The organism is Nocardia sp. NPDC004260, from assembly GCF_053603155.1.
Genome location: NZ_JBSGEZ010000035.1, coordinates 1 through 57671 on the forward strand (window position 1 = coordinate 1; position 57671 = coordinate 57671).

The following is a 57671-nucleotide window of genomic DNA, read 5'->3' on the forward strand; positions in this document are numbered from 1 at the left end:
TGTTGACCGCTGGTGTTGACCGGGACTGGTCAGGGACGGTTGAAACCGTCCCTGACCAGGTGTTTCCCTGGCGGAGGATAGGGGATTTGAACCCCTGAGGGCGTTAACCCAACCCGCGTTCCAGGCGAGCGCCATAGGCCACTAGGCGAATCCTCCGTGGAGCAGCATACCGGTAGCCCCCGTCCGGTCGCCAAATAGGTGGGGCGACGTGGGGAAAGTGCCTGGTCGGTCGGGGGTGGTGGACCCGGAAGATGGGTTTGCGGGCCGGAGGCGCTACACTGGCCGACGGATCCCGCGCGGCGCGCATCCTGTGAACCCCCCCAGGGCCGGAAGGCAGCAAGGGTCAACGGGCTCTGCCGGGTGCGCGGGGTCCCCTTTCAAAGGCCCCGCGGGTGCCCGGCCGGTGTGGGCCGCGGATGGACCCGGGCCGGTTTCGCCTCTCGATCCGCCCTCGGATAACGCCTCCAATTCCGAGCACCACACGGGTAACGTGAACATCGTCCGCGGATGCACGTGCGTCTGCGCGGACAACTGTTCGGTCGCCGCCGCATACCGGTCCGACCAAACCACCGTCCCTTCGCTGCTTGAAAGGCTGCCCAGGATGCCCCGGCAAACGCAGATCGGTTTGATGAGCCATGAGGAGCTCGTGCTCGAGCACGACACCCAGACCGCGAACTACGCGACGCTCAAGACCGAGAAGCTCACGCTGGACCTGACCCGGGGAAAACCTTCGCCGGAGCAACTCGACCTTTCCGCCGAACTGCTGCGCCTGCCCGGCGACGGCGATTTCCGTGACGGCACCGGCACCGACTGCCGTAACTACGGTGGCTTGCACGGTCTCCCGGAACTACGCGCCATCTTCGGCGAGCTGCTCGGCATCCCGGTGGACAACCTGCTCGCGGGCAACAACGCCAGTCTCGAGCTGATGCACGACGTGATCACTTACGCGATGCTGTACGGCACGAATGATTCCGAGCGCCGCTGGGCCGCCGAGGACACGCTGAAGTTCCTGTGCCCTGCCCCCGGTTACGACCGGCACTTCGCGATCACCGAGGCGCTCGGCTTCGAGATGATCCCGATCCCGATGCGCCACGACGGCCCGGACACCCACGCCATCGCCGAGCTGCTCGCGAGCGACCCGCAGATCAAGGGTCTGTGGGCGGTGCCGAACTACTCCAACCCGACCGGCGTCGTCTTCTCCGAAGAGGTTGTCCGCGAACTTGTCTCGATGCCCGCCGCAGCGTCCGACTTCCGGTTGTTCTGGGACAACGCGTATGCGGTGCACCCGCTCACCGACACCGCGGCCCCGGTGATCGACGTGCTCGGGCTGGCCGCCGCTGCCGGAAATCCGAACCGCCCGTTGGTGTTCGCTTCCACCTCGAAGATCACCTTCGCGGGCGCGGGCGTGAGCTTCATCGGCGGTTCCACCGCGAACCTGGACTGGTACCTGAGCCACGCCTCGAAGAAGAGCATCGGCCCGGACAAGATCAATCAGCTGCGCCACCTGCGCTTCTTCCGCGATGCCGACGGCGTGCGCGCGCACATGCAGAAGCACCGCGCCATCCTGGAGCCGAAGTTCGCCCTGGTGCTGAAGATCCTCGAGGACCGCCTCGGCGCCTCCAAGGTGGCCTCGTGGACCGAGCCCAAGGGCGGCTACTTCATCAGCCTCGACGTGCTCGAGGGCACCGCGGCGCGGGTGATCGCCCTCGCCAAGGATGCGGGCATCGCGCTCACCGCGGCCGGTTCGGCATTCCCGTACCGGAACGATCCGGAGGACAAGAACATCCGGATCGCGCCGAGCTTCCCGAAGCTGCCCGAGCTGGAGAAGGCGATGGACGGGCTGGCCACGTGCGTGCTGCTGGCGGCCACCGAGAAGCTGCTCGGCAAGTAGGAGCGGCCACGGACTACGCCCGGCACGAATTTCGTGCCGGGCGTTCCCGTCTGCATCGAACGCCGGAGGCGCGGCCGAACGAAGGAGACAGTGTTCCCCGATCGAGGCGGGACGGCTGGCCGCGCTACCGGGGAGTTCGCTTCGAGCCGTGCTGCGACGCGTGCACCTCTGGGCGCCGCACAGTTGGCAGCACTAGCGGAAACCGTGCCGCGAACGGGACCCTGACCGAGGCCCGACGCTTACCCGGTCTCCAGCAGTTCCTTCAGCCGCGCCAAGTCGGCGCGATTCGCCCGCCGGATCGCTGCTTCCAGCACGGGCGCGGTCAGCTTCCGTAGACCCCTCGGCTCGCCCCGGTTGCGCAGCGTCATGCGGGTACCGCCTTCGGGCGTATCGGCCCAGGTGTAGGTGGTCTCCATCGGAAACGGACCTGTCACGGCACGCATCACCAGCCGCAGGCCGGGCGCGTAGTCGGCCACCTCGTAGGTATAGGTGAGCCTGCCGCCGAGAAAGTGGGCGACGAACGTCATCCGCGAGCCCACGCACAGCGGCGGCTCCGTTTCCCACGTGACGCTGTGGATGCGCGAGTACCAGGCCGGTGCGTGCCCCGGATCGGCCGAGTACGCGGCGACCAGCTCGCGCGATCGGTCGATCACGACGTCGGTCAGCACGTCGACGGCCATCGGCCGGGTCAGCGCGGTTTATGCGCGAGGACGGCGAACATGGTCACCGAGAGATGGATGTCGCCGTTGGCGGCGCCCGCATCGAGGTCGGCGAGCAGTTGATCGCGCTCCGCCTCGGTGATCGCGCCGCGCGCGACCGCCATCGCCGAGATCCTGGTGATCAGCGAGCCCGCGCCCACGCTGCGGTCCTGCACCAGTGCCTCCGAGCCGGTGTCGTCGACCACCAGGCCGGCCTTGGTGAGCAGACCGGGCAGGCGACGGCCCGACAGCGGATTGGTGGTCGCCGACACGAGCGTGTCGATCACTTCGCGGACGACCCGCCGGTCACCGGGGTGCACGATCGCCGTGCCCCAATCGCTGTCCACCACGACCACGCGGCCGCCAGGACGCAGCACGCGCGCGATCTCGTTGGCCGCGCGGGCGGGGGCGGTGAGGTGCTGGAAGACGCGCTCGCACAGAACGGCGTCGAAGCAGTCCGCGCCGAACGGCACGCCGTAGGCGTCCCCGGAGTGGAATTTCGCCGTCGAGCCGGCCTCGGCGGCACGGCGCTCGGCGGAGGCGAGCAGCTGCGGGTCCGGCTCGACGCCGACCGCGCTGCCGTTCGGGCCGACCGCCTCGGCGAAGGTGATGACCTCCGATCCCGTGCCGGAGCCGATGTCCACGGCGTGTTCGCCCGGCCGCAGCGCGAGCGCTTCGTGCGCCCAGGTGCGCAAGCGGCGGATACCGGGCAGCGCGGCCTGTAGGTCGCGCACGTCGACGAGCTGGTCATGGCCTGCTCGGTCGAACCGATCGGGGCGCAATGCGTAGGTGTTCATGGGCCCGTGTCCATCCCTGGCCGTTGCCGTCGTCTTGGTCGGTGTCGCCGTCGTCTGAGGCATGGCCTGGAGCCTACGCGGCAGGTCATCTACCCGCGCGTAGGGGATGTGAGGTGGGTCACTATCGCTGACGACTAGTCTGGTACTGCCCAATAGACGGAGAGGCGGGACAGTGACGCGCACGCTGTGCCTGGCGCAGGACGCCGAGGCGGACCAGCTACTGACCGAGGACCATTTCGCCACGCTGCTGGGCATGCTGCTGGACCAGCAGTACCCGATGGAGCACGCCTTCCGCGGCCCGAAGAAGATCGCGGACCGGATGGGCGGGTTCGACATCCAGCGCATCGCCGAGGCCGATCCGCAGGAATTCGAGGACCTCGCCGCTACCCCGCCCGCGATCCACCGCTACGGGCGGTCCATGGCCCGGCGCGCCCAGGAGTTGGCTCGCTACGTCATCGAGCACTACGACGGCAAGGCCGAGAACATCTGGACCGCGGGAGACCCGGACGGCAAGGAGGTGCTGCGCCGCCTGCGGGACCTCCCCGGCTACGGCGAGCAGAAGGCGAAAATCTTCCTGGCCCTCCTGGGCAAGCAACGTGGCGTGCGGCCGGAAGGCTGGCGCGCGGCGGCGGGCGCGTACGGCGACGAGGGCTCGCGCCGTTCGGTTGCCGACGTGACCGACGCCGAATCCCTCGCGCAGGTAAGGGAATTCAAGAAGCAGGCGAAAGCGGCAGCCAAAGCGAAGTAGTCCGGTGACCGTAACTCCCCGGTTGCCTATTTGAAATCGCCCTGCGTTTTTTCCTCGTTATCGCAGAGTCGGTGCCCGATGCTTTTGGCTGGTACGGCTCGACCTGAGATGAGGGATTGCAGGACATGAGGATGAGGAAGCTCGCCGTGGTGGCGGCGCTGGTGACCATTGCGACCGGAGTGGCCGCTGGTACATCCGGTGCCGCCCCGGCAGAAGAAAACGCGGAAAGCGCGATCAATTTCACCGCGCACGCGACCGATACCCAGTCGATCATCGAAATCGACGCGGGCTCGCTGGTGGTCGAGAACGAGGTACTCGAGGTGAAGGCCTCCAACGGTACCGTGCTCGCCGCGCAGCCGCTGCGGTTTCAGCTCGACGACTTCGAATTCCCGATCGCCGCAGCGGTTTCCGGCCGCACCGCGACGCTGACGCCGGTGTTCGACCGGGAACACGCGGTCTACAAGCCGGTCGCTCTGCCGTACGAGGACAAAGCGCCGTGGAAGACCGAGTACGACCGTGAGGTCGCCGCTTGGACCCGTCTGACCAGCACGATCTCCGCCGGTGCGACCATCGGCACGCTCGTCGGCGGCCTGGCGGGCGGCGCCATCGGTTGCGTGCTCGGCGGCATCGCCGGCGCGACCGTCGCCTCCGCCGCGATCGTCGGCCTGTTCGGCGCGTTCATCCCGGCCGCCGCCATCGGCTGCCTCGGCGGCATCATCGCCGTCGGCGCGCTCGGCACGCTCGTGGGTCAGATCCTGATCACCGGTCCGGTGGCGGTCGCTGCCGCGATCCAGTACTTCACGACGATCAATCAGCCGTTCGTCGCACCGAAGTAATCCTTCCGCGTGAAAAGACTCCGCTCTGCCCGGCTTCCGGGCGAGCGGGGTCTTTTTCGCGTGCTCGCGACCTGGGGAAACAATGTGCGTGTGCACACAGCGGCGCGTCGAGGGTTGGTGCGTCGCGCAAATCGGTGTTAATTTTAATGACATGTCTGCCGGCCGATGGAACCTCCTGCGCGTCACTTACGTGACCGCCGCGTTGGGTCTGCGGCTGCCGTTGACACGCGAACTGTGTCGCCTCTCTTGCTGCAGCTGAGCTGTTTTTCCTGCTCGTTTGCTGCCTCGCCGCCCATGTAGGCATGTCCCGTTCGATTACGGGACTTCAGCAAGGATCTGCACAATGTCCCTTCCCACCCTCGAACGATCCGTCTCCAGGGTTGCGGGCAGCCGTGCCCGCGTCCAGCGCCCGGTTGTCGCCCCTGAACTCCGCATCGGCGACAATCCGGCGGCCGCGGTGCTGCGCTCCGCGACCGGCGGTCCCGTCTCCCGCGACAATGCCGCGCGCACAACGGGTTTGAGCATCGCCACGGTCAACCGCCAGGTCTCCGCACTGCTCGCGGCCGGCCTGCTGCGGGAACGTCCCGACCTGACGGCCTCGGGTGCGGTCGGACGCCCCCGCGTCCCCTTCGAAATCGATCACGACGCCTACCTGACCATCGGTATCCACATCGGCGCCGCGGTCACCAAGATCGTCGCCGCCGATCTGCGCGGCCGCATCCTCGGCGGCTTGGCCATCGCCACGCCGCAGACCGGCCAGGAATTCGCCACCACCACCGTCGCCCGCAGCGCCAAGGCGTTCCTGCAGCGCTGGCACCGGCGCAAAGCGCTGTGGGCCGGTGTCGCGATCGGTGGCCGAGTCGACCCGCTGACCGGCGTCGTCGACCACCCGAAGCTGGAATGGCGTGGCGCGCAGGTAGGTTCGGTACTCGGCGAGGTGCTGGAGTTGCCCGTCTCGGTCGCGCCGCACGTCGAGGCGATGGCAGGCTCGGAGCTGTTGCTGCCCACCGGTGAGCCCAAAGATCAGGCCCGCGTCGAGCGGGGCAGCAGCCTGTATTTCTACGTGCGTGAAACCGCCGGTATCGCGGTGACTTTGGACGGTCGCGTGCACACGCCGAGCAACGGTCCAGGATCGATCGCGCACCTGCCCACCGGTTCGGACGTCGAATGCACCTGCGGACGGCGTGGCTGCTTGGAGGTGACCGTCGGTGATCGGTCGCTGCACTCCAGGGCCGTCGGCCGCGGCATCATCCCGGCGCACAACGGAACCGCGGGCTCGACCATCGCGGATCTGTATCGCGCGGCGGAGGCAGGTTCGGAATCCGCGCGCGAGCTGCTCGCCGAGCGGGCCACCATCCTCGGCCACACCGTGGCGATGGTGCGCGACATGCTCAACCCTGATCGGGTGATCCTCGGCGGCCAGGCCTTCACCGGCTATCGCCCGGCGGTAGCGCATGTGGCGCGGGCGTTCAACCAGGGTTCGACGCTGCCGCCCACCGATATCCGCATCAGCGGATTCGGCGGCAAGGTACAGGAATACGCCGCCGTGGTGACCTCGCTGAGCGTCCTCTACGCCGATCCGCTGGCCGCCGTCCGGCGAACCGCGTTGACCGACTGAGCAATACGACCAATGGGCGACCGGACATGCTGTCCGGTCGCCCTTTTCGTGCGTGCGGGACGTTTACCGATGCGGGTCGCCCGCGGTCGCGAACAAGCCTTCCAACGCTGTGATGAAGAAGGGGAAGTGGCTTGCGAAGCGTTGCAAGTTGCGGTCGCGTTCGAAGCCGCCGAACCAGTAGAGGCCGGGTTGCGCGTCGGCCGACGGATCGAGGTCGCGGAAGGCGCGGATCCAATTGTCGACACGCGCACCGATCACCGTGAACGGAAGGGCGCGAGAGAACACGGTCTCCTGGTCGATCGGCGGGATATGTTCGCGCCGGGTGGTCTCCAGGCCGCGCTGGAGCGCGCGGATCTGCCGGGCGAGTTCCAGCCCCCGGGTCGTCCGCACCGGCAGGTACTTCGGGGAGAGCAGGGTCGCGACGCCGCCGAGCGCGATGGCGACACCGACCAAGGCGTGCCCCGAGGTGAGCGCGAGCGCTACGGTCACCGCGATACCCGTGACCACCAGGGCCCCACCGAGCCACACCGCGATGCCGGGACGGCGGCGATCGAGGAAGTTGCCGCGGGCGACGGCGTCGGCGATCAGTGCGGCGCGAACCGGGCCGGAGGTCATTCGCCCCGGCGCGCGCAGCTCACCCAGTGTCACGGCGTCGGCGCCACTGGGCAGCAATGCCTGGTAGACGGCCTTCTCGTAGTCGCGCAGCTGATCGTCGGGCGTATTCACCCGGGTGATCCGCCAGTCGCTGTCGCTGAGCGGCGTGATCCGGATGTACCGGCGCACCGCGAGATCCACCACCGTGGCGGCGATGTCGACCGGATCGACATACCCGTCCAGCAGCAGGCCGGCCTCGCCGGGCAGCGCGCCCTCGGGTGAGGTGAACTGCACTCGATCGCCCTCGCGCAGCAGCGGGTCGATCGTCTCCGTGCCGCCGCCCACCGTCGCGTCCTGGCGGCGGGCGCGCAGCACGAAGGCGGCCAGGATCGCCAGCGCGAGCAGCAGGACGCCGAACGCCACGAGCACCGGGGCGGTGATCGCGAAGGGTCCCGCGTCGCCGCCGCCGCGCACGTCGGCGTTGCTCGGCACGGTGCCGGGCGGCAATTGCAGCGTCAGGTCGATCGCGTCGCCCTTGTGCAGGTCGGTTTGCTCGAGAAAGAGGACGCCGTCGGACTCGATCTTGACGTCGGCGCACGGGCGGGTGTTGCCGGGCGGGCCGAGTTTGCAGTCCACGATGCCCATTTCGAAGCTCGGGCTGATCAGCGAGGCGCTGATGGACGCGATGTCGGCGCCCAGCACGCCGAGCCAATGGAACACCTGGGTGCCCGGCGCGTCACTGACGGTGTTCTGCACGGAGTACTGGAAGGTGGACTTGCCCGGCCGCGCCTCGATGGTGAACTGGTCGTTCGCGACCGTCGCGGTGCCAGGGCCTTCGGTGTTCACATCGGTGACTCGGAAGACGCGCTCGGCGTCGTCGCTCACCTTCAGCCGCAGTGGAAGCGACATCCGGAACGATCCGTCCGTCGGCACCGAGATCTGTTCGACGACTTCGAGGACACCCTCGCGATTCAGTTTCAGATCGGCGGTGATGGTCACGCCGTCGGGTGCGGGCTGGGCTTGAGCGACCGGGGCCGCCGCGAACATTGCCGCGATGGCGAGAAGCAGCGCGCCTAGGGCGGCCCCCCGAAAAGTCAGCATGGCTGCCTACTTTAGACAGCTTGCTATTCTGCGTCAGCGGCTGTCGGCGATCACTGAGACGAGGGGGTACGGGGGCGTGACACAACCACCGTACGGACACGGACCGGTCCCGCACAGGGGGCGTCCGGTTCCTCCGCCGCCCGGCTACGGTGCGCCCTATGGACCACGCGCCGGTTACGGTCCGCCACCTGGATACGGCCCGCCACCCGGCTACGGCCAGCCGCCGGGGTATGCCCAGCCCGGTTACGGACCGCCGCCGGGATACGGCTCTCCGGTCCCTCCGCCGATGCCCTACGGTCCGCCCGGGCGGCCTCCTTACCCGCCGCGGCGCAAACGCGGTGGCGGTGGATGGGTGGTGCTGCTGATCGTCATCGTGTTCCTGGTCGCGGCGGGGCTGGTGCGCAACGCGATCTCGGTGGGACGCGGCGACAACGACGCGTCCGGCCCGCGACCGAGTTTCACGTTCGACGCCCAGCCGGACGGCTCGACCGGACCGTCGGAAACCGGAACCAACCCGTTGCTGACCGATCCGAGCACGACACTCGTTCCGGCGCGATGCGACTACTCGCCGTGGGGCACCCAGGTCGACGCCGCCCGCAAGTTCTTCGAAAGCGCCGCGTCGTGCCTGGAGTCGGCGTGGAAACCCGTGTTGCGCGAGGCGAATCTGCCGTTCCAGCCGCCGTCGCTGAACGTCAGCGCGACCACGTCGGGCATAACCACGCCGTGCACCGGCTCGACCAGCAATTTCGCGGCGTTCTACTGCCCGGCGAACAAGACCATCTACATGCCGATCAGCCAGTTGCAGACGGACTACTTCAAGGACAACTGGGTGGTCTACCTCTCGGTCTTCGCGCACGAGTACGGACACCATGTGCAGGCGATGTCCGGCATCCTGCGCAAGGCCAACAGCGATCGGGCCGACGCCGGGCCGCGCACCGCCAAGGGTTTGGAACTGTCCCGGCGAGTCGAACTGCAGGCCAATTGTTTCGACGGCATGTACCTCTCCTCGTCGTCGAAGGGCGGCTCGCTGACCGATCCGCAGATCACCGTGGCCCGCAAGGACGCCTATGGGCGCGGCGACCAAGCCGGGGACATGCGCGACCACGGGTCCGCCGAGAACGGCGGTCAGTGGTTCGAGACCGGGCTGAACAAGAACCGTGCGGCCCAGTGCAATACGTTCACCGCGTCGGCGGGCTCGGTCAGCTGACGCGCCGAGCGGGCACGGGCCCCGCGGCGGTCATCCGGTCCGGCTCAGGCCGGGCGAAGGGCGGCAGCGCTCTGCGGTGAGATAGTCCGCGATACCGCCCCGAGCCCGGTGCCGATTACGGGGAGCGGTCCCATCGATCAGAGCTTCGGATCGTCGTCGAGCGTGCGATCGGGATGTGGACGTCCGAAATGCCCCTCGCCGAGGCGGCGGGGCGCGTGTCCATGCACCCCTTCCGCGTATGCCGTTTCGGCGTGCAGGGCGAAGTCGATCCCGGCGGTCTCGTCCTCCTTGCTGACGCGGAAGCCGACGAGCCGGTCGATGCCCTTGCCGAGCGCGAAGGAGACGCCGAACGCGTAGGCCGCGACGACCAGCACCGCCACCAGCTGCTTGCCGAGCTGGGCGAGTCCACCGCCGAAGAACAGCCCATCGGCGCCGCCGGTCATCACCGCGGTGGCGAGCAAGCCGATCAGCACGGTGCCGACGACTCCACCGGCGAAGTGCACGCCGACCACGTCGAGCGAATCGTCGTAACCGGCCTTGAACTTCCAGCCCACCGCGAACGAGCACACCACGCCCGCGGCCAGCCCGACCAGCACCGCGCCCAGGGTGTTGACCGACCCGCACGAGGGCGTGATGGCGACCAGGCCCGCCACCACGCCGGAGGCGGCGCCGAAGGTGGTCGGCCTGCCGTCGCGGATCTGCTCGACCGCCAGCCAGCCGAGCATGCCGAGGCAGCCCGCCACCAGCGTGTTCAGGAAGACGGCCGCGGCGAGGCCGTTGGCCGCCAGCGCCGAACCGGCGTTGAAGCCGAACCAGCCGAACCACAGCAGGCCGACGCCGAGCAGCACGAAGGGCAGATTGTGCGGGCGCATCGCGTCGGTCCGGAATCCGATGCGCGGGCCGAGCACCAGCGCGAGGGCCAAGGCCGACGCGCCGGAGGCGATCTCCACCACCAGTCCGCCCGCGTAGTCCAGCGCGCCGAACCGCGCGAGCCAGCCGTCCGGGCCCCACACCCAGTGGGCGATCGGCGCGTACACAGCCAGCGCCCACACCGGCACGAAGATCATCCACGCGGAGAATTTGGCGCGGTCGGCGATGGCGCCGCTGATCAGCGCTGCGGTCAGGACGGCGAAGGCGAGCTGGAACGTGACGAACAACAACTCCGGCACCGAGCCGTGCACCGAACCCGGATCGATGCCCGCCATGCCCAGGTGATCGAGGCCGCCGATCAGGCCGCCGCCCGCGTCCGCGCCGAACGCCAGACTGTAGCCGAAAAGTAGCCAGGCCACGGTCACCAGCGGGATCGCGATGAAGTTCATCATCAGCATGTTGAGCACGCCGGTCGAGCGCACCATCCCGCCGTAGAAAATGGCCAGGCCGGGGGTCATCAGCAAGACCAGGGCCGTGCTGATCAGCAGCCAAGCGGTGGCCGCGGGGTCGATGGTCGGGGACACGGGTTACTCCTTCCGCGCGAACGCGCTGCGAGAAAGTTACCGAATGGTCGCTCGCGGGCCGACAACAGATCGGGAAAGTGCGGCTCCCGAGTCAGGCGGAGGGCTGATCCTTCCGGACACCGCGCAGCCACGCGGCGACCGCGTCCGGCGTGGGCGGGTCCGCGCCGACCAGGTCGAGCACGGTGTAGCCGATGCATGCCGCGCCCATCACGCGCGAGGCGGTCGCTTCCGCGTCACCCCAGGGCAGGAAGGGTTTGGCGAGCAGGAGGGAAGCGATGCCGTGACCCACCGACCACAGCTCCAGCACGATCGGCAGCGGGTCACGCGGCGCGATCGTCCCCTCGTCCATGCACTTGCGCACGGTGGCCGCGAAATGCTGGAAGGCCCCGCTGGTGAGGACCTGATCCACCGCGCCTCCGGTCTCGGTGGGCGCGGTCGCCAGCCGGTACTGCTCGGGATGCTCGAGGGCGAAACGGACGTAGGCCATGCCTTGGTCGTGCAGCTGGGTCAACGGAGAGGTCGCGGGGTCGGTGGCGGCCCGGATCGCGTCGGCGAGGTCTTCGAAGACCTTGGCGACGACCGCCTCGAGGAGCTCGTCCTTGTCGGCGAAGTGCCGATAGATCGACGGCGCGCTCACCCCGACCAGCTTGCTCACCGCCCGGATCGAGACGGCGTCGGCGTGCCCGGTGCTGGTGAGCAGTTCGGCCGTGGCCCGCAGGATCTCATCGCGCAATTGGGCTCCGGAACCGCGCGGCGACCGCGGACGCCTCCCTCCGATCATGCGCGTCCCGCGGTTTCCAGCGGGCGTGCGGCGGTGTCCTCCTCGCCCTCGGTCAGCCCGATCTTGGCGTGCAGGCGGGCCAGGGGTGCGGGCGCCCACCAGTTGGCCGGACCGAGCAGGCGCATGAGCGCGGGCGCGAGCAAGCCGCGGATGAGCGTGGCGTCGGCGAGCACGGTCAGCGTGAGGCCGAGCCCGAGCAACTGCATGAACGACACCTTCGCGGTCACCAGGGCACCGAGCACGATGGCCATCAGCACGGCGGCGGCGGTGAAGATCCGGCCCGTGCGCGCCAGGCCGATCGCGACCGCGCGGGTGTTGTCGTGCGTGGCCAGCCATTCCTCGCGCACCCGCGACAGCAGGAACACCTCGTAATCCATGGACAGGCCGAAGGCCAGGCAGAACATCAGGATCGGCATGGTCGGCACCAAGTATCCGACCGCGGTGAAACCGAGCAGGCCCGACAGGTGGCCTTCCTGGAACACCCACACCATCGCGCCGAACGCGGCCGCCAGCGAGAGGGTGTTCAGCACGAGCGCTTTGATCGGCAGCACGACGCTGCCGGTGAACAGGAACAACACGACGAACGTGGTCAGCGCGATCAGTGCGGCGGCGAGCGGGAGCCGGGCGGCCAATGACTGCAGCGAGTCGGCGTTGGCCGCCGCGGCGCCGCCGTAGAGCGCGTCACCCGGTGCGGGGACCGCCCGGATCGCTTTCAGCTGACGGTCACCGGCGGGCGAGAAGGGGTCGAGTTTGGTCGCGACGCTCAAGTAGGTTCCGGTGTCGTTGATCATTCCGGGCGGCGGCGGCGCGACTCGCGCGCCGGTCACGTAGATGCCCGCGGCCGACAGCACCGCCGGTACGCCGTCCACCTTGGACAGTTGCGCGGCGTATCCGCCGAGCGCCGCGTTGTCGCCGCGATAGCCGTCCAGCACGATCGTGGTGCCGGCGACCGGATCGGCCTGGGGGAATTCGGTGCGCAGGGCGTCGCCGACCTGACGGCTGGCGGCGGAGTCCGGCAGCACCCGGTCGTCGGGATAACCGAACTTGACCGACAGGAACGGCGCGCCGAGGGCGAGCAGCAGCGCGATGATCGCGACCGCGACCGGCGCGGCGTGCCGCATCACCACGCCGGCCAGCCGGTACCAGGCGGTGTCCTCCGGAGCCTGCGGGCCGGGTGCGGGCGCGCCGCGACCGAACAGGCGGCGCAGCGGAGCCCGCAGGTCGAGGGAGTTCACCCGATGGCCGAGCAGCACCAGCGCCGCGGGCAACACCACGATCGACGCGATCGCCGCGGCGGCGACCACCGCGACGCCCGCGTACGCGAAGCTTTTCAGGAAGTACAGGTCGAACACGCTCAGGACGGCCATCGAGAGTGCGACGGTGAGCGCGGAGAACAGCACGGTGCGCCCCGCGGTCTGCACGGACCGGATGGTGGCCGCGGCTGGATCCAAGCCGTTGGCGAGTTCTTCCCGGAAACGGCTGACGATGAAAAGGCTGGAGTCGATGGCCAGCGCCAGCCCCATCGCCGTCGTCATGTTCAGCGCGTAGATGGAGACATCGGTGAACAGCGTGAACATGCGCAGCAGTGCCAGCGTCGCCAGAATGGCGAACACCCCGATGGCCAACGGGAGGGACGCGGCGACGAGGCTGCCGAACACCAGGACCAGCACGATCATCGACAGCGGCACCGCGACGCCCTCGGCCAGCGCGAGGTCGCGGGTGGTCTGCTCGGTGACGTCGTGATAGATCGCGGCGATGCCGCCTTGGCGCACCGTGATGCCGTCGGAGACCCCCGCGAACTGCCGTTCCAGGTCGCTCGCGGTCCGCTGCACCTGGGTCTCGTCGCCTTCGATGTAGGCGACCACCAAGGCGCTCTTGCCGTCGGTGCTGCGTAAGGCGTTCGCGAGCGGCTGCGGCGTGGTCCAGTAGGACTGGACGCCTTGGACATCCGTGCGAGATTTGAGCGAGTCGGCCAGCACTGTGCCCGCCGCCTTGGTGGCCGGATCGTCCGCGCCCCCGCCCGAGCTGACCAGCAGGACGAAATTGGGCGCCGCCCCGGCGAAGTTATCCGCGATCAGCTGGGCGACGCGAGCGGATTCGGCATTGTCGGAGGTGAACCCGCCTGATTTCAAATGCGCGGGCGCGGTGGCGCCGAACACGCCGCACAGCACGGCGACCGCGAGCGCCGCGGCCAGCACGGTACGCGGAGATCGAGTGATGAATCGGGCCATCCGGGTCAGCATCGCGGCTCCGCTCGCTAGGTTAACGGCGTTAGAGTAACGCCGTTAACCTATGCTGTCGAACTCGCACGACGCGCCCGAGGTCAACCGCGGGACTTACGGATGGCCCGCAAGCCCCTTCGGCCGGGCACGGGAAGGTCGTCGCACATTTCCACCCATTCCGCGGTGGTCAGCCACAGTTGCTGTGCACGGGCATCGGCGGTGTTGTGGAAGATCCGGCGGCCCCGGTCGTCGCGCAGTTCTTGCGCGACCACCGACCAGCGCGGCGGGCGGCCGTGCTCTGCCTGGTAGTCCGCCAGATACGTCGCGATCGCGGTGCCGATGGTGTTCACGGGACGCAACGACACCCGGTTGCCGTACTGCGCCGCGTAGAAACGCCGCGCCGCGCACAGGGACCGGGGATTGGCGTTGGAGGCGATCCACCCCGCGCGCTGCGCGCGCTCGATGAGCCAGAGGTGTTTGACCGCCGACGGCGCGATATTGCCGACGCGGGTGCGGATCAGCGTCATGATCTGCTCGGTGCACAGCACGTCGCGGCGGGTGGGGCCGTAGCCGTGCGCGGTCCAGTGCGCGTCTGCGAGTTTGGCGAGCACCCGGCCGAAGTCGTCGATGCTGCGCTGGGCGCGGCGGCCGAGGCGTTCGATGCGCTCGGCCTCGCGGCGCATCTCGTTCTGCGCGGTCAGGGTGCGGATCGCCGCCATGGTGGGCACCTGGCCGCGTTCGAGAAGTTCGAGGATGGCGGCGGCGGTGGCCGGATCGGCGGCCGCGGTCACCGGCAGTGAGTCGCGCTTGATCGCGAACTCCTGGGGACTGATGGCACGGCTCAAGAGGGCGACGGCGGAGCGGTCGCCTGCGAAATCGGTGCTGGAGAGCCAGGCGGCGGCGATGTCGTCACACGACACGTGGACGGTCCTCCGGTGGAAGTGGGGATTGGCGCTGGTCACCCGTTGGCGGAGCTTTGTTGGTTGTGCCCCGGTCGGGATGAGGGACCGGCCGGGGTCACCAACCTGATGAAGGTTTGGCTACCGAAGTTGCCGTCTGCCACGTTAGCCAGACGATTGCATCGATGTCACCCATGGTGACGGTTTCGTTATTTCCAAAAATTGGAGGTAAATCGGGGTGAGAGTCCATCTTTTCCGGCCGCGACGGGATGCCGCGGCGGGTGCGTCCGGTATTCGCACGTGCAGGACAGGAGATAGCTCTAAGGTTGCTGTTGCGCATGTCCCGGTCGCCCATCGAAGAAGGCGACGTGCCTGTTGTGACTTGGATCACATTTCTCGGCGACCGTGTGCCGCTGCTCGGGGCGGTAGGCGGGCATGCGCGTTGTCGGTGGTCGCCGGTAACCTCTGGCCGTGGCTCTGTACCGGAAGTACCGACCGGCAACATTCGCTGAGGTGGTGGGTCAGGAGCACGTCACCGACCCGCTGAGTACCGCGCTCGACACGGGGCGGATCAGCCATGCCTATCTGTTCTCCGGTCCGCGCGGCTGCGGCAAGACGTCTTCCGCGCGCATCCTCGCCCGATCGTTGAACTGTGTGCAAGGGCCCACTTCGACGCCATGCGGCACCTGCCCGTCGTGTGTGGCGCTCGGGCCGGGCGGCCCCGGCAACTTGGATGTCATCGAACTCGACGCCGCAAGCCACGGCGGTGTCGACGACACCAGGGAATTGCGCGACCGCGCCTTCTACGCGCCCGCGGAGTCCAGATACCGCGTGTTCATCGTCGACGAGGCGCACATGGTGACCACCGCCGGGTTCAACGCGCTGCTCAAGATCGTCGAGGAGCCACCGGCGCACCTGATCTTCATCTTCGCGACCACCGAGCCGGACAAGGTGCTGCCGACCATCCGTTCGCGCACGCATCACTATCCGTTCCGGCTGCTGCCGCCCGCCACCATGCGCGGACTGCTCGGGCGGATCTGCGAGCAGGAGCACGTGCCGGTCGAAGAAGCCGTGTACCCCTTGGTGATTCGCGCGGGTGGCGGTTCACCGCGCGACAGCCTGAGCGTGCTGGACCAGCTGCTGGCCGGCGCAGGCCCCGAGGGCGTCACGTATGCCCGCGCGGTCTCGCTGCTCGGTGTCACCGACGTGGCGCTGATCGATGACGCGGTCGAAGCGCTGGCCGCCGACGACGGCGCGACCTTGTTCGGCACCGTGGACCGGGTGATGGAGGCGGGCCACGATCCACGCCGTTTCGCCGTCGACCTGCTCGATCGCTTCCGCGACTTGATCCTCCTGCGGGCGGTGCCCGACGCCACCGAACGCGGCCTGGTCACCGGCCCCGGCGACGTGCTCGACCGGATGCGCGATCAGGCCGAGCGATTGGGTTCGGCCACCTTGACCCGTTACGCCGAGCTGCTGCACGAAGGTCTCGGGGAGATGCGCGGCGCCACAGCGCCGCGACTACTGCTCGAAGTCGTCTGCGCGCGCATGTTGCTGCCCTCGGTGTCCGACGCGGAATCCGCCACCCTGCAACGGTTGGAACGGCTCGAGCGCGGTCTGGCCGGTGGTTCCATCGCCCCGGCGCCCGCCGCGTCGTCGGCGCATGCTCCCGTGCCGTCGCCTGCGGCTGGTTCGCCATCGGACCCGCCTCGTCGCCGAGGTGCCGAGGCGCTGGCCGCGATTCGTCGCGAGAACCGCGGGGGTGACCGCTCGGGAAGCGCCGCGGAAGCCGGTGGTTCAGCGCATGTCGAGGCAGGGGAGCGTGCCGGAGGCGCATCCGCGGGTACGGGGAATGTCGATGACACGACGCCGGTCGGCGGTGTGCGACCCGGGAATCCGTCTGCCGATACGGCGGGCTCCGGTGCCGGTGCGGAATTCCCGGGTGCCAGAGGCGGGCGTCCGACGGAGCCTGCCGCCGGCGAGTCGGTCGCGCCGGGTTCGCCTGCGCAAGGGGGTACGGATCGCCCTGTGCCGGTGGCCGAACCGGATTTCGCCGAATCCGGTGGTGCGGAGGGAATGACGCCGCGGCGGGAGGCGAGTGCGACCGTCGAGTCGAGTGCTCCGCAACGCGGGACGGCGGGCTCGGCGTCTGCGTCATCCGCCGCCGCGCGTGGTGCGAGCGCGATGCCGGGCGATCTCTCGGCCGAAACCGAAGATGCCCGAAGGCCTTCCGACCTTTCGGCGACGTCTGAGCGCGGATCGTCGGAGCAGGAAACGAATGCGCCGGCGGCCTCGTCGGTCGTCGATCCGGCCGCCGGGCGGCAGCAAGGGACCGATCCGGCTGCCGGACGGGGTTCTACCGCCGGGCAGGAGCGCGACGCTGATTCGGCTGTCGGACGGGGTTCTGCCGCTGGGCGGGGGCAAGGGGCTGATTCGGCTGCCGGACGGGGTTCTGCCGCTGGGCGGGGGGAACGGGCTGATTCGGCTGTCGAGCGGGGTTCTGCCGCTGGGCGGGGGGAACGGGCTGATTCGGCTGTCGAGCGGGGTTCTGCCGCTGGCCGGGGGGAAGGGGCTGATTCGGCTGCCGGACGGGGTTCTGCTGCCGGGCGGGGTTCTGCTGCCGGGGGCGAGCGCGGGCGTGATTCGGCTGCCGAGCGGACCGTCGGGCATGGCGATCAGGCTCGGTCCGCCGCGCCGGCGTCTCATGCGACCGGTTCGTCCGCGCAGGAGCTCGCCGCCGGTCCTGTTGCCACACCGGGCGCTGATCTGTTGCGGGAAGTGGAAGCCGCCTGGGCGGACATTCGCGCCAAAGTGCGTGAGTTCGGTGCGGCCGTGCAGGCGATGCTCGCCGGTGCGTCGGTCGCCCGGGTGGAGGGCGAGGTCATCGTCTTCGCGCACCAGCACGCGCCGCTGGCCCAGCGCCTGTCCGATCCGCGCAACCTGGAGGCGGTCCGGTCGGCGGTACGGGCGGTGCTCGGCCGCGACCACGAGGTGCGCTGGGAAGCGGGCGGCGCCGCGCCACGGCCCGCCGCCGCGCCGCGATCGGGCGGCGCCGCGAACCGATCCCGCGGGCAGGCGGGCAACCAGCCGGGACGTGAATCCGGCAACGCGGCGAGCCGTGGTTCGGCCGCGCCCGCGCCGCGCTTCTCCCGCCCGAGTCAGGCGAAGAACGCGAACGCCGACAAGGCTGGCGGCGCGGGGCGTTCCGGCGCAGGCGGCGCCGACAAGCGCCCATATCCCGCGGACGACGACATCCCGCCGCCCGACTACCCCGACCTACCCGACGACCCCGGCCCCGCGGACTATCCGCGGTACGACGCCGGGCCGAGCGCGGGCGACGCGTCGGCCGACCTGGACTGGGACGGGGCCCGGGTCATTCCCGCCTCGACCCCCGAAGAGGAGCGGGAGATGATGGCCGCCGCGGCCGATCCGGTGGCTCCCGGCGACCGTCGCGACCCGGATGAGGTCGCCCTCGAATTGCTGAAGAGTGAGCTGGGTGCCACACGATTGGATGGTTGACAACCACCGTTCCGACGACGTTAAGTTAACCGGAGTTCGCACTCCACGGTAGTATGGACGGGTAGCCGGGAGCTTCGGTACGCCGACGTTCTATGGTATGCCCAGGCGTACGGGCGACCGGGCCGTACGTTCGTCCTGTCTTGCCTGGTTTTGTACAGCGTTAGGAACGGTCGGTCGCAAGGCCGGTCGGCGAGGTCAGCCGCAGCCATGCCGCATCCGCGGTGTCGCCGCACACCAGCGCTCGGACGGACGAACGTACCGGCCGACCGCAAGGAGCACTCGGACGGACGGACGTCCGGTCGACCGCAAGGAGCGCTCGGACGGACGGACGTCCGGCCGCCGCACATTGAGGAAGGAACACTCCATGACCACAGAGGCCTACATTTACGAGGCCATCCGCACTCCGCGCGGCCGTGGCAAGAAGAACGGCTCGCTGCACTCGGTCAAGCCGATCGACCTGACTGTCGGTCTGATCCAGGAGCTGCGCGGGCGCTTCCCGAACCTCGACGAGGACCGGATCTCCGACCTGATCCTCGGCGTGGTCGCGCCGGTCGGCGATCAGGGCGCGGACATCGCCCGTACCGCGGTCACCGTGGCAGGCCTGCCCGACACCGTCGGCGGCTTCCAGCTCAACCGCTTCTGCGCCTCCGGCCTCGAGGCGGTCAACCTCGCCGCCCAGAAGGTTCGCTCCGGCTTCGACGACCTGGTTCTCGCCGGTGGCGTCGAGTCCATGTCGCGCGTGCCGATGGGCTCCGACGGCGGCGCCTGGGCACTGGACCCGGCCACCAACTACGACACCTACTTCGTCCCGCAGGGCATCTCCGCCGACCTGATCGCCACCATCGAGGGCTTCAGCCGCGACGATGTCGACGCCTACGCGGTGCGCTCGCAGGAGCTGGCCGCCAAGGCCACCACCGGCGGCTACTTCGCCAAGTCGATCGTCCCGGTCAAGGACCAGAACGGCATCGTCGTGCTGGACAAGGACGAGCACATGCGTCCCGGCACCACCGCCGAGGACCTGGCCAAGTTGCAGCCCTCCTTCGCCGTGATCGGTGAGATGGGCGGCTTCGACGCGGTGGCGCTGCAGAAGTACCACTTCGTCGAAAAGATCAACCACGTGCACCACGGCGGCAACAGCTCCGGCATCGTCGACGGCGCCGCGCTCGTGCTGATCGGTTCCGAAGAGGCGGGCAAGGCCTCGGGCCTGACCCCGCGTGCGCGCGTCGTCGCGACCGCCACCAGCGGCGCCGACTCCACCATCATGCTCACCGGTCCGACCCCGGCCGCCAAGAAGGTGCTGGCCAAGGCGGGCCTGACGCTCGACGACATCGATCTGGTCGAGATCAACGAGGCGTTCGCCTCCGTGGTCCTGAAGTTCCAGAAGGATCTGAACATCCCGGACGAGAAGCTGAACGTCAACGGCGGCGCGATCGCGATGGGTCACCCGCTGGGCGCCACCGGCGCGATGATCACCGGCACCATGGTCGACGAACTGGAGCGCCGCAACGGCCGCTACGCGCTGGTCACCCTGTGCATCGGCGGCGGCATGGGCGTGGCCACCATCATCGAGCGGGTCTGAGCCCCAACCGACAGCTGAGAATTCACGGCGGCGTGAGCGTCAGCCCGGAGCCGGCAGCCTGCGTGACCACGTAGGGCCGCGAACGCCGCTAATTCACCAAGGAGACACAAGAGCTGTGAGCGAAACCAACATGATCGGTTGGGAGCAGGATTCGGACGGCATCGTCGTGCTGACGATGGACGACCCGAACCAGGGCGCCAACACGATGAACGAGCTGTACAAGAAGTCGATGACGGCCACCGTCGAGCGGCTAGAGGCGGAGAAGGACAACATCACCGGTGTCGTCCTGACCTCCGCGAAGAAGACCTTCTTCGCCGGCGGCGACCTGAAGAACATGATGAAGGTCGGCCCGGACGACGCCCAGGCGCTGATGGAGGAGCTCACCGAGATCAAGAGCGCCCTGCGTCGCCTGGAGCAGCTGGGCAAGCCGGTCGTCGCGGCCATCAACGGCGCGGCGCTCGGCGGCGGCCTGGAGATCGCGCTGGCCACCCATCACCGCATCGCGGCGGACGTGCCCGGTTCGCAGATCGGTCTGCCCGAGGCCACCCTCGGCCTGCTGCCCGCGGGCGGCGGCGTCATCCGCACCGTGCGCATGCTGGGCCTGCAGAACGCCCTGATGCAGGTGCTGCTGCAGGGTCAGCGCAACAAGCCGGCCAAGGCCAAGGAGATCGGCCTGATCGATGAGCTGGTCGGTTCGGTCGAGGAGCTGGTCCCCGCCGCCAAGGCGTGGATCAAGGCCAACCCCGAGGCCGGCGTGCAGCCCTGGGACAAGAAGGGCTTCAAGATCCCCGGCGGCACCCCGTCGTCCCCGGCCTTCGCGGCCAACCTGCCCGCGTTCCCCGCGAACCTGCGCAAGCAGATCAAGGGTGCGAACATGCCCGCGCCGCGCGCGATCATGTCCGCCGCGGTCGAGGGCTCGCAGGTCGATATCGACAACGCGTCGCTGATCGAGTCCCGCTACTTTGTGCACCTGCTCACCGGCCCGGTGGCGAAGAACATGATCCAGGCGTTCTTCTTCGACCTGCAGACGATCAACAACGGCGGTTCGCGTCCGAAGGACGTGCCGAAGAAGGAGATCAAGAAGGTCGGCGTGCTCGGCGCGGGCATGATGGGCGCGGGCATCGCGTACGTCTCCGCGAAGGCGGGCTACGAGGTCGTGCTGAAGGACGTCTCCATCGAGGCGGCCGAGCGCGGCAAGAACTACTCGGAGAAGATCGAGGCCAAGGCTCTCTCCCGGGGCAAGACCACCGAGGAGAAGTCCAAGGCGCTGCTGGACCGGATCAAGCCGACCGCGGACGCGGCCGACTTCGCCGGCGTCGACTTCGTCATCGAGGCCGTCTTCGAGAACACCGAGCTGAAGCACAAGGTGTTCCAGGAGATCGAGGACGTCGTCACCCCCGACGCGCTGCTCGGCTCGAACACCTCCACCCTGCCGATCACCGGTCTGGCGACCGGCGTGAAGCGCCAGGAGGACTTCATCGGCATCCACTTCTTCTCGCCGGTCGACAAGATGCCGCTGGTGGAGATCATCCGGGGTGAGAAGACCTCGGACGAGGCGCTGGCCCGGGTGTTCGACTACACCCTCGCGATCAAGAAGACTCCGATCGTCGTCAACGACAGCCGCGGCTTCTTCACCTCCCGCGTGATCGGCACCTTCGTCAACGAGGCGATCGCCATGCTCGATGAGGGCATCGAGCCCGCCACCATCGAGCAGGCCGGTCTGCAGGCGGGCTACCCGGCCGCGCCGCTGCAGCTGTCGGACGAGCTGAACATGAAGCTCATGCAGAAGATCGCCAAGGAGACCTTGGAAGCCGCGCAGGCGGGCGACACCACCCTGGGCGTCAAGCGGCACCCGGCGCAGGACGTCATCGACTACATGGTGTCCGAGGGTCGTCCGGGCCGCCTGGAGAAGGCGGGCTTCTACGAGTACGACGAGAACGGCAAGCGCACCGGTCTGTGGCCCGGCCTGCGTGAGCACTTCAAGACCACTGCGGGCTTCGGCGTCCCGCTGCAGGATCTGATCGACCGCATGCTGTTCGCGGAGGCGATCGAGACCCAGAAGTGCTTCGACGAGGGCGTGCTCACCTCCACCGCCGACGCGAACATCGGTTCGATCTTCGGCATCGGCTTCCCGGCCTGGACCGGTGGTGTGCACCAGTTCATCGTCGGTTACCCGGGTGGCCAGGAGGCCTTCGTGGAGCGTGCCGACTACCTCGCCAAGACCTACGGCGAGCGCTTCGAGGTTCCGGCCTCGCTGCGTAAGTAATCGCGCGCCGCGACGCAACGCCGAAGCCCGCCATCGCTTTTCGCGGTGGCGGGCTTCGGCCGTTTTTCCGGCCCGTTCACCTGCGCGTCCGTTCGGCGCGATAGGTTGGCAGCCGTGCCGAGACGTAGTCGCCATGTTCTGATCGCCAGTTGCGCCCTCGCGCTCGCATCGGCCCCGGTGGCGGCCGCCGATCCGGTGACGACGCCATCGGTGCGTTTGCTGGGCGAGCAAGTCGTCGCGTCGAGCCTGGACTTCGCGGGCACCACCGTGGGTGGCCTGTCCGGGATCGACTACTCCGCGCGCACCGGTGAATTCGTGTTGATCAGCGACGATCGTTCGAGCAAGAACCCCGCGCGGTACTACACCGCGCGCTTCGAGGTCGGCGAGCGCGGCGTCGGACCGGTGACCTTCACCGGCACGCACCCCCTGCTGACCGCGGCGGGCGCGCCCTACGCGCCGATGTCGGTCGACCCGGAGGAGATCCGGGTGGACCCGTGGACCGGCGATTACTACTGGACGCAAGAAGGCGAGCGGGACGGCGCCCTGCTGCAAGATCCGTCGGTGCGGATCGCGCACCCGGACGGCTCCTATGCCGGTGACCTGCCGATCCCGGAGAATGAGCGGATGCGCCCCGACTCCGGGCCGCAACAGAACCAGGCACTGGAGGCCGCGACCTTCCTCGCGGGTGGCACGTTGTTCGCCACCGCCACGGAAGGGCCGCTGCTGCAGGATGGGCCGGCGGCGACCACGACGAGCGGGGCACTTACGCGGATCACCGTCCAGGCGCGGTCCGGGCCACTACTCGCCCAGTACGCGTATCCGCTGGATCCGGTCTTCGCCGAGTCGCGGCCGCAGCCCGGCCGCGGCGCGAACGGGATCGCTTCGATCCTCGCCGCCGATCCGCTGGATCCCACGAAACTGCTTGTGCTGGAACGGTCCTTCTCGCCGGGCACGCCCAACAAGATCCGCGTCTACGAGGCCGATCTGAGCTCCGCGACCAACATCCTCGATGCCTCGATCGGCGCTGCCCGCCCGGTGGCCAAGCGGCTGCTGGTGGATCTCGACGACGTCGGGCTCGCCGCCGTCGACAACGTGGAGGGCATGACCTGGGGGCCGCGTCTGCCCTCCGGTGCGCGCACCTTGGTTCTGGTCAGCGACGACAATTTCGACAGTCGCCAGATCACCCAGATCATCGCCCTCGCCGTGGCCTAGTCCGCGCCACGCAGCTCCTCGGCGGCGGCCTGGTACGCGGCAGCCGCCCTGGTGAAGTAGTCGAACAGCACCGCGCGCTGTTCGGGTGCGTAGCCGCCGATGATCTCGCCGATGCGCTGCCGTGCGGGGGCGAGTACCTCGTCGAGATCGGCTGGCTTGCCGATCAATTCGACGATCACCTTCCGGCGGTCGCCAGGGACCGGCGCGCGGCGGACGTAGCCCGCGTCCTCCAGGCGGTCGATCAGCCGGGTGGTCGGGCCGGTGGTCAGGCCGCTGCGCGCGCCGAGTTCGCCCGGCGTCATCGGCCCGGCCAGTTCGAGGATGTTGAGCGCGTAGAGATCGGTGGCGCCCAGATCGACCGCCCGCGCCCCGGCTTGTCCGTGCAGCATGACCGCGCTCAGGTAGCGCCGGTAGATCTCGCGGGCGTCGGCGCGGAGTCCGGGCGCCGTGGGCTCGCGGTCGGGTTCAGGTGTCGACACGGGTATTCCTCCGCACCTAATGTCTGCTCATGTAAAGATAGTTCAAAAAAGAAGAAAGCTCTCTGAAGAAGTAAACTATCACGGCAGCTCACCACCGCGCCGACCGGGTTACCGGAGACGACGTGGTTGGTCGAATCGGCTCCGGGTATCCGCTCATGTGGATCTGACGTGGCGGTGGTCACAACCAAAGCGGCATCGGCACCGGAACTCCTGCGGCGCGAAACACGAGGATTCGGCACACACCCGACCTGTTCGGAAACGTCACCCGCGTGATACCGCACCGCGCTACGTTGGAGTATGCGCAGGCATATCGGACACGGCGTCCGGCGGTCGGCGCGGAGTTGGTCGCCGATGTCGCCGATTCGATGTGAGTGTTCGAGGTGATCACATGAATCCACAGACGCGTTCGGGCCGGGTGCGCCCCGAATCCCCTGCGGCCGAGACGAAGACGCAGCGGCAGACGCCCGTCGACATCGCCGACGAGCTCGAGGCCATGGGCCTGTCCGGTGCGGTGGAGATCGGTCGCGGTGGATTCGGGGTGGTGTATCGCTGTATCCAGACCGCGTTGGACCGTGTGGTCGCCGTGAAGGTGCTTTCCTCGGAGATCGACCAGGAGAGCAGGGAGCGGTTCCTGCGTGAGGAACAGGCCATGGGCAAGTTGTCCGGCCACCCGAACATCGTCGACATCCTGCAGGTGGACGTGACGGCAACCGGAATGCCGCTGATCGTCATGCCGTACTGCACCCATGGGTCACTGGAAAAGCTGATTCGCGATCAAGGCCCATTGACCTGGGCGGACTCGCTGCGGGCCGGCGTCAAGCTGGCGGGAGCCATCGAGAGCGCGCACCGCGCCCGCATCCTGCACCGCGACGTGAAACCGGCGAATGTGCTGCTCAGTGGTTACGGCGAGCCGCAGCTGACCGATTTCGGCATCGCCCGCATCCCGGGCGGCTTTCGCACCTCCAGCAGCATGATCACCGGCTCGCCCGCGTTCACCGCGCCGGAGGTCCTCAAAGGCGACGAGCCGACCATCCGCTCCGACGTCTACGGCCTCGGCTCGACACTGTTCGCCTTGCTCACCGGGCACGCGGCCTTCGAGCGGCAGGCGGGCGAGCGGGTGGTCGCGCAGTTCTTGCGGATCACCACCCAGCCGGTGCCCGATCTGCGTGAACAGGACATTCCGCCGGATGTCGCCACAGTCATCGAACAGGCCATGTCCCCGAATCCGCGGGATCGCCCGACCAGCGCCTACGAGTTCGGCGAAATGCTGCGCGCGGTGCAGCGCGGCCACGATCAGTTGCCGGACGAGATGGCGCTGCTGGAGACCACGCCGGAGCCCGAAACGACCACCTCGGCCGCCGGGGGCGAACCGACCGCGGTGTGGACCGCCTCCCGTCCCGCGGTCACCGCGCGGCGCAGCTGGCCGTTGACGCTACGGCCCGCCGTCTCCCAGCATCCGGCGGTCGTGCCGACGACGCCGCCGACGGCCGTGACCAAGTTCTGGCCGCCCACGCCTACGCGAGAGCCGATTCCACGGCCGCGTCTGCTGGACATCCTGCGCGCGGGCGGGCGGCGCAGGTTGGCAGTGATCCACGCGCCTGCGGGCTTCGGCAAGAGCACGCTGGCCGCGCAGTGGCGCGCCGAGCTCAGCGAAGGCGATACCGCGGTCGCCTGGATCGGCATCGATCGGGACGACGACAACGAGATCTGGCTGCTCGCCCATCTGATCCAGGCCATCCGCCGGGTGCACCCGGACGTCGGCGCCGGTCTGGACCAGGTACTGGAGGAACGGCCCGCCGACGCGGCCGCTTTCGTGATTCCCACCCTCATCGACGAGATCCACGCGGCGGGCAGGACGGTCGTGGTGATCGTCGAGGACTGGCAGCGGATCACCGACGCGGGCGCGCATCGCGCGATGGAAGCTCTGCTGGACAACTGCTGCCACCACCTGCGTTTCGTCGTGACCAGCCGGGAACAGTCCGGCCTGCCGACCAGCCGCATGCGGGTGCACGACGAACTGGTCGAGATCGGCTCGGCCGCGCTGCGCCTCAACGAGGCGGAGACCAGGCAGATCCTGGTGGAGCGCAACGGCTTCGACCTGACGCCCGAACAGGTCACCGAAATCCACACCGCCACAGACGGATGGCCCGCGGCCATTCAGCTGGTGGGCTTGTCCCTGCGCGGCAACGCCGACCCGGCTCAGCTGATCGCCACCCTCTCCGAGGGCAACCACGGCATTCGCGAATACCTCGCCGAGAACGTCTTGGACACTTTGGAACCGAAGATGCTCGAGTTCCTGATGTCGATCGCGGTGACCGAGCGGGTGTGCGGTTCGCTCGCCGCGGCGTTGTCCGGGGAGCCGGATGCCGAGCAGCTGCTCGAGCAGGCCGAGCAGCGTGAGCTGTTCTTGCGGCGCATCGAGCACGACCCCGAGTGGTTCCGGATGCAGCCGCTGTTCGCAGAGCACCTGCGGACCCGGCTCGACCGCGTCCACCCGGGGAAGCTGAAGTCGCTGCACCGCAAGGCTTCGCGCTGGTACGCCGAACACCAGCTGATGCGCAAGTCGGTCGACCACGCGCTGGCCGCGACCGATCTGAAGATGGCGCTGGACCTGCTCGAGGGTGGCGGGATGGACCTGATCGACGGTTCCCGGCTGGCCACGCTGCTGGGCAGCGTGTCGAAACTGCCGATGCAGCAGGTGGCCTCGCGCTCGAAGTTGCTGATGGCGGTGGCCAGGGCGAACGTCAACCTGCAGCAGTCCGGCGCGGCGCGCAACGCCCTGGGCAGGCTGTCCAACATCCTGGCCCGCGGGTCCACCGGCGACGCCGATGTGCGGGTGCAGCGCTGCCAGGCGGCCGTGCTCGCCGCCTCCGACCAGATCGCGCGCGACCACACCGATGGCGTGCTGGATCGGGTCGCCGACTGTCTGCGGGAGCCGGACGATCTACCCGTGTGGACGGTCTCGACGGCGGCCAATCTGACATCCTTCGTGCGCCTGTGCGAGTTCGACTTCGAGGGCGCGAGGAAGGTCCAGGAGTGGGCCGAGGAGTACCACGAACGCTCGAAGGATCCGCTGGGTCTGGTGTTCGGTCGCTGCGGCCAGGGCGCCGCCGCCTACGAGCAACTCGACGTGGACACCGCCACGCGCTGTTTCCAGCAGGCCTGGGACTTCGCGCGGGAACGCTCCGGACCGCGCTCGCACGCGGTGCGGGTCGCCGCGGCGCTGCTGGGCGAGATGAGCTACCGCAGGGGCGATCTGGCGACCGCCGACCGGCTGCTCGACGAAAGTCACGAGCTGGTCACCCGGGTCGGTCCGGTGGATTTCCTGATCTCCACCTTCGTCGTCGGCGCCCGGGTCAAGGCGGTCGGGGGAGATCTGTTCACCGCGGCGACGCGGCTGGACGAGGGCGCGCGCATCGCCGCCGACAACCGACTGCCCCGGCTGGCCGCCCACATCCGGGCCGAACGGCTGCGCCTGGGCATGGCGCTGGAGTCCGCGGATCGCCGCTACACCGACCTCAGTGAATCCACGCCGCTCCAGGCGGCGCATCGGCTCACCGGCGCCGCCCTGCTCACCGCCGAGGCCGAGGAACTCGCCGCGATCCGCGCGCTGCTCGGCGAACACCGGCTCGGCTCCGACGATCGGGCGGTGCGCCGCGCCCGCGCGCTGTCCGACCACACCCGCCAGAAGCACCGCCCGCGCGCGCAATTGGACGCCGCGCTGCTCCTCGCGGAATCTCTGGCCACCGCGGGCTGGGTCGGTGAGGCCACCAACCTGCTGCTGCCCGCCGTCGCGACCTGCGCCGACCTCGGCTGGACCAGGCCGCTGCTGGACGCGGGCCCGGGCGTGGTCGGCATCCTGCGCGTGCTGCGCGCCGACCTGCCCGCCTCCGCTCAGGTCGGCGACGTCGAACTGCCCGCCCCGTTCCTGGATGAACTCCTGAACGAGGCGGGCAGCGACGCCTTCTGAACGTCCCGGTCTACGGCTGCCACCACGGGCGCAGCGGTACGGTCCAGTCGCCGTCGGCGGGCAACTTGACGCCGAGCACCTGGTGCAGCTGAACCACGTTGCGCTGGAAGCCCAGCCGGCAGCCCGCCATGTACAGGCCCCACACCTTCGCGGTGCCCTCGCCGACCTCCGCGACGCAGGCGTCCCAGTTGGCGACCAGGTTCTTGCACCATTCGTGCAGAGTCAGGGCGTAGTGCTCGCGCAGGTTCTCCTCGTGCAGCACCTCGAGCCCGATGTTCTGGATCTCGGAGATGATCCGGCCGGAACCGATCAACTCGCCGTCCGGGAACACGTAGCGGTCGATGAAATCGCCCGCCTTGGTGGTGCGGGTGTTGTCCGGGCGGGTGATGCAGTGGTTCAGGAACAGGCCGCCGTCGCGCAGCTTGTTCTTGATGTAGTCGAAGTAGTACGGGTAGTTGTGCACCCCGATGTGCTCGGTGAGCCCGATCGAGGACACCGCGTCGAACTCGCCCTCCGGAACGTCGCGGTAGTCGGAATGCCGCACCTCGGCCAGATCGGCCAGGCCCTCCTCGGCGATCTTCTTCTGCGCCCAATTCGCCTGCTCGGCCGAGAGCGTCGCGCCGATCACCTTGACGCCGCGCTTGGCGGCGTAGCGCACCATGCCGCCCCAGCCGCAGCCGATGTCGAGCAGCCGGTCACCCTCCTTCAAGCGCAGCTTCTCGAACACCAGGCGGTACTTGTTCTCCTGCGCCTGCTCGAGCGTCCAGCTCTCGTCGCCGTAAGTCGCGCAGGTGTAGGTCATCGACGGGCCGAGCACGTGCTCGTAGAAGGCGTTCGAGACGTCGTAGTGGTGGTGGATGGCTTCGGCGTCGCGCGTCTTGGAGTGGCGCAGTCCCTCGAAGGCGATCCGCCGCCAGCGCGGCAGCGTCTCCTGCGGCGGCGGGGCGACCGGCTTGAGCCGCTCCCAGCCCAGCGAGCGCGCGATGGTCACCAGGGCCAGCGCGGACGGACGGCGGAACTTCAAACTGTCCAGCGCCTTCAGGAGCGCGTACGGATCACCCGGGTGCACCCCGCTGGCGGTCATGTCGCCTGCTATGTAGGCGCGGGCCATGCCCAGGTCGCCGGGGGCGGTGGCCAGGTAGTTGATGCCGCGCGGAGTCCGGATGCCCAGTGCGAACTCCGAGTCCTCCGGTCCGGTCGCGCTGCCGTCGTAGGCCGTCAACCGGATCGGGACTTCGCCCTCGACGAGGGTCTCGAAGATCTCGGCAATGCTGAGTTTGGTTCCGAGATCGGCGAAGACATCGGAACGGTCCTTGAATGTCGTCATTTGCGTTGCACCGCCTTCGAATACAAATCCAGCAGGCGCTGGTTCGGGTCGTAGCGTTTTTTCAGTTCGGTGTAGGTGTTTCCGCCGTAGAGCGCCGCGAACTCATCCTTGTCGTAGAAGGAATCCGAGTACAGCGACTTATGACCGTCGAATTCGGTCACTTTGCGCTCGATGGCGCGGTTGGCCGCGCCGTCCTGCTGCCCGGGAACGGTGGGCACGGCCGACCAGAATCCGACGTTCACGTAGGTTCGGTCCGGCTCCAGGGGATACAGCGGCCAAGCGCGTCCGCCGGGCCGCTGCGTGCGGCCGGTCTCGCGCAAACGCAGCGGGCACAGCCAGATCGGCTCGATCGGAATCTCGCGCAGGAACCACTCCACGAAGTCGGCGGTGCGGTTCACCGGCACCTCGATGTCCTGCACGACCCGCTCACGCGGGGGATTGCCCTTGCGAGCCTCGAGCTTGTCCCCGATGTCGTACTTGTGATCGAGCGCCACCAGCTTCCAATAGAAGCTGCTGCGCCGATAGCGCTTCGGCCAGAACCGGCGGATCCTCGGATTCTGCGTGCCGAAGGCGCGGGAGCACCAGAACCAGTCGGTGTCCCAGCGCCACAGGTAGTCGTGGATGGTCAGGCGGTCGCGCTTGGGCGTTTCGCCTTCGTGCTGGATGGACCGGTAGTAGATGTCCATCCCGGTGTAGTCGCTGACCGGGCCCGGCTCGTCGGTGCGGCGGCCCAACGTCAGATAGCTCTCCTCGGCGGAGAAGACGACGCCGTCGAGGTAGTCCACGGGCTCGTCCGCATAGACCCGATCCGTGACGATCGTCGCGAGGGTGGCCTCCAGTTCGCGCAGGTCCCGGAAGCGCACGTGCCGCAGCGCGACGTACGGTTGTACTTCTTCCAGCTCGATCTTCAGCCGGACCGTGTAACCCAGCGTCCCGTAGGAATTCGGGAAGCCGCGGAAGAGATCGGCGTGCTCGTTGTCCGGCGTGGCGGTGAGGATCTCGCCCGCGCCGGTCAGCACGTCCATCTCCAGCACCGACTCGTGCGGCAAACCGCTGCGGAAGGAGGTGGACTCGATGCCGAGGCCGGTGACCGCTCCGCCCAGCGTGATGGTCTTGAGCTGGGGAACGACCAGCGGCGCGAGCCCGTACGGGAGGGTGGCGGCGACCAGCTCCTCGTAGGTGGTCATGCCCGCGACGTCGGCGGTCCTCGCCACGGGGTCGACCGCGATCACCCTGGTCAGCCCCGAGACATCGAGGCCGGGCGCGGTGCTCTCGGCCCTGGCGCGGAAAAGGTTCGAGGTCTTCTTGGCCAAACGGACGTTGGCGTGCTCGGGTATGGCGCGGTAACTCGCCAGAAGGCGGTCCACGCCGGCTCGATGCGCGGCAAATCCTGATTCGCGTGCGGCCGGTGCGTGTCCGGCCTTCCCCAACAGACTCACTGCCACCCCTCGACGCTAGTACGGACCATACGGCGGGGCCACCGCGAGGTCTCGGTCGCGGAGAAATGTCACGCATATGTTGCGAAATGGAATACCGAATCGTCCGGAGAAGTTCGCCACACGCTCCGCCCTCGCCGTTATCATCCGGGGCCGACAGGGCAGGATGGAGATCCGTCGAGACACCGCATCCGGACAAGGAGCTCATTGTGGGACAGGTCAGCGCCAGTAGTTCGATCGACGTGGCGGCGGATCCGCAGCGCGCGCTGGAGGCCATCGCCGACTACGACACGGTGCGTCCGCGCATCCTCTCGTCGCACTACCGCGACTACAAGGTGGTCGAAGGGGGCAAGGGCGCGGGCACCGTCGCGGAGTGGACGTTGCAGGCCACCGAGAAGCGCTCGCGCAACGTGCACGCGGTCGTCTCGGTGTCCGATTCCATTGTCACCGAGCGCGACTCGAATTCGACCTTGGTGAACACCTGGACCGTCACCCCGGAGGGCGCGGGCGCGCGGGTCACGCTGCGCACCACCTGGAAGGGCGCGGGCGGCGTCGCGGGCATCTTCGAGGGAATCTTCGCGCCGCTCGGCCTGAAGAAGATCCAGGCCGAGGTGCTCGGCAACCTCCAGCGCGAACTGGCCTGATCGTACGGCCGCGACGACGGCAAGGGCCGTCGTCGCGGTCTGCTCGATCTATTCGGCCGCGATGTCGAAGAGGTTCCCCTCGGGATCGGCCAGCGTCGTCCACTTCATGCCCCACTCATCGAAGTCGGCGACGTGCTTCGCGCCGAGATCGATCGCGCGCGCGACCTCGTCCCGGCCGGAAGCGAGCAGGTCGAGGTGGATGACGTTCTTGCCGGGGTTCTTGTCGGGCACGCGGATGAACATCAGCGGGGTCGCGGCGCCCGCCGTCCGGCCGACGGTGGCGAACTCCGGGGTGGGGTCGGGATCGACGGGCGTCTCCAGCAACTGTGACCAGAATTCGGCGAGCGCGCCCGCGTTCGCACAATCGATGGTGACGTGGGCGATCGAGATCGTCATGGATATCTCCTTTTCACGGTTGGGCGATGGGCCAGCACACTTCGGTCCGGTAGGTGGCGGATTCATCGGACGCGTCCGGTCCGAGCAGGTACATCTCGCGGATCGGCTCGGGCAGCGCGACAGCGTGTTCGGCGACGTGACTGCCCAGTGCGCCGTAGGTCCGGTCGAAATCGTCGAACGGGCCCTCGTGCACGGCGACGGCGAAACGGCGCGCGGGTAGCTCGATGAGCGAAAGCGTTGCCGGCAGTGCCACATCCGTGGCGGCGACCGGGACGAACGCGACGACTTCGCCTTCGTCCTGCTCGAAGAAGTCGGTGCTGTAGGTGGCGCCGGCGACGCCCGCAGGCGCGATGCTCGCGGCGGCCAGCGCCTCGTACAACGCCTGGAACGTCGAAGCGCACCACTCGCCGATGTGTTCGCGCGCCACCGTCGCGCCGATCGCCGCCGCCGGGAACGCCCCGACCACGCGATACTCCACGGCGATCGGAGCCGATGGCGTCAGCAGCGCGCGCAACGAGGCCACGACCGCGCGGGTACGGGCCAGCTCGGCTTCCATGCGCTCCAGATGCGCACGCAGCGTGGTGTCACGGGCGTTCTCATCCGGCGCGGCCAGCACGGCGCGGATCTCCGGAACCGGCATGTCCAGCTCGCGCAGCCGCCGGATCAACTGTGCCTGCGTCACCTGCGCCGTCGCGTACCGCCGATAGCCCGAATTCGCGGCTATGCCGGCCGGAGCGAGCAGGCCGATCTCGTGGTAGTAGCGCAACGTCTTCACGCTGAGATTGCTCAGCCTGGAGAATTCCCCGATGGGGACGGTGGCCGTCATGGCACCAGCCAACACCCTCCAGTGGCGGGAGGGTCAAACGACACCCGCTGTTCAGGCGAGCGCGAAGGTCAGCAGCAGGGTGGTCTGGAACATGCCGCGCCACCACGAGTAGCCGAACCACACACCGGGGGTGACTTCCCGGATCTCGTCGTAGACCTGCGGCGTCGGAGAGGGCGCGTAGTTCAGTGCCCAGGTCGGCTGTCCGTCGGTCAGGGCGGGCGCCACGTAGACGTCGGCGCCCCAGGCCTCGAAGCCCGCACCGGTGAGGCGGTTCATCAGGAAGCCGCCGTCCGGGCCGGTGTAGAAGGTCTTGCCGATCCACAGCGGGGGCGCGATGGCCTGCATGACCGGCGGGCGAGTGACCCAGCCCGATTTCACGCCGACCGGAACGGCGCCGAGCGGTGCGGCGCGGAAGATCGCGTCCTGCTGCTCCGGCGAGCACCGGAAACGCAGCGAATCGAGCGTCGCGGCCTTGTCGTCCGGGTAGAGGACGCAGCCGCCCCCGTAGTCGGCGACCGCCGGGGTCGTCTGGGGCTCGTCGGCCCCTTGCGCGTCGATCACTCCAGGGTTGTCGGTGATCTCCGTATCCGCGGACGCCGCTGCGCCGAGAAAGATGCTGGGAACACCGAGCGTGAGCACCAGGGTGCTCAGGAAACGTGCACGAACTGCGATCATCATTGGCTCCAGATTTGCACACCGCTTTCCGACTAGGTGTCGATGGTAAGGCGCGCATGGTCGGTTCCGATCGGAACTACCCAACCTGTTACCCGTCATGCGCGCTGTTATCCGCCCTGCGCCGCGGACCTGGGACCGTCGGGCCGCGCCGGGGACCGGCCGCGGCAGGACTAGGCTGGCCGGTGACACCTTCTTCAGAGAGGACGCTCCCGTGCAGCCAGGTGGCCAGTTCGATATGCAACAGTTGCTCGCCCAGGCGCAGCAGATGCAGCAGGCGGTGATGGAAGCCCAGGCCGAGATCGCGGCGACCGAGGTGGACGGTGCGGCGGGCGGTGGCCTGGTGCAGGTCAGGCTGAAGGCGAGCGGTGAGGTGGTGTCGCTGACCATCGACCCGAAGGCCGTGGATCCCGACGATGTCGAGACATTGCAGGATCTGGTCATCGGTGCGGTCAACGACGCGATGGCCAACGCGCAGCGCATCGCCGCCGAACGGCTCGGACCCCTGTCCGGTGGCTTCGGCGGCGGCGGTTCGCTGCCCGGTTTCTGAGCCGAGGTAGCAGTTGTACGAGGGTCCGGTCCAGGATCTGATCGACGAATTGGGCAAGCTGCCCGGCGTCGGTCCGAAGAGCGCGCAGCGCATCGCCTTCCATCTGCTCCAGGTGGAGCCGCCGGAGATCGATCGCCTGCAGGCCGCGCTGCAGAAGGTGCGTGACGGGGTGCAGTTCTGCGTGACGTGCGGAACGGTCTCCGACGGCGAGCTGTGCCGCATCTGCGCCGACCCGCGCCGGGACCGGACCATGATCTGCGTGGTCGAGGAACCCAAGGACGTGCAGGCGATCGAGCGCACCAGGGAGTTCCGCGGTCGCTACCACGTGCTCGGCGGCGCGCTCGATCCGCTCAGCGGTGTCGGCCCCGACCAGCTGCGGATCCGGGAACTCTTGGCGCGCATCGGAAACCAGGAGGACGGCATCGACGTCAGCGAGGTGATCATCGCGACGGACCCGAACACCGAGGGCGAGGCCACCGCCACCTACCTGGTCCGGATGCTGCGCGACTTCCCGGGTCTGAGCGTGACCAGGCTGGCCTCGGGCTTGCCGATGGGCGGCGACCTCGAATTCGCCGACGAGCTCACCCTCGGGCGCGCGCTGTCCGGCCGCCGCGCGCTGTAGCTCGCGAAACGCCTCCCACGACGGGGATTGCGCCGCGCCGGGCGTGCGTTACCGTGTCGGGGATGAGCATCGAATTCGCGCTGACGACGCTCGTCATCGTCGCCACCCCCGGCACCGGTGTGCTGTTCACGTTGGCGGCGGGGTTGTCTCGCGGCGTTCGAGCCGCGGTGATCGCGGCCTTCGGCTGCACGCTCGGCATCGTTCCGCACATGATCGCGGCGATCACGGGGCTGGCCGCGCTGCTCAACGCCAGCGCGGTCGCGTTCCAGACGCTGAAGTACCTCGGCGTCGGCTATCTGGTGTACATGGCCTGGACCACGTTCCGGGACAAGGGCGCGCTCGCCGTGCCGGAGCAGACGGGCCGCACCGCACCCTCGGCGCGGAAAGTGATCACCTCGGCGGTGCTGCTGAACCTTCTCAACCCCAAGCTGACCATCTTCTTCTTCGCGTTCTTGCCGCAGTTCCTGCCCGGTGGCGCACCGAACGCGCTGGCGCGCATGCTCGAGCTGAGCGGCATCTTCATGCTCGCCACGCTGGTGGTGTTCGCGGTGTACGGCGCGTGCGCCGCCGCCGTCCGCGATCAGGTCATTTCCCGTCCCGCCGTGGTCATCTGGATGCGCCGGGTCTTCGGCGCGTCGTTCCTCGCGCTCGCGGGCCGGTTGGCCACCCAGAACCAGTGACCGGGTTCAGAGGTCGACGCGCGACCAGGGCAGCCCGGGGAACCGGCTGCGGTCGTCGTTGGCCCAGCCCCAGATGAGGGCGGCGACGGTGGCGGGATCGGAGATGCTGGTTCCGAAATGCTTGTCGGGGGAGCCGTCCCGGTATTCCACGGTGTAAGCGCCGGAGTTCTCCCGGTAGGTCTGGATGTAGAACTGCTCGCCGCGTTCGACGACGAGGTACGGGTTGGGCGGGGCCAGCTCCGGAATCCACTGCTGGACCAGCGCTTCGGTCAGGTACGGGAACTCACCCGCGCCGCCGTGCGTGACGATGGCCTCGACGTGCACGGCGGGATCGATCAGCCAGGCCAGCTGCGGGTCGTAGACGGCATAGTTCAGCGGTGTGGCGAGTTCGAACAGCAAGCGGCGGACGAAGCCGATCGCGTCGTAGGGGCACGACACGTGCAGTGCCGCACCGGTGGCCGCGCCGCCGACCGGCACGGTGCTGAGGAAGTTGTCCTCCTCGGGCAGTTCCGCGTTGCGTCTGTTCAGTTCGGCCGCGATCCGCGCGACCGACCCCGACTCGGGGACGCCCTGCTGGGTGCTCAGGTAGGCGTCGACCTCCGCGATCGACGATGCGACACCGGACGGCAGCAACACGTGGTCATAGCTCACCGGGCCAGGGTACGGAACCGCTCAGGCGCGGCGCCGGGCCGTCTCGCCGTCGCCACACCGGCAGCCGCCCGCGAGGTCTCGGCAATCGAGGACGAAGGCGTGTCTGGCGTGGCTGAGCTCCAGGCAGTGCTCGTCGGTGCATTCGGCGATCCGGCTCACGTGCACGATCAGGGTTCCGTGGCAGTGGTCGAACGCGGATTCACAAGACGAACAGTCTGATCTACGCATAATGACCTCCTGACGAGATCGTTGTCGTCGTTCGGTGATACCACCGGTGCGGGCGTCGCGGTGGGACCCGGGCCCGTGTGTCGCCGCGCCCGATACTTAAGCAAATGTGTGGCAATCGATTGCCGCTGCACGGCGTTTCACCTGATATAGGCCCTGCTACATGCGAAAATGGCCGCAAATACCACTGATGCGGGTGTCCGGAAGAAGGTTTCCGGACTGCCCGGGCAGCATTCGGCGACCGTTGGGCACGGATGGCGGAAGTGAGGTCGGCGGTGACGTTGCGCGATGAGCGGCGAGATACCGCAGCCACCGTGCGGGAACAGGTCGCGCGCTACCGCGAAGATGCTTCTGCCACCGCCGCCTACGACGAGTGCGGCGCGCCGGTCGCGGGCTACTACGACGAATTGGTCGACGCCGACGGCAAGGTGCGCCGGGTGTGGTCGCAACTGTCCGCCGACTTCGCCGAACTCGGCGGGGACGGTTTGGGCAAGCTGGACAGCCGGGTGCGCAGGCTGATCGACGACGACGGCATCACCTACCTCGAGGCGGGCGCGTCGGCCGAGAACACGCCGGCCCCGTGGCGCCTCGATCCGATTCCCTTGCCGGTCGCCGCGGACGATTGGACCCGGCTGGAGGCCGGGCTGGAACAGCGCTCCCGCGTGTTCGACGAGGTGCTCACCGACATCTACGGTCCACGCAGGACGCTCGCCTCGGGACTGCTCCCACCGGAAGTCGTGTTCGGCAATCGCGGCTACGTACGAGCCGCGCACGGCATCACCGTGCCGGGACGGCACCAACTCTTCCTGCACGCCTGCGATCTCAGTCGCTGGGGCGACGGCCGGTTCCGCGTGCTCGCCGACTGGGCGCAGGCGCCGTCCGGCGCCGGATACGCGCTGGCGGACCGCAGGGTCGTGTCGACCGCGATCCCGGAGGCGTTCGAGCACGCGAATCCGCGTCCGCTGACGCCCTTCGCCAGGGCGATGCGATTGATGCTGATCGAATCCGCGCAGACCGACGACGACGAACCGGTGGTCGTCGTGCTCAGTCCAGGCGCGCAGTCCGAAACCGCGTTCGATCAAGCCTATCTCGCCTCCACACTCGGCTTTCCGCTGGTGGAGAGCGCCGATCTGGTGGTGCGCGACGGCGCGCTGTGGATGCGGTCGCTCGGCACGCTGAAGCGGGTGGACGTGGTGCTGCGCCGGGTGGGCGCCGAATTCTCCGATCCACTGGACCTGCGGCCGGATTCGCGGCTGGGCGTGGTGGGGCTGGTCGAGGTGCTGCGCCGCGGCGCGGTGACGGTGGTGAACACGCTCGGCAGCGGGCTGCTGGAGAATCCCGCGCTGGCCGGATTCCTGCCCGCCCTGTCGCGCGCACTGCTCGGTGCGGACCTGTTGCTGGAGAACGCGCCGTCGTACTGGGGTGGTCATGAACGGGAGCGCGGACACCTGATCGCGAATCTGGACAAGCTGATCATTCGCTCGGCGGTCGACGGCGCCACGCTGTTCGGCCCCGAGCTGAGTCGGCGGCAGCGCGACGAGATGAAGGCGCGGATCGATGCGCACGGATGGCAATGGGTCGGCCAGGAACCGGCGCAGTTCTCCGTCGCGCCCGCCGTCCGCGAGCACGACGGACTCGCCGCGGCTCCGGTCGGCATGCGATTGTTCTCGCTCGCCCATCGGCGCGGCTACACCGTGATGTCCGGGGGTCTCGGCCAGCTACGTCAGCGCACGACCGATCGCGCCGCGCGGAAAGTCGCCGCCAAGGACATCTGGGTGCGTGCCGCGCCGACGGCCGCCGCCGCGATCAGCACCGAGCCGTCGCGCGAGCCGCGGCGCACCGCTCCGGTGGTGGCGGGGATCAGCTCCCCCCGCGTGCTCAACGACCTGTTCTGGATCGGCCGCTACGGCGAGCGCGCGGAGGACGCCGCCCGTCTCTTGATCGCCACGCACGAGCGCTACCAAGAGTTCCGGTATCGCCCCTGGCTGGAAGGCGCGGGCGCGTTGCCGATCCTCTTGGCCGCACTCGGACGGACCACCGCCACCGCGGCTCCGACCGACGGGCTGTTCGGTCCCGAGGCGCGTGCCTTTGCCCCGCAGCAGAGTTCGGCCGATCGCGGCCTGCTCGCCCCGTCGGGTGCCGGCATCGACGAAGGTGTCGCGCAGTACGGCGACGAGCGATCGCATGCTGCGGCCGGATCGTTTCCGGATTCTGGTGATGCTCCGGCATCGCCCGGTGCGGGCGAGTGCGCGACTGGGAATTCGGTGCCGGACCGGTCACGATCTTTCGGCCACGGGTCGGCCGAGGACTTCTCCGCTGCCGCGGCTCGGAACGAAGCCATGGCCGGAACCGGTGCGCGACAACAGGTTACGGCTGGTGTGGAGGCCGTCGCCGAACGACCGGACGATGACGAGACGACCGGTGCGGCGCAGGACAGCGCTCCGGCGGTACACCGGGTGCCGGGCGCGTCCCGTGTGGGCCACGACTACCTCGTCGCGCTGACGATAGACCGCGAGCTGCCCGGATCGCTGGCCTTCGCGATAGACCGGTACGGCAGCGCCGCGCGCGCCGTGCGCGACCAGTTGTCGGTGGACACGTGGATGATCCTCGGCTCGGTCGAGCGCGCGCTGGCCTGCTACCCGGCTGCGGTGGACGACCAAGAGGCGGAGTTGTCGGATGTGCATTCGCGCACCCTGGCCGGGCTGCTCGCGCTGTCCGGGATCGACGGCGAGTCGCTGATCCGCGACACCGGGTGGCACGTGAGGGACATCGGTAAGCGGATCGAGCGCGGTCTCGCCCTGACCGCGTTGCTGTCGGCCGCGCTGACCCAACGGTATCCGGAGGAGATCGAACGCGAGGTCACCGAATGGGTGCTGCGCGCCACCGAGTCCTCGGTGAGTTACCGTCGGCGCCACCAGGATTCCGTGCGGATCGCGAACGTCGCCGAGCTCCTGCTGTTCGACACCGCCAATCCGCGATCGCTGGCCTATCAGCTGGGCCGCCTGCACGCCGATTTCCAGGCGCTGCCCGGTGCGTCCGGCTCGTCGCGTCCGCAGCGGCTGCTCGCGGACGCGCGGCGCATGCTACGCCGCCTCGATCCCGACGACCTCGAGGTCACCGACGCGAACGAACGGCGCACCGAACTGGCGGAGCTGCTGGAGGGAGTGCACGTGCGCCTGCGCAAGGTGTCCGAGTCCTTCGAGACCACGACGCTGTCGCTCCCGGTCGACATCCAGCCGCTATGGGGCAGCGCGCAGGTCGTCGGATGACCGGCCGTGCGGTCCGGCGCTACCGGATCGAGCATCGCACCAAGTACTCGTACTCCGGCGAAGTCATCAACTCCTATGGGCGTGCGTACTTGACGCCGCGCGATCTCCCCGGCCAGCGTCTGCTCGCGCACGAGATCCGAATCGACCCCGCCCCCTCGGACCGGTCGGTCGGCGCGGATGTGTGGGGCAACATCACGTCCTACTTCCACGTCACCACCGAACATCGTGCTCTGACGGTGGTCGGCGAATCGCTGGTCGAAGTCGACGCGCCCGCCCGCGACGACGCGGGCCCGGCCACCGAGCCGTGGGAACGCGCGCGCCCGACGGGAGCGAACGGGCCGTTCGCCGTCGAGTTCGCCCTCGACCTGCACCCGCAGGAGATCACGCCGGAGATCGTCGCGTACGCGGCCGAATCCCTCCGGCCGGGCAGGCCGCTGCTGGACGCGGTGGCCGAGTTGAACACCCGGATCTACACCGACTTCGCCTACCGGTCCGGCGCCACGACGGTGTCCACCCGGGTGGCCGATGTGTTCGCGGCCCGTGCAGGCGTCTGTCAGGACTTCGCGCGCCTCGCGGTCGCCTGCTTGCGGTCGCACGGCCTCGCCGCCCGGTATGTGTCCGGCTACCTGGCCACCGATCCACCGCCGGGGAAAGAGCGCATGGTCGGCGCCGACGCCACGCACGCCTGGGCGGCGGTATGGGTGCCAGGCGACGACGCACCCGACCGCTCGGGCCGGTGGATCGACCTCGACCCCACCAACGACCAACTCGGCGACGAGCGCTACGTCACCGCCGCATGGGGCCGCGACTACGCCGACGTCCCTCCGCTGCGCGGCATCATCTACACCGACGCGAAGGACAGCACGATCACCGTCTCCGTCGACGTCACCGAGGTGGGTGCACCACGCGCTCTACCCGCGGCTCGCGATGGGTGAAGCGCAAGTTCGCAGATCCCGGACGTGGTCGTCAGCGCCCGGCTCGGACGTAGCGGGTCAGGACGGCTGCGCCGACCGTGTCGACCGACAGCAACTCGAGATCCGCGGGCGGCTCGCCCTCGGCGAACAAACGGTCACCGCTACCGAGGACCGTGGGGAAGATCAGCAGTCGGTACTCGTCAATCAGATCCTTTTCCCGCAATGCGCGGACGATGCTCAGGCTGCCGGTGACGATGACGTTGCCGGGTGCGTTCTCCACTGCCGTATGGAGGTCGCCTTCGACAAGCGTGGAATTCGTCCAGCTCGACGTGTCCGCCAGTGTGTGCGAGGCAACCAGTTTCGCGGCCTTGTTCATGCGCGTGGCGAAGGGATCGTCGCGGCCGGGCCAGATGGTGGCGAACAATTCCCAGGTGCGGCGACCCAGCAGCAGCACGCCCTCATCGAGGGCTTGTGCCAGGCGGAACTTGTCACCGCCGACGGTCTCGGGACCGTAGCGGAAGGCCCACCCGCCGCTCGCGGTGCCGCCGCGGCCGTCGGGGTCGGACACCCTGCCGTCGAGGGTGACGAACTCGCAGACGATGACGCTCATGACCGGATTCCTTTCGATGGTGTGGCTGTGCACCGGTATGTACCGGTGCACACGCCCGAACTCATCGCTTCGATCCGGATTGCCGCGAATTCAGCTACTCCGGCGACCTGACCAGCGGGAACAGGCTCAGGCGCGCAGGCGCTCCCGGCGGAGCTGGTCGACCTCGGGCAGGTCGAGGGGCGCCAGTTCGGTGACGCCGAGGGCGCGCATCAGCAGCAGGTCGGCTAGTTCGGGGTTACGGGCCAGCACCGGGCCGTGCATGTAGGTGCCGATCACCGAACCCTGGACGACGCCCTCCAGCCCGTCGCCGACGCCGTTGCCGACGCCGCGGGTGACCCGGGCCAGACCCTGCGCGTCGCCGCCGAGTTTCGTTCCGCCCCGGTGATTCTCGAAGCCGGTGAGTGCGGCCGTGAGCCCGTCGAGCAGGGGTGTGGTGGTCACCTCGCCGATGGCGCGTTTGTGTTGCGGCGAGGTGGTGACGTCGAGCAGGCCGACGCCGTCGACTCGCTCGCCCGCCGAGGTCTCGTACCACTGGCCGAGGACTTGGATGGCCGCGCAGATCGACAGCACCGGAGCGCCTCGCCCGGCGGCGCGCTGCAAGCCGGGATAGCGCTGCAGGTGCCGGGTGGCCAGACGCTGGGCGGAATCCTCCGCGCCGCCCAGGGTGTAGACGTCCAGGGAATCGGGCACCGGCTCCGACAGCGTGATCTCGACGATCTCGGCGTCGTAGCCGCGCATGCGCAGTCGTTGCCGCAGCACGAGCGCGTTGCCGCCGTCGCCGTAGGTGCCCATCACGTCCGGCAGCACCAGGCCGATGCGGAAGGTCGATTCGGTCATGAAGCCCGCTCCTCGAGGTCACGGTTGAGATCACGGAAGGCGGTGTAGTTGGCCAGCACTTCCACATGGCCCGCGGGGCACGACGCGATGGCGCGGACCGGATCGGGCACCAGGGTGTGCTCCACGCCCGCGTAGGTCAGTCGCACCGCCAGGTCGGTGGCGCGTTCGCCCGCCGCCACCACCTGCACGCCTTCGAAGTGCTCGAAGCGCACGTCCCACAGCCAGGACAGGTCCTCGCCGTCGGGCACCTGGCCGTTCACCGCGATCACCAGCCCCGCCGAGGTCGGCTCGATCATCGACAGCGCCTCCTGCCACCCGGCCGGGTTCTTGGCCAGCAGCAGACGCGCGTCGTGCTCGCCGACCTGCACGGTGCGGTAGCGGCCCGCGATCTCGCGGACCGTGCCCGCGGCCGCGACGGCCTGCTCCGGGTCGGCGCCCAGCGCGACGGCGGCTGCCACCGCCTGTGCGGCGTTGCCGCGGTTGGCCCGGCCCGGCAGTGCGAGCCGCAGCGGGAAACGCTTGCCCTCCCGCCCGACCAGATCGTCCCCGTCGAGCCACCAGTCCGGTTCGGGACGCTGGAAATCCGCTCCGGTACTGCGCCAGTGCGCGCCTTCCCAGACGATCGGCTCGCCGCTGCGCGGGCAGCTGGTCGCGTCCATCGCCCAGCCGCTGCCCGCGGCGACCCACACCACGTTGGGATGGTCGTAGGCGATGGAGGTGACCAGCACGTCGTCGCAGTTGGCGACCACCACGGTGGCCGGGTGCTTCGCCAGGCCCGCGCGCAGCTTGCGCTCGATCATGTTGATCTCGCCGACCCGGTCGAGCTGGTCGCGGCTGAGGTTCAGCAGCACCACCGCCGAGGGATTCAGCGAATCGGTGACGTGCGGCAGGTGCAGTTCGTCGACCTCGATGGCGGCCAGCGGCGCGCGCCGGTGCGCGTTCAGCGCGGCGACGATGCCCGCGTCCATGTTCGCGCCGTCGGCCTGGGTCGCGACCGCGCCGAGGGTGCTGAGCGCGGCGGTGGTCATCCGCGTGGTGGTCGACTTGCCGTTCGTGCCGGTCACCAGCACGGTGCGCCGCCGCTGCCCGAGCTGGTCCATGACGGTCGGATCGATCTTCAACGCGATCAGTCCGCCGATCATCGACCCTTTACCACGACCCGCCTTCTGCGAGGCCCAGGACGCCGCGGCCGCCGCCGCCAGCGCGAGCCGTCCGCGCACCGATAGTTCTGCCACGTCGCGAGTCTATGTTCGACGCGCGATCCGGGCGCGCCGCGGTCGGGTGGCGTGGGCCACGCGGGTCAGTCGCGGTAGAGCTTGGCCGCGTAGTTCTCCGGCGAGTAGTAGCGCTCCAGTTCCTCCACCGTCTCCGCGACGTTCGTCTGCACCTCTTTGACCAGGCAGGCGGGACTCGGCAGGGTGTCCACCGGCCACTGCTCCGGTTCCCAGAGATGGCTGCGCATGAACGCCTTGGCGCAGTGGAAGAAGATCTGGTCGATCTCCACCTCGACAGCGAGGATCGGGCGGTGCCCGCGCACCACCATGTCGTCGAAGTACGGCGCGTCGCGCACCAGCCGGGCGCGGCCGTTGATCCGCAGCGTCTCGCGGCGTCCCGGGATCACGAACAGCAGGCCGACGTGCGGGTTGGCCAGGATGTTGAGGTAGCCGTCGGCGCGGCGGTTACCGGGGCGCTCCGGGATGGCGAGGGTGGTGTCGTCGAGCACCCGCACGAACCCCGCCGGATCGCCTTTCGGCGAGGCGTCGCAGTTGCCGTCCGCGTCGCTTGTACTCATCACCAGGAACGGGGAGAGCGCGATCCACTCCCGGTCCCTGGCATGCAGGACGGGGCGCTCCTTGGTGGCCGCGCGCGGCGCCACCTCGCCGAGCAATGCCCGCAGGTCCGCCGGGTCGGTGATCTCGTCGGAGGCGGTGCTCTCACGCATAGTTCGATTCAAGCACCGCGGCCTGGGCGATGGCGATCGAATTCGGCACCGGCGAAGGGAGATCGATCACATCCGCTCAGACGGGGACGTCGAACATGTTCGGCTGTCCGGCCGCGTAGCGGTCGGCGTCGATGCGGCGCAGCGGTTCCAGCTCGGTGGCGCGGTAGAGGGTGTACATCCGGCAGCGCTCCGCGTTCGAGCCGGCCACGTCCAGCAGGGCGTTCACCGCGGCGCGCGCGGACTCGTTGGCGCCCTCCATGGTGGCCAGGTCGACGTTGGTGCGCACGTAATCGCCTGCCAGGAAGAGGTTTTCCAGTGCGCCGTGCGGTTGCGGACGGTGCTCCCACGACCCGGCGGTGTTGATGAGCAGCGGGTCGGCGTTGGCGTTGCGCCGCTCGCCCTCCTGCCAGGTGATGCCGGGATCGAGGAACCAGGAGTGCAGGTCGGCGTCGCGCAGCACCTCGCCGCGATCGTCCAAGTGGGCCTTGATCTGCGCCCACGCCTCCCGAGCGATCTCCTCGTGGGTGCACTCCTTGGCGGGTTTGCCGAATACGATGCCGGGGGTGTTCCAGTCGGAGATGTCGACCGAAAGGCAGTCCTGCACGCCGCCGTCGCCGAACTCGGTCAGCTTGCGGCGCCACAGCTGATTCTGGCTGATCGAGGTGAGCGACCACGGCGCGTCGATGTAGGCGGTGTGACCCCGCGAGATGTCGGCCGGTCGGCGCAGATAGAACTGGATGCCGTTCATCCAGTCGGTGAACAGGTTGTCCATCCCGGCCAAATCGGGCCGGGCCTCGAGTACTTGCGGCGACCACAGCGTGCGCGCCCGTTCGGCGGGCAACGCGACGACGAAGTAGTCGGCCTCGACCGTGCGTTGCGCGCCGGTCTCGTCCACGACCCGGGCCGCGACGATCCTGCGGTCGCGCACCTCCAGCTCGCGCACTTCGGTGCCGAGCACGAAATCCGCTCCGAGCTCACGGATCCGCTGGGTCCACGGCTCGATCCAGACCGCGTTGGTCGGACCGTTCAGCACCCGGTCCAGCCCGCCGTCGTTGCCGATCTGCATGGGATTGCCGAGGAACTGCTCGCCCATGGTGCCGATGGTGCGCACGCTCGCGATGTTCTCCTTCGCGGCGACCATGATGCTGGTCAGCGTGCGCGACAGCAGCGCGCGGAACTCGTGCGAGCGCGCGTGGCCGCCGACGAAATCGTGCCAGGAGGTGCGCTCCCATTGGCCGAGGCGGCGGGCGTCGCAGCTGGTGTTGAAGACCAGCAGGCGTTCGGCGAAGTACACGCCCTCGTTGGGCGGCATCTTCAGTGCGGTGGACAGCGCCGCGCCGAGCGTTTCGCGGAAACTGTCCGGGGAGAATTCCGAGCGCGAGCGCGGACCGAGCGGGACGCGGAAGTCGTCGCCGCCGTGCCGGGCGAATCGTGCTTCCGGCACCGCGACCAGGTTGTCCCATACGCCGTTCGCATTGCCGGGGAACGGGATTCGGCGCATCGTGTCCGGCACGTGCTGATAGAAGCCGGGGAAGAAACGGAAGCCGTGTTCGCCGGGCAGATCCGGCCGTCCACCCGTTCCGGTGCCGGGCACACCGACGCTGCGAGCTTTGCCGCCCCACGCCCGTTTCTCGTAGATGGTGACCTGGAACCCGCGTTCCGCCAGCTCGTGTGCCGCGGTCAGGCCAGCGACACCGCCGCCGAGCACCGCGACCCTTTTGCCGCCGGGATTCGCTGCGGCGGGCGTGGGTTTCAGCGCACCCGCCGTCAGTGCCCCCGCCGTCGCCACCCCCGCCGCGACCGTGTTACGAAGCAGTGCTCTTCGCGATACGGTCCACTGATTGTCTGCCATGCGCCGCTCTGCTGCCTAGCCTAGGGACCAACTTCCACGCCGGGCACTACTGTAAAGCGGCAAGCCGATCGATTCGCACCGACCCCGGACAGCGGCCGGTGCGGAATGCGCATTTCGTGACGGAGTGCACATCGAACGTGGGTGCGGCCCGCTCAGGCCGGGCGACCGGTACCTGCCATCGCGGCTGTCCCCAATGGCTCGATGCGGGCGTTCACCGTGGCCGCGCGTGGTCTGCTCGACGTGGCGGCGAACGCTCCCGCCAGCACCACCACCCCGCCGATCAGCGACAACGTGGTCGGGGTTTCGCCCAGGAAAGTCCACGCCGCGGCGATGCCGACGATGGGAACGAGCAGGGAGAACGGCGCGACCAGGCCGGCCGGATAGCGACCGAGCAGATAGGTCCACAATCCCGTGCCGACCACGGTGGCGAGGACGGCGATGTAGGCGAGCGCCAGCAGAGCGGGCAGGCCCGCCGGTGTGAACGCCTCGACCACGGCGTGCGCTCCCGTGGTCGGCCCCTCGACGAACGCCGACAGCGCGAACAGCGGCACCGGCGGGATGGCGGTGGTCCACAGCATCAGGTGCAGCGGGTTGACGCCGGGGGTCTCGGTACCGGCCAGACGCGCGCCGATATTGCCGAAGGCCCAGCCCAGTCCGCCCGCGAGAGTCAAAAGCACCGGCACCAGGGTGGCGTGGGCGAGCCGGTCCCAGCCGATCACCGCCATGCCCGCCACCGCGACGGCGATGCCCGCGATCTGCGCCGGGCGCATCCGCTCACCCAGCAGCAGCGTGCCGAGCAGCACGGTGAACGGCGCCGAGGATTGCAGGACGAGCGAGGCGAGCCCGGTCGGCATGCCCACCCGCATCGCGGTGAACAGGAACGCGAACTGCAGGATGCCGAAACCGCTGCCGTACAGAAGGATCCACCGCATCCGCACCGGCGGGCGCGGGATGAAAAGCAGCGCGGGCACCGCGAGCACCGCGAAGCGCAGCGCCGCGAAGAAGAACGGGGGGAAGTGGTCGAGCCCGACCCGGATGGCGAGGAAGTTCAATCCCCAGAGCAGGACGACGGTCAGGCCGAGCAGGCGGTCACGATTGGTCACGCCTTACATCGTGCGATCTGCTAAAGATCAGATCAATCGAATAATTATGGATCAATGATGTAGCTTCACTTAATGGATTTGGGTTCCGAACCGGTCGCGGCCGGGCCGCCCATGGCGCTGGAGAGACTGCGTGTGCTGCGTGAGCTGGCCGATCGCGGCACGGTGGCCGCCGTGGCGGCAGCACTGTCCATGACGCCCTCCGCCGTTTCCCAGCAGCTCAAGGTGCTCGCGCGGGAGGCGGGCGTGGCCTTGCTCGAACCGGACGGCAGACGGGTGCGGCTCACCGACGCGGGTCGTGCACTGGTGGTGCGCGCCGACGAAGTGCTCGCCGCCATGGATCGCGCGGTCGCCGAGATGGCGCACTATCGCGGCTCGCCGCGCGGACGGGTCCGCGTCGCGGTGTTTCCTTCGGGCGGTGCGTTGCTGTTGCCGCATGTGCTGCCCGGCATGGTGGACAGCGGAGTCCAGGTGATCGCGCGCGACGAAGACGTGCCGCCCTCGGAAGTGGCGCGACTGCTCGCCGATTACGACGTGGTGCTGACCCATCGCGACGAGCGCGCCGCACCTATCGCCGACCCGCGCGTCGCGACCCGGGTGCTCATGCGCGAGCCGATCGATGTGGTCGCGGCGCCGACGCATCGGCTCGCGGGCCGTTCGGCCGTCGCGCCGGAGGAACTGGCCGACGAGACCTGGCTCAGCGTGCGGGGCGGTTTTCCCGTCGACGACGTACTGCGCTCGATCGCCACCGTGACCGGCGTGCAGCCGCGTATAGCGCAGCGCCTCAATGATTTCCGCGTCATCGAGACGCTGGTCGCCACCGGCTACGGTGTCGCGCTCATGCCTCGCTACGCGGTCGGCCACCCTGATCTGGCGGTGCTACGGCTGTCCGGCGTGCGCGCCGCCCGGATATACGAACTGGCCACCCGGCCCCGGGCCGAGGCCCGTCCGGCGATCGCGGCCGTGCTCGCGGCGTTCGAGTCGGCCGCCGCACTCGCGACGGCCGACTCCGCGCACGGAAAGGGCTCCGCCGCACGAGCATGATTCCGCGCGACGATCAGAATCCGTACGGTGGCTGGTGCCGGTAGGGATGCTGGGCCTGCGAGCTGACGTAGCCGAAGTCGTCGGCGACCATCGCCGCCAGCTCGAGCAGCGCCCGCCGGGTCGGCTTGCTCACCAGTTCCAGATCGATTTCCGCGCCCTCGGCGAGGTGATCGTCGAACGGCACGACCTGCACCGCGCGGGTGCGATCGAGGAACAGCTTGCGCAGCTGGTCGAGATCGACGGTGGACGCGCCGCGCCGGGAAGCGTTCACCACCACGACGGTTCGTTCCACCAGCTTGCCGTAGCCGTGGTGGTCGAGCCAGTCCAGCGTGGCAGACGCGCTGCGCGCGCCGTCGATGGCGGGCGAGGTGACCAGCACCAGCGAGCTCGCCATATCCAGCACCCCCGCCATCGCCGAGTGCATCAAGCCGGTGCCGCAGTCGGTCAGGATGATGTTGTAGAACGACTGCAGAATGCTGATCGCCTTGCGGTAGTCCGCTTCGCTGAACGCCTCCGAGACCGCCGGATCCTGTTCACTGGCGAGCACTTCCAAGCGGCTCGGCGCCTGCGAGGTGTGCGCCCGCACGTCGGAGTACCTGGTGATGTGCTGATCCTCGAGCAGGTTGCGCACGGTGGAGCGGGTCTGCCGTGGCACCCGGTGCGCGAGCGTGCCCAGGTCGGGGTTGGCGTCGATCGCGATGACCCGGTCGCCGCGCTGCGAAGCGAAGGTGGAGCCGAGACCGACCGTGGTGGTGGTCTTCCCGACGCCGCCCTTGAGCGAAAGGATCGCGATCCGGTAGTCACCGCGCACCGGCTGGTTCACCCGGTCGGCGAGGTCCTGGTAGACGATGTCGGCCGCCGACTCGCCCGGATTGATCATGCCGCCGGAAACCTTGTGCACCGCACGACGCCAGCCGCTGCGCGGCGCCCTGCGGGCGCGCCGGAGCAGATTCAGGTCGTTCACCGAATGTCCCGGCTGGCCGGGCTGCGGCACATGCTGCGGTTGGAACGGCGGTACCGACTGGTGCGGACCCGGCCCGCCGTGCCAGCCCGGCCCCTGCGGTTGCCCGAGCGGCGGCGGAGGCGGCGGTTGATAGGCGGGCGGCGGAGGCTGGTGCGTCACCGGCGGAGGCGGCGGCGCCCAGCTGTAGATCGGGCCGCTGGGCTGATCGAGTTGCGGCGCAGGAGATTCGGGCTGCGCGGAATCCATGGGCACATGCCTGCTCAGGCCGTCGCCGCCGATCTCCTGGCGGTACTCCCCGTAACCGGGATGAGGTCCGTCCGGAGGAGGGGCTATCGGGTGGTTACCGCTATGGCCCGAAGGTGGCTGAAAGGTGCCGGTAGTGAACGGCTCTCCTGGAAAGGGTGACGGAGGGGGATACGCGCCCGCGTTCGGCGGGGCGTACGAGCCGTAGGGCTCGGCCGGTCCGGCCTGCGGGGGAGCCCATGCCTGCGCCACCGGGGCGGCTTGCGGGTAGGCCGTGGTCTGCTCCGTCGAGCCCTGCGGCTCGGGCTGTTCGGGTTGGGCCTCCGGCTGGGCCGACCCGGCCGACACGTCGGTTTCCTTCGCTTCCGTGCCGCCGGCCGGCTCGGCCGACGGGTCCTTGGCCGATGACTCCACGTCGCTGACTTCGGCCGTATCCACGGAATGACTCTGCAGCCAGGGTGGAGAGGTCGGATTGTGGTCGTTTGTTGTCACGGTTCCCCCATCTGCTCGGGAGTTCGAGCAGAGAGCTCGGCGCTTGGAGTGCGAATCCAACGCTAGCACGGGGTTCGCTACCCCGTGTCGCGGTAGGCATGCCGGGCTTGGGGACCCGGACGCCCGTGACATTCGGTCTGCCCCAGCGAGATCGGGCGCCGCGCGGTGGAACCCGCGCGGCGCCCGTCCGCATGCTTGCCGAGATGCGCTCTCAGTGCGCCCGGTTCACCGCCGACACCACCGCGCGCAGCGACGCGGTCGTGATCGAGGTGGCGATGCCGACGCCCCACACCACCTTGTCGCCGATCGCGCACTCCACGTAGGCGGCGGCCTGCGCGTCGTCACCCGCGGACATGGCGTGCTCGGAGTAGTCCAGCACCTCGACGTCGAAACCGACGGCGGCGATCGCGTCGACGAACGCCGCGAGCGGCCCGTTGCCCTTGCCGGTGATCTCCTGCTCGACGCCGTCGACCTTCACCACGGCCACGATCGAGTCGACCCCGCCGTCGGTCTCCGACGCGGTGACCTTCTGGCGCATCCGCTCCAGTGGCCGGATGGGGCTCAGGTACTCCTCATGGAAGACGTCCCACATCTCCTTGGGCGTCACCTCGCCGCCCTCGCCGTCGGTGATCTTCTGGATCGCCTGGGAGAACTCGATCTGCAGCCGCCTCGGCAACGCCAGCCCGTGGTCGGTCTTCATGATGTAGGCGACGCCGCCCTTGCCGGACTGCGAGTTGACCCGGATGACCGCCTCGTAGGTGCGACCCACGTCCTTCGGGTCGATCGGCAGGTAGGGCACCTCCCAGACGATGTCGTCGACGTCCGCCTCGGCGGCGTCGGCCGCGGTCTTCATGGCGTCCAGACCCTTGTTGATGGCGTCCTGGTGGCTGCCGGAGAACGCGGTGTAGACCAGGTCGCCGCCGTACGGGTGCCGCTCGTGCACCGGCAACTGGTTGCAGTACTCGACGGTGCGGCGGATCTCATCGATGTCGGAGAAGTTGATCTGCGGATCGACGCCGCGGGAGAACAGGTTCATCCCCAGCGTGACCAGGCACACGTTGCCGGTGCGCTCGCCGTTGCCGAACAGGCAGCCCTCGATCCGGTCGGCGCCGGCCTGGTAGCCCAGCTCGGCGGCGGCCACGGCGGTGCCGCGGTCGTTGTGCGGGTGCAGCGACAGCACGATCGCCTCGCGGCGGGCCAAATTGCGGCTCATCCACTCGATCGAGTCGGCGTAGACGTTCGGAGTCGCCATCTCCACGGTGGCGGGCAGGTTGATGATCAGCGGCTTCTCCGGCGTCGGGGCGATGATCGCCGAGACCGCGTCGCAGACGTCCTTGGCGTACTCCAGCTCCGTGCCGGTGTAGGACTCCGGGCTGTATTCGTAACGCCAATTGGTGTCCGGGTAGCGCTGCTCGATCTCCAGGCACAACGCGGCCGCGTCGGTGGCGATCTTCTTCACCGCGTCGCGGTCGGCGCGGAATACCACCTTGCGCTGCAGGATCGAGGTGGAGTTGTAGAAGTGCACGATGACGTTCTGCGCGCCCGCGCAGGCTTCGAACGTGCGCTCGATCAGCTCCGGGCGGCACTGGGTGAGCACCTGGATGGTGACGTCGTCGGGGATCGCGCCGTCCTCGATGATCTCGCGGACGAAGTCGAAATCGGTCTGGCTGGCCGAGGGGAAGCCGACCTCGATCTCCTTGTAACCCATCCGCACCAGCAGGTCGAACATGCGGCGCTTGCGGGCCGGGCTCATCGGGTCGATCAACGCTTGGTTGCCGTCGCGCAGGTCGACCGCGCACCAGCCGGGCGCCCGGTCGATGACCTTGTCCGGCCAGGTGCGGTCGGGCAGCGTGATCGGCTCGACCTCCTCGGCGAAGGGCCGGTAACGGAACGTCGGCATCGAGGAGTTCTTCTGTTTGTTCCAGCCGGGCTGGTCGGCGGGGGCTGGTTTGCTCGGCGCGGTGATGGTGCGCGCGCCGGACACAAATGCGTCAGCAGGGGACATGGGCGGTTCTCCCGAGGATGTCGTTTTTCCCAATGGGGCTGGTCGACCGGCGCGGCAAAACCCCGCGACGGGAGCCGGTCCGATCAGACCCCGTCGCGGCGGTCGAGAAGAAGTGCCCGCTGCATGATGTCCGCGAGTTTACCGTGCCGAGATACGGCCGGGAAGGGTGGTCCCGTCGTCGGGTGATCCGACGACCCCGCTACCGTTCGGTCCGGCAGTGAACCACGCTTGTACGGGCCCGGGGTCCGACGGGACGTCGAAGGATTGGCAATGACCTGGCTGGAGCAACTGGCCGTCTTCGGTGCGGGCATCGCGGCGGGCGGCATCAACACGATCGTCGGCTCCGGCACGCTGATCACCTTTCCCGTTCTGCTCGCGTTCGGCCTGCCGCCGGTGACCGCGAATGTGTCCAACACCATCGGTCTGGTCCCCGGCTCGATCAGTGGTGTGCACGGATACCGCCGCGAACTGGCGGGGCAGCGCGATCGGCTGCTGCGGTTGGGCACCGCCTCGCTGCTCGGCGGCATCACCGGTGCCGTGCTGCTGCTGGTGTTGCCCGCCGAAGCGTTCAAGGCGATCGTGCCCATTCTGATCATGGTGGCATTGGTGCTGGTCGTCGTGCAGCCACGGCTGGCGAGTTGGGTCAAGCGCCGCCGGGAGAACGACGGCGCCCCGGTGCCGGAGCACGGGGGGTCCATCCTGCTCGCCGCGGTTTACGCCGCCGGTGTCTACGGCGGGTACTTCGGCGCCGCGCAAGGCGTGCTGCTGATCGGGCTGCTCGGCGTCTTCGTGCACGACGACATCCAGCGCCTCAACGGGGCGAAGAACGTGCTCGCCCTGATCGTGAACGCGGTCTCCGCGCTGATCTTCATCGTCGTGGCGGACGTGGACTGGCGCGCGGTGGTGCTGATCGCGCTCGGCTCGATCATCGGCGGGCAACTCGGCGCGCGGTTGGGCAGGCGGATGCCGCCGACCTTGCTGCGGGCGATCATCGTCGTGGTCGGACTCATCGCGGTGATCCGTTTGGTGATGTCCTAGAGCCGGATGTCAATCCTCAGGGTGACGACGGCCACCGGGCACGGAGCCCAGGATGAATGCCGTGCCTAGCTGGAGAATCGTCATCGTCGCCGCGCTCGCCGCGCTGCTGCCCGTGGTGAGCGGATGCGGCGGCCCGCCGAGCCGACACGAGTCGGCGGTCGCGGACCTGGTCGCGCAGGCCGACGCCGCCCCGACGCCCCGGCTGGAGTGGGCGCGGTGCGCGGAGCCGGAGCTGAGCCGGTTCCAGTGCGCGACCGCGCAGGTGCCGGTGGACTACGCGCACCCCGACGGCCCGGCCCTCGGGCTGGCGGTGGTGCGTCAGCAGGCCACCGACCCGCAGCGGCGGATCGGCACGCTGTTCTCCGCCGTCGGCGGTCCCGGAGGCTCGGGGCTGCGCTGGGCGGCGAAGGGAGAACTGTTCGGCGGCGAACTCGCGCGCCGCTTCGACGTGGTCACCTTCGACCAGCGCGGCGTCGGCCGCAGCGGGCAGGTGCGGTGTTTCGCGGACGCAGAGCAGCAGCGGCGGTTCTGGTCCGGCGCCCCGCTGCCGCCCGTGCGTCCGGAGCAGGAGCGCGCGGCCGACGCGGCGAGCCGCGAGCTGGCCGCCGGTTGCGCGGCGCACGGCGGCGCGTTGCTCGGGCACCTGACCACCGTCGACGCGGCGCGCGACCTGGACCTGCTGCGCCGGGCCGTCGGCGACCCCCAGCTGACCTATGAAGGCGGTTCCTACGCGAGCTATCTGGGCCAGGTGTACGGCGCGCTGTTCGGCGATCGGGTGCGCGCCCTGCACCTGGCGTCGATGATCGACCCGGACGCCTACACCAACGACACGCGCGTCTCCATCGAGACCACCGCGGCCGGGACCGAGGAAGTGCTCGATGAATTCCTGCGGTTGTGCGCGGACGCGGGCCGGGAGCGCTGTGCCTTCGCGGCGCAGGACGGCGACGCGGCCGATCCCGGCCGCGCCACTGACCTTCGCGCTCGCAATGACGCTGTGCTGCAACGTCTTCGCGACGCGCCGCTGGTGGTGGGGGCCGGGGAGCGAGCGCGCACGGTCACCTACGCCGAGGCGCTGTCGTCGCATGCGCTGTTGCTGTACGACCCGGACGAGGGCTGGCCCGCCCTGGCCCAACTGCTCGCCGAACTGGAGCGCGGCCCGTCGGGCGATCCCGACACGGTCGGCCGGATCCTCTCGGCCACAACGCAACCGTATGACTTCCTCGACTCGTTCACGGCGATTTCCTGTGCGGACAACAACTTTCCGCGCGACTCGGCCCAATGGCCTTCGCTTGCACGGGATCTGGCGCGTGTGAGCTCCACGCACGGCCCGCTCTGGCTGTGGCTGCACCAGGCTTGCGCCTCTTGGCCGTCGCCGCCCGAGGGGTATGCCCAGCGATACACCGGGCCGTGGATCCTGCGATCGGACACCCCAGCCGTGCTGGTGAACAACCGATTCGACCCGGTCACCCCGCTCAGCGCCGCGCGGCGCGCGCAGCGGGAACTGGTGAACGCCCGGCTGGTCGTCGTCGAAGGCGGCTACGGGCACGCTGTGCTCGGCGAATGCGTACGCAAATTGCGCGAGCGCTATCTCGTCGACTTGCAGCTGCCCGCCCCGGGAGCGACCTGCCGCGCGGACGAGCTGCCGTTCGAGCGATAGCGAAAACGGATATCTGTTCACAATTCGGGAATACCGGTAATCTGCGCACGCTAAGCCTGATGATGGAAGGTGACCGGTGCGTAGACGTGCCTTGTTCAAGGCGGCTGGCACGGCCGCCCTGCTCGGTGCTGTGGGAACGATGACGAGGACGGGCGCGGCGTCCGCGGATCCGATGTGGGAGGCCCTGTTCCACGCGTGGGTGCCGGAGATCTTCGCACCGATTCCCGACCCGCCGGAGCACTCGCCCGCGATCGTCGTCGGCTCGGGCTTCGGCGCCGCGGTGTCCGCGTTGCGCCTGGCCGAGGCCGGGGTGGCCACCGCCGTGCTGGAGCGCGGTTCGCGCTGGCCGAACGACCCGTGGCGGGAGATCTTCACCGGCGACGACCTCCCGGACGGTCGCGGCTTCTGGCACCGCACCAACTTCACCGGCGTCACCAAGGTGCCGATGCATTTCGCCAGTTTCGGCGGCGTGCTGGACTGCACCGAGTATCCGGGCATCGACGTCTGGCGCGCGGCGGCCGTCGGCGGCGGTTCGGTGATCTTCAGCGGTGCCATGATCGCGCCGGAGCGCCGCTTCTTCGACCACGTCTTCGGTGGCGGTGTCGACTACGGCGAGATGGAGCGCGTCTACTACCCCCGCGTGCGCCAGATGTTGCGGCTGAGCCCGATGCCCGCGGACATCTACAACTCCTCGCCGTTCGCGCACTCCCGCGCCTGGGACGACCAGGTGCGCAAGGCAGGCTATCAGCCCCAGGCCAACGACTCGATTTTCAACTGGGACATCCTGCGCGCCGAATTGGCGGGAGCGTCAAGGGCTTCCGCGACGGCGGCCAGGAGCAATCTGGGCAATTCCAACGGCGCCAAGTTCGACCTGAATCAGAACTACCTGGCATACGCACAGGGCACCGGCCGGTGCGGAGTCTTCCCCGGCCACCGAGTCGACGCCATCGCGCAGGAATCCGGCGGCCGCTACGCGGTCACCGTGGCGAAGCTGTCGCCGACCGGTGACGTGTTGTCCACCCGCACCCTCACCTGTGATCGGCTCTTCCTCGGCGCCGGGTCGATCGGTACCTCCGAACTGCTGGTCCGTGCGCAGGCCACCGGCGCGCTACCGAACCTGAACGAACACGTCGGCGACGGCTGGGGCACCAACGGTGACGTGGTCCTGGCCCGCGGGGCCAGCGCGCTGGCCGGTCAGGGCCAAGGCGTGCCGAGCGCGAGCCGGATCTTCGACGAGTCCGCCGTGCCGCTGACCCTGGAGAGCTGGTACATCCCCGGCATCCCGTTCGAGACCGGCGCGCTCGCCTCGCTCGGCATGGTGCTCGACTCGACCCGCACTCGGTTCGGCTACGACCGGGCCACGAACCGAGTCGGGCTGAGCTGGTCGGTCAAGAACCGGGACGAGACGGTCGCGCTGGCCCGCGCGGTCGACCACCGGATCGCCGAACGCGCGGACGCCCTCGTCGAGTACAGCGCCCTCGGCTACGACGCGAACGCGCTGTTCACCGCGCATCCACTCGGTGGGGCGGTGCTGGGGCGCGCCACCGACGGCTACGGCCGGGTGCACGGTCACCCCGGCCTCTACGTGATGGACGGCGCCGCGATACCCGGCAGCACCGGAACGGTCAACCCGTCGCTGACCATCGCCGCGCTGGCCGAACGCAATATCGAGGCGATCGTTCGCGCCGGTCGCTGAGATTCGCCTGCGCCGGGCGAAGCGTTCGCCCGGCGCCCTTTCCGGGGGTATCGCCAACCGTGCCGAGCGTGCTTTCCGCGTACTAATGTCGGCGGCACCGTTCGGCGTCGAAGGGAACCGCAGTGTCCGCTCCCAGCTCGGGTATCGAGAGCTCCTCCGTCGAGCGATACGGTCTGCGGGACGCACCGGAGCCGCAGGACTATCCGCGCAAGCCGCCCACGCTCTGGACCGATTTCCTGATGCTGGCGCTGGCCATCGTGTCCGTGGCGCTGGTCGCCTGGATCACCTTCTTCCCGGTCTCCGGGCACACCTACCACGTGGTCGTGGTCGTCGACTGGACGTTGTGCGGGGTGTTTGCGATCGAGTTCCTGTGGCGCTGGCGCCGCGCGGGCTGGCCGTGGACCTTCCCGTTCATCTATTGGTACGAGGTCGTCGGCATGATTCCGGTGACCAGCCCGTTCTTCCGCGGCTTCCGATTGTTGCGGGTCGTGGTGATCGGCGTCCGGCTGGCCCGGGTGGCCGACCGCGTGTTCGGCGACCGGGTGACCGCCGCGGTGGTGAACCGGTTCGTGGCTACCATCGTCGACACCATCCGCCGTCCGATGACGATCGCGGTGATGGACGAGGTGGCCGAGGTGCTGCGCACCGGCCATTACACCCGCAACATCGCGGCCGCCCTGGAGGAGAACCGCGCGGAGCTGGACGAGATGATCGTGGAGTTGATCAAGAAGGACCCGCAGGCGGGACGGGTGCGCTACATCCCGTTCCACGACGAGATCATCCGGCTGATCGCCGACACCACGTTCCGCATCGTGTTCCAGGTGCTGGAGGATCCGCGCACCGACGAACTCGTCGCGGACGTACTGCGGGAGAACATCGATCAGATCCGCGACGCGGTTCGCGACGGTGTGCGGGTGCCGCCGTCCGCGTACGGGCCCACACCCGACGAGGACTGCGTGCGGCATCGGCTCAATCAGGTACCGCGTGCCTGATCGCGTCCCGCGGCTGTGCCAAACGCACGGTCTCCCAAGCGATCAGCGCGACCAAGACGCCGCACAGCAGGGCCAGCGAAGCCAGCGCGGGCAAGGCGCAGGCCAACGGGATGAGCGCCAGCAGCACCACGATGGCGAGCACGCGCGGCGCCGTGACGGTGCGCGTGGCGTAGTGCTTGAAACCCACCAGCGCGATCAGATACAGCACGACGCCGCCGTAGAGGGCGTAGAGCGGAATTCCGTACAGCGCGTCCTTCAACGTGTGGTGTGCGGAATCCCCGACGTAGTAGAGGACTTTCTTCAGCCCCAGCGACAGCGCGATGATCCCGACGATCATCGGGAAATGCCAGAAGGTGTAGGACGCCTGCGCGATCTTGATCTGCCGTTTGCCCTCGGCGTGGACCAGTTCGTGCTCCACCGCCAGGGCCGCGACGTCGAAATACGCCCACCACAGCAGACCGGAAATGGCGAGGCCGAGCAGCGAGCCCAGCGCGATCGGCCAGGAGATCGGCAGGCCGGCCACCCCGATACCGATCGAGACGATCGATTCACCGAGCGCGACGATGATGATCAGCCCGTATCGCTCGACGAAATGGGTGGCCGAATTCAACCGCCAATCGGTGCCCGCGAACAGTGTCCACAGGTAGTCGCCCGCGATCGCGGCGATCCACAGCGCGATCTGCACGCGACCGGTGGTCATGGCGGCGACGACGAGCAATGTGGTGCCGAGGGTGATCGACCCGAGCGCCCAGCGCAGCAGCTGGCCCCGCAATTGCGCATCCTCGGAACTGGCCAGCCAGAACATCCCGAGATGCACCAACCGCACGATCAGGTACGCGACGGCGAAGACCAGCGGGCCGAACCATCCTCCGGCCAGATCTCGGAACGCCTCCGGGATGGTGAGCGCGGCGAGGAAGGCGCCGCCCATCGCGGCGAACATCGCGACCCGCGCGATGCCCTCGTCGGCGCGGACCACGTTGCCGAGCCAGGAATAGGCGATCCACAGCCACCACATCACCGCGAGCACCAGCAGCCCGCGCAGCATGTTCTTCGCGCTGGTCTCCTCCGCGACCAAGCCGGTGACCATGGTGAACGCGAAGACGAGCACCAGGTCGA

The 57671-nt window shown here is 68.9% G+C and carries 46 protein-coding genes, 1 tRNA gene and 1 other RNA gene (1 of these 48 running past the window's edge); 22 read left to right on the plus strand and 26 right to left on the minus strand.

Annotation, left to right across the window (positions count from 1 at the left end):
* Nucleotides 1-68 precede the first annotated feature (68 nt).
* Nucleotides 69-156 (minus strand) — tRNA-Ser (locus ACWEO7_RS20905).
* A gap of 128 nt (nucleotides 157-284) precedes the next feature.
* Here ACWEO7_RS20905 and ffs point away from each other — a divergent pair.
* Nucleotides 285-379: signal recognition particle sRNA small type (gene ffs, locus ACWEO7_RS20910), an RNA gene on the plus strand.
* 222 nt (nucleotides 380-601) lie between these two features.
* Nucleotides 602-1891, plus strand: a complete 1290-nt coding sequence (locus tag ACWEO7_RS20915; protein WP_452425398.1) for an aminotransferase class I/II-fold pyridoxal phosphate-dependent enzyme — start codon at nucleotides 602-604, stop codon at nucleotides 1889-1891.
* Between the two features lie 239 nt (nucleotides 1892-2130).
* Here the strand turns inward: ACWEO7_RS20915 and ACWEO7_RS20920 are convergent, their stop codons facing one another.
* Both ACWEO7_RS20920 and ACWEO7_RS20925 read right to left on the minus strand, forming a co-directional pair.
* Nucleotides 2131-2571, minus strand: coding sequence for an SRPBCC family protein (locus tag ACWEO7_RS20920; protein WP_450017904.1), 441 nt, complete (start codon nucleotides 2569-2571; stop codon nucleotides 2131-2133).
* Between the two features lie 8 nt (nucleotides 2572-2579).
* Nucleotides 2580-3386 carry a methyltransferase domain-containing protein gene (locus ACWEO7_RS20925; RefSeq protein ID WP_452425484.1) on the minus strand — a complete coding sequence of 269 codons (807 nt, stop codon included), beginning with the start codon at nucleotides 3384-3386 and terminating at the stop codon, nucleotides 2580-2582.
* Nucleotides 3387-3558: 172 nt separating this feature from the next.
* On the opposite strand from ACWEO7_RS20925, the gene ACWEO7_RS20930 reads away from it, so the two are divergent.
* From ACWEO7_RS20930 to ACWEO7_RS20940, 3 genes are all read left to right on the plus strand, one after another.
* Nucleotides 3559-4134, plus strand: coding sequence for an HhH-GPD-type base excision DNA repair protein (locus tag ACWEO7_RS20930; protein WP_450017902.1), 576 nt, complete (start codon nucleotides 3559-3561; stop codon nucleotides 4132-4134).
* A 125-nt stretch (nucleotides 4135-4259) separates the two neighbouring features.
* Nucleotides 4260-4970, plus strand: a complete 711-nt coding sequence (locus ACWEO7_RS20935) for a hypothetical protein (RefSeq protein ID WP_450017900.1) — start codon at nucleotides 4260-4262, stop codon at nucleotides 4968-4970.
* Nucleotides 4971-5313: 343 nt separating this feature from the next.
* Complete coding sequence (locus ACWEO7_RS20940) at nucleotides 5314-6588, plus strand: ROK family transcriptional regulator (protein WP_356963410.1); 1275 nt, start codon at nucleotides 5314-5316, stop codon at nucleotides 6586-6588.
* Nucleotides 6589-6651: 63 nt separating this feature from the next.
* Here the strand turns inward: ACWEO7_RS20940 and ACWEO7_RS20945 are convergent, their stop codons facing one another.
* Entirely contained in the window at nucleotides 6652-8283 is a 1632-nt protein-coding gene (locus ACWEO7_RS20945) for a DUF2207 family protein (RefSeq protein ID WP_452425400.1), read from the minus strand.
* Nucleotides 8284-8635: 352 nt separating this feature from the next.
* On the opposite strand from ACWEO7_RS20945, the gene ACWEO7_RS20950 reads away from it, so the two are divergent.
* Nucleotides 8636-9490 carry a neutral zinc metallopeptidase gene (locus ACWEO7_RS20950; protein WP_356963412.1) on the plus strand — a complete coding sequence of 285 codons (855 nt, stop codon included), beginning with the start codon at nucleotides 8636-8638 and terminating at the stop codon, nucleotides 9488-9490.
* A gap of 137 nt (nucleotides 9491-9627) precedes the next feature.
* Here ACWEO7_RS20950 and ACWEO7_RS20955 read toward each other — a convergent pair whose 3' ends face one another.
* The 5 genes from ACWEO7_RS20955 to ACWEO7_RS20975 all read right to left on the minus strand — a co-directional run bounded on the left by ACWEO7_RS20955 (nucleotide 9628) and on the right by ACWEO7_RS20975 (nucleotide 15201).
* Nucleotides 9628-10944 carry an ammonium transporter gene (locus tag ACWEO7_RS20955; protein ID WP_356963413.1) on the minus strand — a complete coding sequence of 439 codons (1317 nt, stop codon included), beginning with the start codon at nucleotides 10942-10944 and terminating at the stop codon, nucleotides 9628-9630.
* Between the two features lie 91 nt (nucleotides 10945-11035).
* Entirely contained in the window at nucleotides 11036-11677 is a 642-nt protein-coding gene (locus ACWEO7_RS20960; RefSeq protein WP_356963414.1) for a TetR/AcrR family transcriptional regulator, read from the minus strand.
* Between the two features lie 44 nt (nucleotides 11678-11721).
* Nucleotides 11722-13968: an MMPL family transporter gene (locus ACWEO7_RS20965; protein ID WP_452425403.1), complete on the minus strand. Its 2247-nt coding sequence runs from the start codon at nucleotides 13966-13968 to the stop codon at nucleotides 11722-11724.
* Between the two features lie 80 nt (nucleotides 13969-14048).
* Nucleotides 14049-14867: a hypothetical protein gene (locus ACWEO7_RS20970; RefSeq protein ID WP_356963416.1), complete on the minus strand. Its 819-nt coding sequence runs from the start codon at nucleotides 14865-14867 to the stop codon at nucleotides 14049-14051.
* 97 nt (nucleotides 14868-14964) lie between these two features.
* The gene (locus tag ACWEO7_RS20975) at nucleotides 14965-15201 is read right to left on the minus strand and encodes a hypothetical protein (protein ID WP_452425406.1); all 237 of its coding nucleotides are present in this window, start codon (nucleotides 15199-15201) and stop codon (nucleotides 14965-14967) included.
* A 116-nt stretch (nucleotides 15202-15317) separates the two neighbouring features.
* Here ACWEO7_RS20975 and ACWEO7_RS20980 point away from each other — a divergent pair, with 116 nt between their 5' ends.
* The 4 genes from ACWEO7_RS20980 to ACWEO7_RS20995 all read left to right on the plus strand — a co-directional run bounded on the left by ACWEO7_RS20980 (nucleotide 15318) and on the right by ACWEO7_RS20995 (nucleotide 23422).
* Nucleotides 15318-18365, plus strand: coding sequence for a DNA polymerase III subunit gamma and tau (locus tag ACWEO7_RS20980; RefSeq protein WP_452425408.1), 3048 nt, complete (start codon nucleotides 15318-15320; stop codon nucleotides 18363-18365).
* 364 nt (nucleotides 18366-18729) lie between these two features.
* Nucleotides 18730-19944: an acetyl-CoA C-acetyltransferase gene (locus ACWEO7_RS20985; RefSeq protein WP_450017881.1), complete on the plus strand. Its 1215-nt coding sequence runs from the start codon at nucleotides 18730-18732 to the stop codon at nucleotides 19942-19944.
* Between the two features lie 115 nt (nucleotides 19945-20059).
* Entirely contained in the window at nucleotides 20060-22210 is a 2151-nt protein-coding gene (locus tag ACWEO7_RS20990) for a 3-hydroxyacyl-CoA dehydrogenase NAD-binding domain-containing protein (RefSeq protein WP_452425410.1), read from the plus strand.
* A gap of 114 nt (nucleotides 22211-22324) precedes the next feature.
* A complete protein-coding gene (locus ACWEO7_RS20995; protein ID WP_452425412.1) occupies nucleotides 22325-23422 on the plus strand; it encodes an esterase-like activity of phytase family protein in 1098 nt (365 codons plus the stop codon).
* Here ACWEO7_RS20995 and ACWEO7_RS21000 read toward each other — a convergent pair.
* On the minus strand, nucleotides 23419-23901 hold the full coding sequence (locus ACWEO7_RS21000; protein ID WP_452425414.1) for a MarR family winged helix-turn-helix transcriptional regulator: 483 nt from the start codon (nucleotides 23899-23901) through the stop codon (nucleotides 23419-23421). The two genes, ACWEO7_RS20995 and ACWEO7_RS21000, sit on opposite strands and share 4 nt — an antisense overlap.
* 388 nt (nucleotides 23902-24289) lie before the next feature.
* Between ACWEO7_RS21000 and ACWEO7_RS21005 the strand changes: the two genes are divergently transcribed.
* Complete coding sequence (locus ACWEO7_RS21005) at nucleotides 24290-27871, plus strand: protein kinase domain-containing protein (RefSeq protein WP_452425416.1); 3582 nt, start codon at nucleotides 24290-24292, stop codon at nucleotides 27869-27871.
* Between the two features lie 10 nt (nucleotides 27872-27881).
* Here ACWEO7_RS21005 and ACWEO7_RS21010 read toward each other — a convergent pair whose 3' ends face one another.
* The gene (locus tag ACWEO7_RS21010; protein ID WP_452425418.1) at nucleotides 27882-29198 is read right to left on the minus strand and encodes a class I SAM-dependent methyltransferase; all 1317 of its coding nucleotides are present in this window, start codon (nucleotides 29196-29198) and stop codon (nucleotides 27882-27884) included.
* A complete protein-coding gene (locus ACWEO7_RS21015; RefSeq protein ID WP_452425486.1) occupies nucleotides 29195-30637 on the minus strand; it encodes an FAD-binding oxidoreductase in 1443 nt (480 codons plus the stop codon). The genes ACWEO7_RS21010 and ACWEO7_RS21015 overlap by 4 nt, the downstream gene beginning before the upstream one ends.
* 206 nt (nucleotides 30638-30843) lie before the next feature.
* On the opposite strand from ACWEO7_RS21015, the gene ACWEO7_RS21020 reads away from it, so the two are divergent.
* A complete protein-coding gene (locus tag ACWEO7_RS21020; protein ID WP_355078728.1) occupies nucleotides 30844-31278 on the plus strand; it encodes an SRPBCC family protein in 435 nt (144 codons plus the stop codon).
* Nucleotides 31279-31326: 48 nt separating this feature from the next.
* On the opposite strand, the gene ACWEO7_RS21025 is transcribed toward ACWEO7_RS21020, so the two are convergent.
* From ACWEO7_RS21025 to ACWEO7_RS21035, 3 genes are read right to left on the minus strand one after another with little or no spacing between them, the layout of a single operon-like run.
* Entirely contained in the window at nucleotides 31327-31674 is a 348-nt protein-coding gene (locus tag ACWEO7_RS21025) for a VOC family protein (RefSeq protein ID WP_397079171.1), read from the minus strand.
* Between the two features lie 13 nt (nucleotides 31675-31687).
* Nucleotides 31688-32500, minus strand: a complete 813-nt coding sequence (locus tag ACWEO7_RS21030; protein ID WP_452425419.1) for a MerR family transcriptional regulator — start codon at nucleotides 32498-32500, stop codon at nucleotides 31688-31690.
* A 51-nt stretch (nucleotides 32501-32551) separates the two neighbouring features.
* Complete coding sequence (locus ACWEO7_RS21035; RefSeq protein WP_452425421.1) at nucleotides 32552-33178, minus strand: hypothetical protein; 627 nt, start codon at nucleotides 33176-33178, stop codon at nucleotides 32552-32554.
* A gap of 208 nt (nucleotides 33179-33386) precedes the next feature.
* On the opposite strand from ACWEO7_RS21035, the gene ACWEO7_RS21040 reads away from it, so the two are divergent.
* From ACWEO7_RS21040 to ACWEO7_RS21050, 3 genes are all read left to right on the plus strand, one after another.
* The gene (locus ACWEO7_RS21040) at nucleotides 33387-33722 is read left to right on the plus strand and encodes a YbaB/EbfC family nucleoid-associated protein (RefSeq protein WP_355078724.1); all 336 of its coding nucleotides are present in this window, start codon (nucleotides 33387-33389) and stop codon (nucleotides 33720-33722) included.
* 13 nt (nucleotides 33723-33735) lie between these two features.
* The gene (gene recR / locus ACWEO7_RS21045; RefSeq protein WP_450025709.1) at nucleotides 33736-34344 is read left to right on the plus strand and encodes a recombination mediator RecR; all 609 of its coding nucleotides are present in this window, start codon (nucleotides 33736-33738) and stop codon (nucleotides 34342-34344) included.
* A 62-nt stretch (nucleotides 34345-34406) separates the two neighbouring features.
* A complete protein-coding gene (locus tag ACWEO7_RS21050; RefSeq protein WP_452425423.1) occupies nucleotides 34407-35024 on the plus strand; it encodes a LysE family translocator in 618 nt (205 codons plus the stop codon).
* A 6-nt stretch (nucleotides 35025-35030) separates the two neighbouring features.
* On the opposite strand, the gene ACWEO7_RS21055 is transcribed toward ACWEO7_RS21050, so the two are convergent.
* Both ACWEO7_RS21055 and ACWEO7_RS21060 read right to left on the minus strand, forming a co-directional pair.
* A complete protein-coding gene (locus ACWEO7_RS21055) occupies nucleotides 35031-35675 on the minus strand; it encodes a hypothetical protein (RefSeq protein ID WP_452425426.1) in 645 nt (214 codons plus the stop codon).
* 21 nt (nucleotides 35676-35696) lie between these two features.
* Nucleotides 35697-35903 (minus strand): hypothetical protein, encoded by a 207-nt coding sequence (locus ACWEO7_RS21060; RefSeq protein WP_356963425.1) that lies wholly within the window; start codon nucleotides 35901-35903, stop codon nucleotides 35697-35699.
* Nucleotides 35904-36154: 251 nt separating this feature from the next.
* Here ACWEO7_RS21060 and ACWEO7_RS21065 point away from each other — a divergent pair, with 251 nt between their 5' ends.
* Nucleotides 36155-39169 carry a circularly permuted type 2 ATP-grasp protein gene (locus ACWEO7_RS21065; protein ID WP_452425427.1) on the plus strand — a complete coding sequence of 1005 codons (3015 nt, stop codon included), beginning with the start codon at nucleotides 36155-36157 and terminating at the stop codon, nucleotides 39167-39169.
* Nucleotides 39166-40104 (plus strand): transglutaminase family protein, encoded by a 939-nt coding sequence (locus ACWEO7_RS21070; protein WP_452425429.1) that lies wholly within the window; start codon nucleotides 39166-39168, stop codon nucleotides 40102-40104. The genes ACWEO7_RS21065 and ACWEO7_RS21070 overlap by 4 nt, the downstream gene beginning before the upstream one ends.
* 31 nt (nucleotides 40105-40135) lie before the next feature.
* On the opposite strand, the gene ACWEO7_RS21075 is transcribed toward ACWEO7_RS21070, so the two are convergent.
* The 6 genes from ACWEO7_RS21075 to ACWEO7_RS21100 form a co-directional block, all read right to left on the minus strand.
* Nucleotides 40136-40693 (minus strand): dihydrofolate reductase family protein, encoded by a 558-nt coding sequence (locus ACWEO7_RS21075; protein ID WP_452425431.1) that lies wholly within the window; start codon nucleotides 40691-40693, stop codon nucleotides 40136-40138.
* Nucleotides 40694-40819: 126 nt separating this feature from the next.
* The gene (locus tag ACWEO7_RS21080; protein WP_452425433.1) at nucleotides 40820-41530 is read right to left on the minus strand and encodes a type 1 glutamine amidotransferase; all 711 of its coding nucleotides are present in this window, start codon (nucleotides 41528-41530) and stop codon (nucleotides 40820-40822) included.
* Nucleotides 41527-42765, minus strand: a complete 1239-nt coding sequence (locus tag ACWEO7_RS21085) for a Mur ligase family protein (RefSeq protein WP_355078717.1) — start codon at nucleotides 42763-42765, stop codon at nucleotides 41527-41529. Before ACWEO7_RS21085 ends, ACWEO7_RS21080 begins: the two co-directional genes overlap by 4 nt.
* 65 nt (nucleotides 42766-42830) lie before the next feature.
* Complete coding sequence (locus ACWEO7_RS21090; RefSeq protein ID WP_452425435.1) at nucleotides 42831-43472, minus strand: pyridoxamine 5'-phosphate oxidase family protein; 642 nt, start codon at nucleotides 43470-43472, stop codon at nucleotides 42831-42833.
* Nucleotides 43473-43548: 76 nt separating this feature from the next.
* On the minus strand, nucleotides 43549-45324 hold the full coding sequence (locus ACWEO7_RS21095) for a hydroxysqualene dehydroxylase (protein ID WP_452425436.1): 1776 nt from the start codon (nucleotides 45322-45324) through the stop codon (nucleotides 43549-43551).
* A gap of 152 nt (nucleotides 45325-45476) precedes the next feature.
* Nucleotides 45477-46427 (minus strand): EamA family transporter, encoded by a 951-nt coding sequence (locus ACWEO7_RS21100; RefSeq protein ID WP_452425438.1) that lies wholly within the window; start codon nucleotides 46425-46427, stop codon nucleotides 45477-45479.
* Between the two features lie 111 nt (nucleotides 46428-46538).
* Between ACWEO7_RS21100 and ACWEO7_RS21105 the strand changes: the two genes are divergently transcribed.
* A complete protein-coding gene (locus ACWEO7_RS21105; RefSeq protein ID WP_452425488.1) occupies nucleotides 46539-47468 on the plus strand; it encodes a LysR family transcriptional regulator in 930 nt (309 codons plus the stop codon).
* Nucleotides 47469-47481: 13 nt separating this feature from the next.
* Here the strand turns inward: ACWEO7_RS21105 and ACWEO7_RS21110 are convergent, their stop codons facing one another.
* Both ACWEO7_RS21110 and leuA read right to left on the minus strand, forming a co-directional pair.
* Entirely contained in the window at nucleotides 47482-49113 is a 1632-nt protein-coding gene (locus ACWEO7_RS21110; protein ID WP_452425439.1) for an AAA family ATPase, read from the minus strand.
* A 265-nt stretch (nucleotides 49114-49378) separates the two neighbouring features.
* Nucleotides 49379-51172, minus strand: coding sequence for a 2-isopropylmalate synthase (gene leuA / locus ACWEO7_RS21115; protein ID WP_452425441.1), 1794 nt, complete (start codon nucleotides 51170-51172; stop codon nucleotides 49379-49381).
* A 270-nt stretch (nucleotides 51173-51442) separates the two neighbouring features.
* Between leuA and ACWEO7_RS21120 the strand changes: the two genes are divergently transcribed.
* From ACWEO7_RS21120 to ACWEO7_RS21135, 4 genes are all read left to right on the plus strand, one after another.
* On the plus strand, nucleotides 51443-52210 hold the full coding sequence (locus ACWEO7_RS21120; RefSeq protein WP_452425442.1) for a sulfite exporter TauE/SafE family protein: 768 nt from the start codon (nucleotides 51443-51445) through the stop codon (nucleotides 52208-52210).
* Nucleotides 52211-52262: 52 nt separating this feature from the next.
* Nucleotides 52263-53867 carry an alpha/beta hydrolase gene (locus ACWEO7_RS21125; protein ID WP_452425444.1) on the plus strand — a complete coding sequence of 535 codons (1605 nt, stop codon included), beginning with the start codon at nucleotides 52263-52265 and terminating at the stop codon, nucleotides 53865-53867.
* A gap of 76 nt (nucleotides 53868-53943) precedes the next feature.
* Nucleotides 53944-55563: a GMC oxidoreductase gene (locus ACWEO7_RS21130; RefSeq protein ID WP_452425446.1), complete on the plus strand. Its 1620-nt coding sequence runs from the start codon at nucleotides 53944-53946 to the stop codon at nucleotides 55561-55563.
* Nucleotides 55564-55685: 122 nt separating this feature from the next.
* A complete protein-coding gene (locus ACWEO7_RS21135) occupies nucleotides 55686-56555 on the plus strand; it encodes an ion transporter (RefSeq protein WP_452425448.1) in 870 nt (289 codons plus the stop codon).
* Here ACWEO7_RS21135 and ACWEO7_RS21140 read toward each other — a convergent pair.
* Nucleotides 56533-57671, minus strand: the 3' portion of a protein-coding gene (locus ACWEO7_RS21140) for a low temperature requirement protein A (RefSeq protein WP_452425450.1). 73 nt of this gene lie beyond the right edge of the window; only the last 1139 of its 1212 coding nucleotides appear in the window; its start codon lies beyond the right edge, outside the window — the gene reads right to left on this strand; the stop codon is at nucleotides 56533-56535. The genes ACWEO7_RS21135 and ACWEO7_RS21140 overlap by 23 nt on opposite strands.

Coding starts and splice junctions, on each gene's coding strand:
- ACWEO7_RS20915 (WP_452425398.1), top strand. CDS start 602: ATGCCCCGGCAAACGCAGATCGGTTTGATGAGCCATGAGGAGCTCGTG.
- ACWEO7_RS20920 (WP_450017904.1), bottom strand. CDS start 2,571: ATGGCCGTCGACGTGCTGACCGACGTCGTGATCGACCGATCGCGCGAG.
- ACWEO7_RS20925 (WP_452425484.1), bottom strand. CDS start 3,386: ATGAACACCTACGCATTGCGCCCCGATCGGTTCGACCGAGCAGGCCAT.
- ACWEO7_RS20935 (WP_450017900.1), top strand. CDS start 4,260: ATGAGGATGAGGAAGCTCGCCGTGGTGGCGGCGCTGGTGACCATTGCG.
- ACWEO7_RS20940 (WP_356963410.1), top strand. CDS start 5,314: ATGTCCCTTCCCACCCTCGAACGATCCGTCTCCAGGGTTGCGGGCAGC.
- ACWEO7_RS20945 (WP_452425400.1), bottom strand. CDS start 8,283: ATGCTGACTTTTCGGGGGGCCGCCCTAGGCGCGCTGCTTCTCGCCATC.
- ACWEO7_RS20965 (WP_452425403.1), bottom strand. CDS start 13,968: ATGCTGACCCGGATGGCCCGATTCATCACTCGATCTCCGCGTACCGTG.
- ACWEO7_RS20975 (WP_452425406.1), bottom strand. CDS start 15,201: ATGGGCGACCGGGACATGCGCAACAGCAACCTTAGAGCTATCTCCTGT.
- ACWEO7_RS20985 (WP_450017881.1), top strand. CDS start 18,730: ATGACCACAGAGGCCTACATTTACGAGGCCATCCGCACTCCGCGCGGC.
- ACWEO7_RS21005 (WP_452425416.1), top strand. CDS start 24,290: ATGAATCCACAGACGCGTTCGGGCCGGGTGCGCCCCGAATCCCCTGCG.
- ACWEO7_RS21010 (WP_452425418.1), bottom strand. CDS start 29,198: ATGACGACATTCAAGGACCGTTCCGATGTCTTCGCCGATCTCGGAACC.
- ACWEO7_RS21025 (WP_397079171.1), bottom strand. CDS start 31,674: ATGACGATCTCGATCGCCCACGTCACCATCGATTGTGCGAACGCGGGC.
- ACWEO7_RS21030 (WP_452425419.1), bottom strand. CDS start 32,500: ATGACGGCCACCGTCCCCATCGGGGAATTCTCCAGGCTGAGCAATCTC.
- ACWEO7_RS21035 (WP_452425421.1), bottom strand. CDS start 33,178: ATGATGATCGCAGTTCGTGCACGTTTCCTGAGCACCCTGGTGCTCACG.
- ACWEO7_RS21050 (WP_452425423.1), top strand. CDS start 34,407: ATGAGCATCGAATTCGCGCTGACGACGCTCGTCATCGTCGCCACCCCC.
- ACWEO7_RS21060 (WP_356963425.1), bottom strand. CDS start 35,903: ATGCGTAGATCAGACTGTTCGTCTTGTGAATCCGCGTTCGACCACTGC.
- ACWEO7_RS21065 (WP_452425427.1), top strand. CDS start 36,155: ATGGCGGAAGTGAGGTCGGCGGTGACGTTGCGCGATGAGCGGCGAGAT.
- ACWEO7_RS21070 (WP_452425429.1), top strand. CDS start 39,166: ATGACCGGCCGTGCGGTCCGGCGCTACCGGATCGAGCATCGCACCAAG.
- ACWEO7_RS21075 (WP_452425431.1), bottom strand. CDS start 40,693: ATGAGCGTCATCGTCTGCGAGTTCGTCACCCTCGACGGCAGGGTGTCC.
- ACWEO7_RS21080 (WP_452425433.1), bottom strand. CDS start 41,530: ATGACCGAATCGACCTTCCGCATCGGCCTGGTGCTGCCGGACGTGATG.
- ACWEO7_RS21090 (WP_452425435.1), bottom strand. CDS start 43,472: ATGCGTGAGAGCACCGCCTCCGACGAGATCACCGACCCGGCGGACCTG.
- ACWEO7_RS21095 (WP_452425436.1), bottom strand. CDS start 45,324: ATGGCAGACAATCAGTGGACCGTATCGCGAAGAGCACTGCTTCGTAAC.
- ACWEO7_RS21105 (WP_452425488.1), top strand. CDS start 46,539: ATGGCGCTGGAGAGACTGCGTGTGCTGCGTGAGCTGGCCGATCGCGGC.
- leuA (WP_452425441.1), bottom strand. CDS start 51,172: ATGTCCCCTGCTGACGCATTTGTGTCCGGCGCGCGCACCATCACCGCG.
- ACWEO7_RS21120 (WP_452425442.1), top strand. CDS start 51,443: ATGACCTGGCTGGAGCAACTGGCCGTCTTCGGTGCGGGCATCGCGGCG.
- ACWEO7_RS21125 (WP_452425444.1), top strand. CDS start 52,263: ATGAATGCCGTGCCTAGCTGGAGAATCGTCATCGTCGCCGCGCTCGCC.